The following is a 56653-nucleotide window of genomic DNA, read 5'->3' as shown; positions in this document are numbered from 1 at the left end:
GCAGAGACCCTGAAAGCCCTGCAATTGCTGCCCAAGCTATACGGCGGGCCGGAAGTGCTGCAGGAGGCGCGCCGTGAACTCCCTCTGCTGCCGGGTGTCGTGGCTGCGCTGGACGCGCTGCAGTTGGTGGTCGACGCCATGCCCAATGTGGCGTTCGGCGTGGACCTGGCCGACGTGGGCGGCTATGGCTACCATTCCGGCGTGAAGTTCGCGCTGTATGCCGAAGGCTGGCGCGATGCGCTGGTCAGCGGCGGCCGTTATGACGATGTCAGCCGTGCGTTTGGCCGGGCCCGTCCCGCCACCGGCTTCAGTCTTGATTTACGCAAGCTGGCGGCGGGTTTGCCGCCGGCGGAAAGGGCGCGTGCGGTACGTGCGCCCTGGGGGCAAGCCCCCGCCCTGACCGAGGCGGTGCGCCGCCTGCGCCGGTCGGGGGAAATTGTCGTTCAGGTATTGCCCGGTCACGAGCAGGATCAGGACGAATTCGTTTGCGATCGCGAGCTGGCGCTGCAGGATGGCGCCTGGACGGTCAGAACGCTGTGACTAACCCCCTCTCGGCAACGAGAGGGCCGCGGGGAGATTTCCGGATTTCCCGAGAAACTCGATATTGATTCGTAACATGAGCAAGAACGTAGTCGTAATCGGCACCCAGTGGGGTGACGAGGGCAAGGGCAAGATCGTCGACTGGCTGGCGGAATCCGTCCAGGGCGTGGTCCGCTTCCAAGGCGGTCACAATGCCGGCCATACGCTGTGGATCAACGGCAAGAAGACGATTCTCCGCCTGATCCCGTCGGGCATCATGCATTCCGGCGTCACCTGCTTCATCGGCAACGGCGTCGTGCTGTCCCCGGAAGCCCTGCTCAAGGAAATCGAAGAGCTTGAGGCCGCCGGTCTGGACGTGCGTTCGCGCCTGCAGATTTCCGAAATCTGCCCGCTGATCCTGCCGTACCACGTCGCCATCGACAAGGCGCGCGAGGCGCGCAAGGGCGACGGCAAGATCGGCACGACCGGTCGCGGCATCGGCCCGGCCTATGAAGACAAGGTCGCCCGCCGCGCGCTGCGCGTGCAGGACCTGTTCAATCCCGCGCTGTTCGACGAAAAACTCGCCGAAGTGCTGGATTACCACAACTTCGTGCTGACCAAGTACCTGGGCGCCGAGGCGGTTTCCGCCAATGAAGTGCGCGACCAGGCCATGGCGCTGGCTCCGGCCATCGCCCCGATGGTCAAGGACGTGTCGAGCAACCTGTACGCCATGCAGCAGGAAGGCAAGCGCCTGTTGTTCGAAGGCGCGCAAGGCGCTTTGCTGGACGTCGACCACGGCACCTATCCTTTCGTCACCAGCAGCAATTGCGTTGCTGGCGCCGCCTCGGCAGGCGCGGGCGTCGGTCCGCAGCAACTGGACTACGTCCTGGGTATCACCAAGGCCTATACGACTCGCGTCGGTTCGGGTCCGTTCCCCACGGAGCTGGTCGACGAGATCGGTACCCGCCTGGCCACGATCGGCAAGGAATTCGGTTCCGTCACGGGCCGTCCGCGCCGCTGCGGCTGGTTCGACGGCGCCGCGCTCAAGCGCTCGGTCCGCCTGAACGGCATCACCGGCCTGTGCATCACCAAGCTGGATGTGCTTGATGGTCTGGAAACCATCCAGCTGGGCGTCGGCTACCGCGTCAACGGCGAATTCCGCGATGTGCTGCCTTATGGCGCGCATGCCGTGGCGCAGGCGCAGCCGGTGCTGGAAGAGCTGCCGGGTTGGAGCGAATCCACCGTCGGCATCACCGAGTACGACAAGCTGCCCCAGGCGGCGCGTCGCTACCTGGAGCGCGTGGCCGAAGTTTGCGGCGTGCCCATCGACCTGGTGTCGACCGGCCCGGACCGCAATGAAACCATTGTGCTGCGTCATCCCCTGAAGGGCTGACATCGGGTTATTATTCGCAAGGCCGCCGCCGGTCTCATACCGGCGGCGGCCTTTTCGTATTTATTAAGCAGGAGATGCTTGCCTATGAGCACGCCGACCAATGATGACAGCCATCTGTGGGTGACGTGGGACGACTACAACCGCCTGATCGAGCGCCTTACCTTGCAGGTGCATCAATCGGGTTGGAAGTTCGACAAGATTCTTTGCCTGGCGCGCGGCGGCATGCGCGTCGGTGACGTTATGTCCCGTATTTTTGACGTGCCGCTGGGCATCCTGGCCACGAGCAGCTATCGCGAAGCGGCCGGCACCAAGCAGGGCGACATGGATATCGCCCAGTTCATCACCATCACGCGCGGCACGCTGTCCGGGCGAGTGTTGCTGGTGGACGACATGGTCGATACCGGCAAGACCTTCAGCAAGGTCTACGATCACCTGAAAAGCCAGTTTGCCGACATCACCGAACTGCGTAGCGCGGTGCTGTGGTGGAAGGGGCATTCCCAGGCGACGCCGGACTACTACGTCGACAAGCTGCCGACGAACCCCTGGATTCACCAGCCTTTCGAAGACTACGACAGCCTGCGTCCGCACCAGCTCGAGGCCTGGATCCGCAAGGGCTCCAAGAGCTGAGCATGGCGTTTCGGCAGGAGAGGGCATTCTGGCCGCCCAGGGCGCCAGACTGTCCCTCCAGTAGTCAAAACAGCCATGACCATGCTAGAATCGCTGGTTATCGCTAAACCGAACTTGGCTTGTTACTCTTTGGGTAGTCTTTGGGTAACGGAAACAGCCAGCGGAAATCCGGGATGGGTCTGTGGTTCAGGGCTGCCAAGCAGCGCTGAAGCCGGAGTCCGGCGCCTGGATTGCGCTTTCAAGGTTCCCCGTTCGCGGTACCTGCCTCTGTTGGTATGATTTTGGTATCGACGAGGCCGTTTACGCGTACCTGGACCCGCGCAGCGTTGCTGGTAAGCAAGCCAGGTTTGTCATCAACTTTTGTTACCCTACAAGCAGGCCAATCACTTTATGCCTATCGTTCGACTGAAGGAAAACGAACCGTTTGAAGCCGCTCTGCGCCGCTTCAAGCGCACCATCGAAAAGACCGGTTTGCTCACCGAGCTGCGTTCGCGCGAGTTCTATGAGAAGCCCACGGCTGAGCGCAAGCGCAAGCACGCCGCCGCTGTGAAGCGCCACTACAAGCGCATCCGTAGCCAACAACTGCCCCCGCGCCTGTATTGATTTTTGATTCCCGAATCTATTGATTCCAGAATCATTCATCCAGGATTTGCTCGCCCGAGTCGACGTCGTCGACATAGTCGGGCGATACGTGCAGTTGAGAAAGGGCGGGGCCAACTTGCTTGGCCTGTGCCCTTTTCATAACGAAAAAAGTCCCTCGTTCACTGTCAGCCCCACCAAGCAGTTCTATCACTGCTTCGGTTGCGGAGCGCATGGCAGCGCCATCACCTTCCTGATGGAACACACGGGCGCCAGTTTCCCCGATGCCGTGCGCACGCTCGCGGCATCGGCGGGAATGACGGTCCCCGAAGAAAACCGCAGTCCACGCCAGCAGCAGGAAACCGCGCGCCGCAAGGCCGAGGAATCCCGCCACACGCAGGTGCTGGATGCCGCTCAGGCGCATTACCTCAAGCAGTTGCGGGCCTCGCCCGCAGCGATCCGCTATTTGAAGCAGCGCGGCCTGACCGGTGAAATCGCGGCGCATTTCGGCCTGGGATGGTCGGGCACCGACCGCCACGGCTTGTCGCAGGTCTTCCCGAATTACGAGGACCCCGTCCTGGTGGAATCCGGACTGGTTATCGAATCCGAAGACGGACGTCGCTACGACCGTTTCCGGGAACGCGTCATGTTCCCGATCCGCAATGCGCGGGGCAGTCTCATCGGCTTCGGCGGGCGCATCATCGGCAAGGGCGAACCCAAGTACCTGAATTCGCCCGAAACCCCGCTGTTCTCGAAGGGGCACGAGCTCTACGGGCTGTGGGAGGCGCGCCAGGCCATACGCCAGGAAGGGCAGGTCATTGTGGTCGAAGGCTACATGGACGTGGTCGGCCTGGCTCAGCAAGGCATCGCCAACGCGGTAGCGACGCTGGGTACGGCTACCACGCCGGACCACGTCAAGAAGCTGCTGCGCGCCAGCGACAAGGTCATCTTCAGCTTCGACGGCGACGGCGCGGGTCGGCGCGCCGCGTGGCGTGCACTGCAGGCTTGCCTGCCCGTGCTGCGCGACGACATTGCGATCCGCTTCCTGTTTCTGCCGTCAGAGCACGATCCCGACTCGTATGTGCGCGAACTGGGCGCGGAAGCTTTCCGGGCGTGCCTGGGAGAGGCCGTGGCGCTGTCCCGCTTCCTGCTGGACGAGCTGGCCTCGCGGCACAACATGAACGAAGCCGAAGGGCGGGCCAGTTGCCTGCACGAGGCCAAGCCATTGCTGGCTGCCATTCCCGAATGCGCGTTGCGCGTGCAGATCGAGCGGGAAATGGCAAAGCTGGTACAGCTGACGCCCGAGGAAATGGCGCAGGTGCTGGCTCAGCAGCCCGCAAAACCCTTCGCGCCCGCGCCCAAGCCGGGCGCCACGGGGGGGGATGCCGGCGCGGTTGCGGCGCCGAGCCACGAGCCGGGCTATACGGACGCTGGCTACGATTTCGCCGGACACGATTTTCATGATATCCCGGCCGACGAGTCCGACTACGCGGACCAGGTTCATCTACCGTCCCAGGGTTCCGACTTTGGTGGCGGAGGAGCTCAGCGCGGCGGCGGAAAGCAGGAGTGGAAGGGCAAAAGCGACTGGAAGGGCAAGGGTGACTGGAAGGGCGGCAAAGGCGGCTGGAAAGGCAAGCGCGACAACGATGTGGGCGGGTTTGAAGGCCGCCGCACCATGCCGTCGCTGGCCAAGCGCCTGCTGGGCTTGCTGCTGGCGCATCCCGAACTGGTCGACTCCATGGGTGATCAGCAGCTTGAAGTCATCGACCACGGCCCCCATCTAGGTCTTGTAAGAGACCTGATCATGCTGGCGCAGTCCAGCGGCGCCCGCCATGTCGGCGCCCTGCTGGAAGCCGCGGAGCCGGATTCGGATCTGGCGACGGTGCTGAAGGGCCTGCGGGCCGACATCCTGTCCCAGGAAGACCTGCCTGATCCGCAAACGGAATGGGATGATGCCTTGAGACGGATCGAATTTGACTCGGCCAAGCTGGAAATGGCCAAGCTCGCTGCGGCGGGCCTGGCCACGGAAGAGGCGCGCAAACGCTATCAGGAGCTTTCCAGCCGCATGGCCGTGCTGAAAGGTGCTGGCGTGCGGTAAATGCGCTAAAATCAAAGGTTGTCCGCTTGCGAAGCGAGTTTTTTTGCGACGGGCGGGACGGGAGTGTGAGGTTGGGCGCGAGCCTGCCTGATAGGTCTGTCTTCTGATGTACGCGGATTGTGGCGCTTGCAGTTGATTGCGGCCTGATTCTTGCTGAATTTGGCGCTAGTCCTCGTGCCACGAGGCGTGAGCAACAAGAAATGCATTCGGCGGGCGGAATCTATTCCGGCAGCCAGAATCTAATGGATGTATAGGGTTTGACGCGGGACCGGCGATCCGGGCGTGGCGGATGCTCCAGAAAACGGAACGTCAGATGCGCAACGGCAGAAATAAAAGCGGATGCGCGCGTCAACTTTGTTACATGGTTAATTAATATAGCTAAGCGGTGAATCAAGCAGTTCGGCGGCGGTCATCTCCGCATGGCGTTAGTGGTTTGGGTGCTGTGTCTACTCAGCTGCTTGGGGCAAAGGCCCGATAAGCAAGCAAAGCCTATTTATAGGCAGGCAGCCCCCCCGACGCCCGGGAGCCTACGCAGGATGAGGTCATGCACGCAACGCGCGAGTACGGTATTGCACCGCAACGGCGCCAAGCGGGCTCGCAAGAGCCGGCGCTGCGAACAACGCAGCCGCGTGATCTCCGCTGATTCACCAGATTTACCCGTATAACCGCCGCGTTGGACCGCTGTCCAAAGCGGCTTCATGCGGTGCAACATGCCCGAACGGGTTGCGACGACCACGGAAGCGACTATGACCAAATCCACCGGCAAATCCTCCTCTGCAATTGATGCGGCCGAAACCAAGGCCACCACGACCAAGCGCGTCGTAAGCATGGCAGCGGAAAAGGCGCCCGCCAAGACGGCGGTGAAGGTCGCCAAGCCCGCAGCCAAGACGGCCGCCAAGAAGACGACCAAGGCTGCCGCGGCTGACAAGCCCGAGAAGGTGACCAAGGCTCGCGCCAAGAAGGCCGAAGACAAGCTCGCCGACCTGGTGGGCAGCGCGCGCCCCGCGCCCAGCGGCCGGCGCCCGGGACGTCCCGCCAAGAACGCGAACAACGATTCCGACGGCTTTGACGACACCATGGACGGCGACGGCGAAGTTCTGCCCGATCTGAAGCCGCCCAAGCGTGGCGGCAAGCGCGGCAAGGCCGATCCCAAGGATCTGATCGCCCGCGGCCCCGTCACGCCCGAAGAATACGAAGCGCGCCGCAACCGCCTGAAGCAGCTGATCAAGCTGGGCAAGGACCGCGGCTACCTGACCTACGGCGAAATCAACGATCATCTGCCCGACGATCTGGTCGACGCGGAAGCGATCGACGGCATCATCAGCACGTTCAGCGATATGGGCATCGCGGTCTACGACCAGGCGCCCGATGCCGAAACGCTGCTGATGAGCGAAAACGCGCCGGTCGCGTCCAACGACGACGACGTCGAAGACGAAGCCGAAGCCGCGCTGACGACCGTTGACTCGGATTTCGGCCGCACCACGGACCCCGTGCGCATGTACATGCGTGAAATGGGCTCGGTGGAACTGCTGACGCGCGAAGGCGAAATCGAAATCGCCAAGCGCATCGAAGACGGCCTGAAGCACATGGTCATGGCCATCTCGGCCTGCCCGACCACGATCAACGAGATCCTGGCTCACATCCTGCGCGTGCGTGAAGGCCAGGCCCAGATCGACGAAGTGGTCGACGGCCTGGTCGATCCGGAAGACGGCGAGGAATACGCCGGCGCCGGCGTCACGGCCGAGGAAGACGAAGGCGACGACGGCCCCGCTGGCGGCATGTCCAGCAAGCAGCTGGAAGACCTGCGCGTGAAGGCCCTGGCCAAGTTCGACGAAGTCGGCAAGCAGTTCGAGAAGATGCGCCACTCGTACGAGAAGGACGGCTACAAGTCGGACGTCTACGTGCGCGCCCAGGAATCCATCCAGAATGAACTGATGGGCATCCGCTTCACGGCCAAGATGGTCGAGAAGCTGGCGGACACCCTGCGTCAGCAGGTCGAGGAAGTGCGCCAGCTCGAACGCGCTGTCCTGCACACGTGTGTGGACCGTGCCGGCATGCCGCGCACGCACTTCATCAAGGTGTTCCCGGGCAACGAAACCAACATGCAGTGGGTCGTCGACGAAGTGGCTGCCGGCCACCCGTACGCCGAAACGCTGGAGCGTCAGATTCCCGCCGTGCAGGAACTGCAGCAGAAGCTCATCGACCTGCAAACGCGCGTCGTGCTGCCGTTGAAGGACCTGAAGGACGTCAACAAGCGCATGGCTACCGGCGAAGCCAAGGCCCGCAAGGCCAAGCGCGAAATGACCGAGGCCAACCTGCGTCTGGTGATCTCGATCGCCAAGAAGTACACGAACCGCGGCCTGCAGTTCCTGGACCTGATCCAGGAAGGCAACATCGGCCTGATGAAGGCCGTGGACAAGTTCGAGTACCGTCGCGGCTACAAGTTCTCGACCTACGCGACCTGGTGGATCCGTCAGGCCATCACGCGTTCCATCGCCGACCAGGCGCGCACCATCCGTATCCCGGTCCACATGATCGAAACGATCAACAAGATGAACCGGATCAGCCGCCAGATCCTGCAGGAAACCGGCGCCGAGCCGGATCCCGCGACCCTGGCGCAGAAGATGGACATGCCCGAGGACAAGATCCGCAAGATCCTGAAGATCGCCAAGGAACCGATCTCCATGGAAACGCCTATCGGTGACGACGACGACTCGCACCTGGGCGATTTCATCGAAGACACGTCCACGCTGGCACCTTCCGACGCGGCTTTGCACGGTTCCATGCGCGATGTGGTCAAGGAAGTGCTAGACTCTCTCACCCCGCGTGAAGCCAAGGTTCTGCGTATGCGTTTCGGCATCGAAATGAGCACGGACCAGACCCTGGAAGAAGTGGGCAAGCAGTTCGACGTCACGCGCGAGCGCATCCGCCAAATAGAAGCGAAAGCGCTGCGCAAGCTGCGTCACCCCAGCCGGGCCGATAAGCTGAAGAGCTTCCTGGAAGGGCAGTAAAAGTTTTTAGGGCCTCTAGCTCATGCCTGGTTAGAGCAGCGGACTCATAATCCGTTGGTGCCGAGTTCGACTCTCGGGGGGCCTACCAAGAAAGTCCTGTTAATTCAGGCACCTACAGCCGCCAGCAATGGCGGCTGTTTCTTTTCCGGCTCCGATATTGACGTAATCTTGACGTTCTCGGCGTCGCTTGGTTCGTGCTGGGCGCGTTCCACGGCCGGGAGGTGGCCGAGCTGCGTGCTGTCCAGGCCATTGAGCGGGATGCGCAATCCCAGGCCACTGTTGCCGCTGTTGAGGCGGCGAGAACCGAAGAACGACGACGCACTGCCGCCATGGAGCAAGCCCGCGATAATGCCCAGAAAAAAAGCCGCTGTCGCGGTCGCTGATGCTGCTGGCACTCGTGTTGAGCGTGACCGGCTGCGTGCCCGCGCAAACACGTTGGCTCGCGCCGCAGTTGCCGAACAGCCCGCCCTTGCCGACGCAGGCCCGTCAGGAGCCGCTGCCGTCGATCTGCTCGCCTACATGCTTGGCCGCGCTATCGATCGAGCTGAAGCGCTTGCGGGCGTTGCAGATCGTGCCCGCATCGCGGGACTGACATGCGAACGGGCCTACGATGAGGTGCGAGACCCCAACGGCCAGGGTGGGGGTTGAGTATTGCGACCATGTGCGGCCACATGGAACTGCTAATATCCGCAAATTCCGGCAGTTCGGCCATCATTACGGGAAAACTGGATGAAGCGCGCTCCCTGTCTTGCCCTTGTGTTTGCGGCCCTGGTCCTCATCGCTGCGCGTCCGGCGGCGGCGGAGCAGGGATGCGGCGATGGTTACACCATGTCCACCCAGGGGCCGGCCCAGTGCATCCCCATCCCTGGCCTTTACCAAGTGCCGCAGGGCGGTGGCGTGCCGCCGCCGCCGCCGCGTCCGCAGGGGCATTGGGAAACCCGCTGGGGCGCATTCGCGTCCAGCAAGGAAAACCTGGTCGGCATGGCGGGCAACCTTGGCAGCGAGCGCGAAGCGACCAAGGCGGCCATTGCTCACTGTGTCTCGAAGGGCGGCACCGACTGCAAGACGGCGATGACGTTCTACAATCAGTGCGCGATCGTGGCTTCGGGGGCGGTCGGCAATGGCCAGTACTTCACCATGTTCCGCAAGCACTACACCATCGAGCAGGCGACCGACGACGCCATGGACATCTGCAAAGAGAAGAACCTGACGGAATGCACCGTCCATTTCTCCAATTGCAGCCAGGCGGAGTTCATACAATAGGCCGCTGCGGGTCCCCTCCCGCTGTCTCTGCTGTATGGGGCGTGGGCGGCGCGCCATCGGGCGATAGTCGGCGTTTGACCCGCTGTCCGGCCGTGATCTAACGTCTTCTGCAAGCGCCAAGTACCCACGGCCTGCCGTCACCCCGGAACTTTCGTGTCGGCCCTCGCTCTGATCTCCTTTTGTGCAAGACAGCAATGGAGAACTCCGATGAAATCCAACGCCCTGCCTGGTACTGCCCCAGACCCTCTGGCTTTCGAGGCGGAAGCCCTGGCGTGGAGCGGCGCTCGCCCAATGGCGTCTGACATCTCAATGATGTCTCCCGGCGAGTTGATGAGGCATGCCTTGGTAAAGCTGGAAAATTCGTCCGTTCACCAGACTCCGGAGAAAGCAGCCGCAATCCAGTACCTGACCAGCGCATTGAGCATGGTCAGCGTTGTCACATGTAGCTAAGCGGGATCAAGCAACTGTGTCTGCCGCGGGCAAGGGAACAGCGTAGGCAACGCATCAGTCGATGACTTCCGCGCAAGCATCCGTCGGCGCCGCCGCGACGTCGCCGACGACCGGCACGATCTTGATGGCGGCAGATGCGATACGGCACGGGGCGGCGACGACACCGCAGCCGGACGCGAACATGCATAGCATTGAGACCAGGATCCACTTCATCGGACGTGCTCGAAAATAATTGGTCAAGGCGCTGCCCGAGGACGGGCCGACGGTGTCGCACGGCGTCGATGCCGATCATGTTCAGACGCGGATTTCCATCTGAAGAGAATGTGCACGATGCATGGCGGAAGCGGCATTCTGCTTTGCGTCCGCACGGCAATTAGTGGGGAAATGCTGGCCAAGTGTAATGACACTTGCTCGTCCTGGAACAGGAAGTAACGCAGATCCCGCTTGTATGGCGCCAAGGCCGGAAAATCCCAGGTAGGATGGTGGCGTTCTCCTTCCGGGCGCGCCTGGAAGGGCGTCCAACAACAATAAGGAGCGCTACATGCTTGATACTCTCCCCAAGGCAGGTCGGGCCGGCGTGCTCGCCGCGATGCTCGGCGTGGCCAGCCTGGCGTTCACCGGCTGCACCACGACCACCGCCCAATCCTCGGCCACGGCTGCGGAAAAGCGGCAGGAACTCGATACCGCAGCCGACGCGACCCTGACCAAGCTTTATCAGTCCTCGTCCCAGGCCAAGCAATTGGTGGAACGCGCGCGTGGCGTGCTGGTGTTTCCGGGCGTATTGAGCGCGAGCTTCATCGTAGGCGCGCAGCATGGAACGGGCGTGCTGCGCGTAGGCGGGTCGGATACCGGCTACTACAGCATCACGGGCGGCTCCATCGGCTTGCAGGCCGGCGCGCAGTCCAAGGCGATGGTGGTGCTGTTCATGACCGACGGCGCCCTGGCCAAGTTCCGGGCCAGCAGCGGCTGGACAGTGGGGGCGGACGCGACGGTCGCGGTGGCCAATGTGGGCGTCAACGGCAGCATCGATACCTACACCGCGCAGCAGCCCATCGTCGGCTTCGTCTTGAACAACGGCGGCCTCATGGCCGGGGTGTCGGTGGACGGCAGCAAGATTTCACCGCTGCTGCTGTAAGCGGCCCGCACCCTTACAGCCCCATTGCCTTTTCCCAAGGCAATTGCGGCGGCAAGGCCTCTGTCATCGCATCCACGAAGGCCCGGATGCGCGGCGACAGGTGCCGGTTCGGCAGATAGACCAGCTGGACCGGCGCACCGGGCGCCATCCAGTCCGTCAGCACCAGCTTCAGGCGTCCGTCCAGCACGGCGGATTCCGCGATGAAGCTGGCCATGCGGGCGATGCCCGCGCCGGCCACCACGGCGTCCAGAATGGCTTCCGGATGATTCACGTTCAGATTGCCGCCGGGCGTGATCGTGTAGCGCTCATCGCCTTTCTGGAAATCCCATTCGTGATATCGGCCCGTCTGCCATTGGACATAGGCCAGGCAGTTGTGCCGTTCCAGCTCATTGGGCGTGGCCGGCGTGCCGTGTGCGGCCAGATAGGCCTGGCTGGCGCACGTGACGTAGCGCAGCCGGGACAAGGTCTTGGCGATGACGCGCGAATCCGCCGTGACGCCGATCCGTATGGTGGCATCCAATCCTTCTTCGGCCAGATTGGGCATGCGGTCGCTGAAATCGGCATTGATCGATAGCTCCGGATAGCGCGCGGTCAGCGACAGCAGCGCGGGCATGATGACCTTCCTGCCCAACCCGACCGGCGCATGCACGCGCAGCTTGCCGCGCGGGCTCACGCTGGCGCCAGTCACTTCGGCCTCGGCGGCTTCCACTTCCAGCAGGATGTGGCGGCAGCGCTGCAGCAGCAATTCGCCATCGTCGGTCAGCGACAGGTTGCGCGTGGTGCGATTGAGCAGCTTCACACCCAGCTTGGCCTCAAGCAGCGAGACGCTCTTGCTCACCGATGCGGTGGAGATGTCGAGCCGGTGCGCCGCGGCCGTGAAGCTGCCGCTGTCTGCGACGCGTACGAAATTCAGAACATGCTTGAGATGGTCTATCAGGATGTACATGGCGGTCGGACTGATGGGTGCACGCCATCTTAGCCATTCCCGCGCGCAAAGTTAAAGGTGATTTGCCCTCGGGTCCGTTTATCTGCCGCACGCCTGTCCCTACACTGAGCCGCAATGTTGGCAGGTTCAAAAAGACGACAGGAGACAAGGGTGGAGATCCAGAGCAGTGCGCAGGCAGCGGGCGGACCCGAGCAGGTTTATCTGGAGGGCCTGGCGGCAGGCCGGTTTCAGATCCAACGCTGCGCCGATTGCAGTCAGGCGGTGTTCTATCCGCGCTGCGTATGCCCCCATTGCGGCGGCGCGGCATTGGATTGGTTCAGCCCCGCGGGGGAGGGCGTGGTGTACGCCAGCACCACCGTGTATCGCGATGCGGAGCAGGGCGGCGACTACAACGTGTGCCTCGTGGATCTGCCGGAAGGCGTGCGGATGATGAGCCGTGTCGCGGAGATCGCGCCTGGACATGTGCGGATCGGCATGCGCGTCAGCGCCAGGATCGTTGGAGACGGCGAGGCGGCGAAAGTGGTCTTTGTGCCTATGGGAGCAGTGGCATGACGCTGCGCGATTTGAGGGGCAAGACTGCCGTGGTGGGCGTGGGGCAGGCCGGGCTGGGGCAGGCCCGCGGTTATACCGAGCAGGAGGTGCTGGCGCAGGCCGCCATGGCTGCGATCGCCGATGCGGGCCTGAGCCTGAAGGACATAGACGGCATTACGACATGCAGTTCCCTGTCGCCGATGTGGGCGATGTCGGTGGTCGAGTATCTGGGCATACGGCCGACCTTCCTGGACAGCACCATGATAGGCGGCTCCAGCTACGTGGCGCATCTGCTGCCCGCAATGCACGCGCTGGCGTCCGGGCAATGCAATGCGGTCCTGGTCTGCTACGGCAGCACCCAGCGCACCGCCAAGTTCAACCGCGCCGATCTGACTCGCGCGCGGAAATCCCTAGACCCTCAGCCCTACGAAACGCCCTATGACCCGCCTTTGCCGGTGGCGGCGTATGCGTTGGCCGCGAGCCGCCATATGCACCAGTACGGCACCACGCGCAAGCAATTATCGGAAGTGGCGGTGGCCGCGCGGAAATGGGCGCAGTTGAACCCCGACGCCACCATGCGCGAGCCGCTGTCGCTGGCGGATGTAGAGGCTGCGCGTCCGGTCTGCGAGCCCTTTACCGTTCGCGACTGCTGCATGGTCAGCGATGGCGCGGGCGCCTTTGTGCTGACGCGCTCGGACCGGGCTCGCGATTGCGCCAGGAAGCCGGTGTACGTGATGGGCAACGCCACCGCGGTGTGGAACCGGCAGGTTTCCTCCATGCATGACCTGACGGTGACGGCGGCGCTTGAATCGGGCAGGCGCTGCTACGAGATGGCCGGCGTATCTGCAAAGGACATGGACCTGGCCATGTTGTATGACGCCTTCACCATCAACACCATCCTGTTCCTGGAAGACCTGGGCTTCTGCCAGAAGGGCGAGGGTGGCGCGTTCGTGGACGACGGCGCAATCGCGCCGGGCGGGCGGCTGGCGGTCAATACCAACGGCGGCGGCTTGTCCTGCGTGCATCCCGGCATGTACGGCGTATTTCTCATGATCGAGGCCGTCAGGCAGTTGCGCGGCGAATGCGGAGCGCGCCAGTTGAAGGATCCGAACCTGGCCCTGGTGCATGGCAACGGCGGGACCTTGTCCAGCCAGTCCACCGCGATCCTGAGCGCCTTGCCTGCGCTCTGACCGTCCGACAAGTTTGCGGTAGAGGCGGAACGACCGCATCCGTCGCCATGGGGAAAGCAATGTTGAACAAGATCGTGCCTACTTTGGAGTCCGCCGTGGCCGGGGTGGAGGATGGCGCCACACTGCTGATCGGCGGGTTCGGCGCATCCGGCGTGCCAACGGAACTGTTGCAGACGCTGCTGGAAACCGGCGCGCGCGAACTGACCATCGTCAACAACAACGCCGGCAATGGCGAGCCGGGCTTGAGCCAGTTGATCCGTGCGGGGCGGGTGCGCAAGGTGATCTGCTCCTTCGCCCGTTCCTCCAATCCCAGGAAGCCCAATGCCGCCGCGTTCGGCGAATGGTATGCGGCGGGCAGGATCGAGCTGGAGGTGGTGCCGCAGGGCACCTTGGCCGAACGCCTGCGCGCCGCTGGCGCGGGCATGGGACCTTTCTTCACGCCCACGGCCTATGGGACGCGGCTGGCGCAAGGCAAGGAAACGCGCTCCATCAACGGCCGGGGGTATGTGCTGGAAGAGCCGTTGCCGGGCGATGTGGCCTTCGTGAAGGCCCAGTACGGCGACAGCGCGGGCAATCTGACCTACCGCTACGCCAGCCGCAATTTCGGACCTGTGATGTGCATGGCCGCAAGGCTCACGGTGGCTCAGGTCGACCAGGTGGTGCCGCTGGGGGCGTTGGCGCCGGAACAGGTCGTGACGCCCGGAATATTCGTTCAACGCATCGTCGAGTGCCCCAATGAGCATCAATAGCCTGTCCCGCGCGCGCATGGCGCAGATCGTCGCCGACGACATTCCGCCCGCTTCGTACGTCAATCTGGGCATAGGCATGCCGACGTCGGTGGCGGATTACCTGAAGCCGGAGCGCGGCGTGGTGCTGCATAGCGAAAACGGCATCCTGGGCATGAAAGGCCTGCCGCCAGGCGCCGAGGTCGACGGGGATCTGCTCAACGCCAGCAAGGAGCCCGTCGCGCTGGACATCGGGGCGTCGATCACCGATCACGTCGTGTCCTTTTCGATGATGCGCGGCGGCCATATCGATCTCACCGTGCTGGGCGCCTTCCAGGTGTCGGCCGACGGCGACCTGGCCAACTGGGACACGGGGCGCGAAGACTCGATACCGGCGGTCGGCGGGGCCATGGATCTGGTGGCGGGCGCCAAGCGCATCTTCGTGATGATGCAGCACGTGGATCGCGACGGCCGGCCAAAGATCGTGCCCGCATGCACTTATCCCCTTACCGGCAAGGCCGTGGTGGATCGCATCTATAGCGATCTGGCCATCCTGGACATCAGGCCGGACGGGCTGCATGTGCGGGCGATGGTGAGCGGCCTGTATTTCGCGGCGCTGCAGGCGCGGACCGCGGTGGAACTGACGCTGGACGAGGCGTGGATCGAACTGGCGCCCTGAGTTTCAGGCTGGCGCCGTCATGGGAGGAAGCAATGAGCTGGACGCAGGAATTGGACGAACTGGCGCGCCGCAAGGCGTTTTCCCTGCGCATGGGGGGCGAGGACAAGGTGAAGCGTCAGCATGACGCAGGCAAGCTGGACATCCGCCAACGGATCGAACGGCTGGTCGACGGCGGTTCGTTCGTCGAAGTCGGCGGATTGGCCGGCAGCGGCGAATATGACGAACAGGGCCGCCTGGTCCATGTGATGCCCTCGAACGTGATCATGGGGCGCGCGGCGCTGGACCGTAAAAACGTCGTGGTCGTGGGCGACGACTTCACCGTGCGCGGCGGCGCGAACGACGGCGCCGTGGGCGACAAGATGATATTCGCCGAGCAGATGGCGTTCGATCTGCGCATTCCGCTGGTGCGCTTGATCGACGGCACGGGCGGCGGCGGCTCGGTCAGGAACATCGAGAAGATGGGGCATGCGCTGCTGCCGAAGATGAAGATCTGGGCCTATGTGGCGCGCAACCTGGCGCAGGTCCCGGTGGTGTCGCTGGCCCTCGGATCGGTGGCGGGCCAAGGGGCTGCGCGCGTGGCGGGCAGCCACTATTCCGTCATGGTGAAGGACACTTCGCAGCTGTTCATCGCGGGTCCACCGGTGGTGGCCAAGATCGGCCAGAACCTGGGCAAGAACGAACTGGGTGGAAGCGCCATCCATACGCGCAATGGCGTGGTGGACGACGAGGTGGATTCCGAGGACGAGGCCTTCGCGGCCGCGCGGCGCTTCCTGTCGTACATGCCCGCCTCCGTGCACGATCTTGCGCCCAGGGGCGAGATCCCGACCGTGGCTGCGGACCAGGACTGGCTGCGCACGGCCATCCCGAAGGACACGCGCAAGGTCTACAAGATCCGGCCGATACTGGAAACCTTGTTCGATCCCGGCAGCGTGTTCGAAATCGGCCGGCATTGGGGCAAGGCCATTGTCGGCGGCCTGGCCCGGGTGGATGGCTGGCCGGTGCTGTTCGCCGCCAGCAACCCTTATCACTATGGCGGCGGCTGGGACCGGCATACCGCCGAGAAATTCACCCGCCTGGTCGATCTGGCCGAGACCTTCCATTTGCCGGTGGTGAACCTGGTCGACATCGCGGGTTTCCAGATCGGTCTGGAAGCCGAGAAGGACGGCGTGATGCGCGCCGGGGTGAAGGCGCTGACGGCGGTCGCGCAGTCGACGGTGCCCTGGTTCTCGCTGATCATGCGGCGCGCTTTCGGCGTGGCAGCGGGCGGCCATCAGAATTCCAGCCGCTTCAACTTCCGCTATGCCTGGCCATCGGCGCAATGGGGCTCGCTGCCCATCGAGGGCGGCCTGGAGGTGGCGTACCGGTCCGAGATCGAGGCGGCCGCCGACCCCGAAGCCAAGCGCGCGGAGATCGAGGAAAGAGTGCGGGCCCTGACGTCCCCGTTCCGCAGCGCGGAGGCCTTCGTCATCGAGGACATCATCGATCCGGCCTGCACGCGAGCGCGCCTGGTCGAGTTCGCCAATCTGGCCGCGCCGCTGCGCCGGCCCGGCCAGGTGACCACCGGATACCGGCCCTGAGAGGATGCAGATGAAGAAGATCCTGATTGCCAACCGGGGGGCCGCTGCCGCTCGCATCCTGCGTGCCGTGAAGGCGCTGGGCCTGCAATCCGTGGCGGTGTACTCCGAGGCCGATGCCGACCTGCCGTACGTGCTCCAGGCCGACGAGAGCTACTGCATCGGGCCCGCGCCGGCGCGGGCCAGCTATCTCAACCAGGACCTGCTGCTTGAGGTCATGGCGCGCTGCGGAGCCGATGCGCTGCATCCGGGCTACGGATTCCTTTCCGAGAACGCGCAATTCGCACGCAGAGTGGAAGCGGCGGGGCATTGCTTCATCGGACCTTCGTCCAGGTGGATCGATGTGCTGGGCAACAAGGCGAGCGCGCGCGAGTTGATGCAACGGCATGGCCTGCAGGCAGGCGGCAGCACCGGCATCCTGCCTCGCGACGACATGGTCGCGGTACGCCAGGCCGCCGACGCACTCGGGTATCCGGTGCTGATCAAGCCTGCGGGCGGTGGCGGAGGCATAGGCATGATCCCCGTCCACGATCCGCAATCGCTGTCCGACTGCTGGGAACGCGCCAGCGGCATGGCCGAAAAGGCGTTTGCCAATGCCGCGCTGTACCTGGAGCGATTCGTGCCGTCGCCGCGGCATATCGAATTCCAGTTCCTGGCGGACAGGTTTGGCAATGTCCTGTCCCTGTTCGAACGGGACTGTTCCACCCAGCGCAGATACCAGAAGGTGATCGAGGAAGCGCCGGCGCCGGCCATCGACCGCCAGGCCGTGGCTGGCATGGCCGAACGGCTGTCGGCGATCCTGGGGAAGATCGGCTACGACGTTATCGGAACGGTGGAGATGCTGTACACGCCGGACAGCGGCTTTTCGTTCCTGGAGGTCAACACGCGCCTGCAGGTCGAGCACGCCATCTCGGAAGCGGTCACCGGCGTGGACATCGTGCAGGCGCAAATCCGTCTGGCTGCGGGCGAAAAGCTGTCGTCGGTGATTGACAGGCCGCCCGCCGTAGCGGGACATGCGATCGAGGCGCGCGTGTATGCCGAGGATCCCGTGCGCTTCCTGCCATCTCCCGGCGTTCTGAAAGCGTTCGAGTTGCCGCCGCCTCGCCCAGGCCTGCGGATAGAGACGGGCTACGCGCAGGGCAACCGGGTTTCCAGCCATTACGACCCCATGGTGGCGAAAGCCATCGTGCATGCCGATGATCGCGCCGCCGCCATCCGCGAGTTGACCGGCGCGCTCGGCGCGATGCGGATAGAGGGCATCAAGACCAACATTCCCATGATTCTTCAGGTGCTCGCGTCGGAGCGGTTCCAGGCCGGTGCGATGACCGTTGACGGCTTGCAGGCAGTGATTTCAACAGAGTCGGTAAAGGAGCTGGCATGAAAAAAATCGTCTCCAACGTGGCAGGCCGTGTGGTCGCGTGTTGCGTGGAAGAGGGGGCACGGATTCAGACGGGCGACGAGGCCTTCAAGGTCGAGTCCATGAAGATGGAAATTCCCGTGGAAAGCGAGGCAGCAGGCCGTATCGCGCAGATTCTGGTTGCGGTCGGCGATGAAGTGGAGGAAGGGCAGGATCTTGCTGTGCTGGATTGAGGCGGACCGCCTCTGAACCTGGATAAGAAAAGCGAGGAGACTATGTTCAAGACAATCAAAAAAGACGCGCCCGCAGCTTCTGCGCGCAAGCGTCCCCTGACGTTCCTGGCGTTGCTGGGAGTGGCGGCCCTGCTGGGCGCCGGCGCGGCGGGCGCGCAGACGGCGCAGGGCTTTCCCAACAAGCCGGTGACGATAAACGTGCCGTTCTCGGCGGGCGGCACGACCGATATCCTGGCACGCGTGATAGGCCAGCGCCTGAGCGAACACTGGGGCGTGTCCGTGGTGGTCGAAAACAAGCCCGGCGCGGGCGGCAACATCGGCACCGCGCAGGTGGCGCGCGCCGCGCCGGACGGCTACACGCTCGTGATGGGCACGATAGGCACGCACGCCATCAATCCCAGTCTCTACAAATCCATGCCCTACGACGCGATCAAGGACTTCGCGCCGATCACGCGTACCGCCATGGTGCCGAATGCCCTGGTGGTGCCCAAGAACGCGCCATACGACACCGTGAAGGAGCTGATCGCCTACGGCCGCGCCCATCCCGGCAAGCTCACCTTCGGCTCTTCCGGACACGGAAGCACGCTGCACATGTCAGGCGAGACGTTCAAGATGATGACCGGCGTCGACATGGTGCATGTGCCCTACAAAGGCAGCACGCCGGCCGTGACGGATCTGCTGGGCGGCCAGATCTCGATGATCTTTGACAACCTGCCTTCGGCGTTGCCGCATATCAAGGCGGGCCGGCTGAAGGTGCTGGCAGTGACCTCGGCCCAGCGCAGCGACCAGCTGCCCGACGTGCCCACCGTGGCGGAGGCGGGCGTGCCCGGCTACGAGGTCGTGTCGTGGTTCGGCCTGTGGGCGCCCGCCAAGACGCCGGACGACGTCGTGTCGGAGATCAACAAGCAGGTGGTCGCCATCATCCAGACGCCCGACATGCAGAAGCAGATCCGCGACCAGGGAGCGGTGCCCAATCCCGATACGCCCGCGGAGTTCGCCGCCTTCATCGGCAGCGAGGGAAGGAAGTGGGCCGAGGTGGTGCGCCGCGCCAACGTAACGACCGAGTAGGCAATCGACAGTATCGGGTCTGCCGCAGGCAGCCGGCAGGCCCGCTTTGAGGAGACACAGGCATGGAACGCATGATGGAAGGCAAAGTGGCGGTGGTGACCGGGGCCGGGGGCGGCATCGGCCGAGAGATAGCTTTGCAATTGGCGGCCGAGGGCGCCAAGGTCGTGGTCAACGATATCGGGGTCGCGCTCAATGGCGATGACCTGTCCGCCGCGGTGGCGCCTGCGGACGCAGTCGTCGCCGAGATCCGCGCCGCGGGCGGGACGGCCGTCGCCAACTTCGATTCAGTCGCGACGTACGCGTCCGCCAACGCCATCGTCCAGTGCGCCATGGATCACTTCGGCCGCATCGATGGCGTGGTCAACAACGCGGGCAACCTGCGCGACCGCTCTTTCCACAAGATGAGCGAGGAAGAATGGCGGGCCGTCATCGCGGTGCATCTGGATGGCACATTCTTCGTCAGCAGGGCTGCTGCCACGCACTTTCGCGAACAGGAGAGCGGCGCGATGGTGCACATGACCTCGACTTCAGGGCTGATCGGCAACTTTGGCCAGGCCAATTACGGAGCGGCCAAGCTGGGCATCGTGGCCCTGTCCAAGATGATTGCGCTGGATATGGGGCGGTATGGCGTGCGCTCCAACTGCATCGCCCCTTCGGCCTGGAGCCGCATGACCAGTTCCATCCCCACCGATACGCCGCAACAGCGGGACCGCGTGGAAAAGCTAAAGAAAATGGAGGCGGGCAAGATTGCGCCGATGGCCGTGTACTTGCTCAGCGACGCCGCGCGCGAGGTCAGCGGCCAGATATTCGCAGTGCGTGCCAACGAAATCATGCTGATGAGCCAGCCGCGGCCCTTGCGCTCCGTCCATTTCAGCGAAGGCTGGACGCCGCAGCGCATTGCCGAGGTCGCCATTCCGGCAATGCAGAAGCACTTCTATCCGCTGGAGCGTTCGCCCGACGTGATGAGCTGGGATCCGATCTGAACCGGACGCCGTGGTCATGGATGTGTCTTCGGGACCAAAGGGAGAAACGTCATGCGCTTGAGCCATGAGCAACTGATGAGCTACGAATTGCCGGAAATCAGGCAGCGCTACACCGAGCGGGATGTCATGCTGTACGCGCTGTCGGTGGGCTTGGGACAGGATCCTGTGGATGCCTCCGACCTGGCCTACGTGGGCAGGCGGCATGATCCGCTGGTGCTGCCCTACATGGCGGTGGTGCTGGGCTATCCGGGCTTCTGGCTGGATGCGCCCGATATCGGGGCCGATACGGTGCGCTTGCTGCACGGCGAACAGGGAATGGAACTGTTCCATCCCATACCCGCCGCCGGCGAACTGACAGGCAAGACCCGCGTCGTGGAGGTTGTCGACAAGGGCGAGAAGGGGCTGTTGCTGTATTCCGAAAAAACGTTGACGGATGCCGGCACGGGGCAGCTCATCGCACGGACTTTCGCGACCCACGTGCTCAGGGGCGATGGCGGCATGGCGAACGCGGGCAGGCAGGCGCGCCCGGCGCACGCCATGCCCGGCGGGCCGCCAGACTGGACCGTGCAGGCGCGCACCCGGCCCGAGCAGGCGCTGGTGTATCGCCTTAATGGCGACTACAACCCGTTGCACTGCGATCCGCAGGTCGCCCAGGCAGCCGGCTTTCCCCGCCCCATACTGCATGGCCTGTGTACGTTTGGCCTGGTGTCGCACACTGTCGCCAGGCAGTTGCAGCCTGCGGGCAACGGGGCGGTGCGTTCCGTGTCGCTGCGGTTTTCCGGGCCGATGTATCCCGGCGAGACGCTGAGCGTAGACGTCTGGCGGGATGGCTCCTTCCGGGCGAAAGTCATCGAGCGCGACGCGATCGTCATTGACAATGGGGTGTTGCGGGTCGCTTAGCGCTGGGTAGGGCGGGCGAGTCCGGGCTGTTGTCCCGAGCGGGGCATTTGCGCGCCGCAAAATGGAAGAGCGCCCCAGCTCAAGGTGAGTCTGAGGCGCTCCTGCCCGGCTTCGCACGCGATGGGTGTCAGACAGCCCGGCAACTCAAATCTACTGCTGAGCCATAGGTCGAACAATAGGGAAAACCCTTGAATATTAAAGGGTTACAAGATTCATGCCGTTTTGCGCGGTGGCCAGCCTGGGCGGGCCGCCGCCGCCCGTGCACTGTCAACGGACCCGTGATCACTTTATCCGCCTCGGCATCCGCGAATGGCGAGGCCGGGGGCAGACGCCGACACTGAAGCCTGTCTTCACAGTGCCGGAGAACGGATATGTCAGGGTTGCGGAAGCGTCAGTCGGGACAGGGTATGACGGAATACGTGGTGGTCGTGGCCTTGGTCGCGGTGGCGGCCATCGCGGTGTACCAGTATTTCGGCCAGGTGGTGCGATCGCAGACCGCCGCCATGGCGCGTGAACTTGCCGGCGAAGACGGCGGTGCGCAGAGCCGCGCGGCACAACAGGCGGCGCAAAAAGCGGCGGCGCAGACCAAGGCCCGTTCGCTCAAGTCCTTCACCGGCAATGCCACGGACGCGAAGTGAACGCGCGTTCTTGCGCACCGCTTGCTCAACAGCGCGGCCAGGCGCTGGTGCTGGGTCTGTTGATGGCGGCGGTGGGAGGCATATCCCTGGTCGTGCTGTACAACCTGGGGCAAACCGTGGGAGCGCGGCAGCGGCTGACGCATGCCGCGGACGCGGCCGCCTACAGCGGGGCGCTGGAGCAAGCGCGCGCGCTCAATGCCCTGGCCTACATCAACCGCACACAGATCGCGCATCAGGTCGCCATGGCGCATCTGGTCACGCTGGCTGCCTCGGCGCAGTACGCCCGCACCATGCAATCGCAGCGCGACCGCCGCAATCCGCCCGCCGGGCTGATCGCCATGTTGTTCGGCCCCGATGTGGGGGCAGCCTACCAAACTGTGCGGGCAGTGCCCGACGCCGAGCAGAGGCTCGCGTCGGCGTTTGGCGAGCACGACAGAGTGGTCCACCAGGTTCTGGAAGCAGCCGCGGCGTCCGCTGTTTCAGGCTTGGCGGCTTCGCGCGAACGCATCATGAAGAAAGTGCTGTCCGCCAATCTGTCGGACGATGCTCCGTTGCCCGATGGCGATGCCGCGCATGTCCGGGGCCTGAGCCTGCGGCTGCTGACCGATGGCTGGCCCGGATACGTGGGGCGTCGCCTGGCCACGCGCGAGGCGGGGTTGCGGCCCGCTGTCGAACAAGCGGCGGAACGGTACGGGTTTCTCCACCGCCGCAACGTCACGCGCCGCAATCCGTGGATGGTCCATCCGCTGTGCCCTTTGCATCGCCACGAGTTGCGGCGCCGCGGTTCCACCTGGTTGGGGCCGGATGGACGCTGGGGCGCTCTTGATACCCAGTCCTACCATGCGCTGCGTTTCAACCGCTGGAGGGGCTGCCACTTCCGCGAGTACGCCGTGGGCTGGGGCACGGCGCAAGGCCAGAAGATCAAGGCGCCCGAAGGCCTGGAGTACGTGGAAGAGCCACCGCTCGATTTTTCCGAACAGGATTTCTGGCGCTGGGTGGAGCAGTCGACCAACTGGGATCTGCTCGACGGCTTCACCAATCCCATGGCCAATTCGTACGCCATGGCTGCCGCTCAGCGCTGGCCGGGGCGGGGCCTGCCAGCCTATCGCGACATCGCCTTGCCACGCAGCGGCGATCCCCTGCGTTTCGCGGTGACCGTCCGGCTTGCCGGCGCATCCTTGAAAACCACGGATGGCGACAGCGCAGTCCGGACACCCTTGGGGGCGTTCCGCTATGCCGCACTGGGACCGGAAGACGCCGTCACCGTCACTTCCGCGGCGGAAACCTATTTTGCACGGCCGGAACGCCGGGCCGATGGCCGTGATGAACTTGCCACGCTTTTCCGCCCTTACTGGCAGGCGCGCTTGTCCGCCGTCAGCGCCGCAGAGGCCGCGCAGGCAAGGCGGGCGCCATGAACCGGATCCCCACGCGCCAGCAAGGGCAGGCTCTGGTCGAAGCGTTGCTGATGTTGCCGCTGCTGGCCCTGCTGCTGTGGGCGGCGTCCTGGATTGGCGGATTGCAGTTCACGGCGCAGGAAATGGCACAGGCCAGCCGCAAGACCGCGATGGCCGGCGCCTTGGGGCAACCCATGCGGAATTCGTCCATAGCTGGCGGCATGGCACTCTCGGGCAAGGCCAGCACGTTATCGGGTATCGCACCGGCACAGGTCAACGTCTTGCAGGACGAATGGTTCGGCGTGGATCTGAGACTGCTGTCGGTGACGGCAAGCGCTGCGCGATTCGATCGGGACAGCGCGGCCTGGTTGCGCATCGCCCGCCGCACGCATGTGGCAAGCGGCGCCGGCTATGCGGACGGCGATGCCGACGCGCAGCGCCGGATCGGCCGGGCGCCTACGTCCTGGCACAGGGCGGAACGCGCCTCGGTGGCCGAGGCCCGACGCTTGAAGCCTGTTGTCGATCGCCTGGACGGACCCTGGCGCAGGCCCGGCCTGTCGCTGGACTGGTTGTCTGAATGGGCGGATGTGGTGCCTGGGGAGCGGCTTGCCAGCCGCAAGGGGGCGGGCAAATGATCGGCCTGCGCTTTTCGGCGCCCCTTGCGGGTTTTGCCCCATCACGGGAAGACGGCTGGCGAACCGTGGCTATGACAAAGACGCTGCGTCTGTTGATGGCCGGCGCCGTGGCTGTTGCGGCCGTAGGGTGGCGCAATGTCGCCGCAGCTCAGCATCTCGTGACGGGCGGCGGGGAGGCCGGCGGGAGCAGGCCAGGCGTTACCGCGCTGGAGGCCTTGCGTCTGCCCGCAGGTTCGCGTCGCGGATTGTTAGGGGAAAGCATCTGGTTGCATGGAATCCCGGCGCGTGTGCTGGTGTTCGATGCGCCGCTCAGTACGGCGGAGCTGATCCGTTACCTGTCTGCCCAGCAGCCCGCCCTGGTCAATCTCAACGTGTTGTCAGGTCAGGCGATTCTGTCGGGTAAGGTGGGGCAGGAGCAATGGGTCATCCAGCTGGAAGGCCTGGGCTCCCGTCGGACAGCCGGAAGCATTTCAGCGGTCAGCCTTCTGGCCGTGCCTGAAAGCGCTTCACCTGCCTGGCTGCCCGCCGGCGGTCGCCTCAGGCTGGACATTGCCTTGATGGAGGACGGCGTACGCGTTTCCGAGCGGATCTGGCAATACGCCTTGCCTCCGGGGCAGTTGGCTGCGCAGCTGGAGCAGCACCTGCTCCGGAATGGCTGGCGTCGCATGCCCGTCTCCGAGGATTCGGCGCACTGGTGGGTCCGCTCCGGCTCCCGCATGCGGCTGTCGCTGGTGCCGCTGGACGGTGGCACCGGCCTTCTGGTCAGCGGAAGAGTGCCATGACGAACTGGATCACCCATGTAGCGCCGCGTCTGCGCCGAATGGGCGTGTATGCCATAGCACTGATTGCGGGGCTGGTATCCGCGTGGGCGGTGCGGGAACACGTGCAGCAGCGGGTCCAGGCGTTGGAGGCAGAGGCGCGCACGCCGATGGTCAGCCGGCTGGTCGCGGCGTACGACCTGCCTGCTGGCACGCAACTCGAAGAGGTGCACCTGGCAGTGCGCGAGATTCCGCAGCCTTGGGTGTCCCGGGCCAGCATCGATCCCCTGGATCTTGCCAGTTTGCTTGGCGCCACCTTGCTGGCCGATGTCGCCAATGGTGAGCCCTTGCTGCGGGGGCATCTGACATTCAGTCCTCCGGCCCCGGCCTTGGCGTCCCGCTTGCGCAGCGGGCAACGCGCATTGACCGTGGCGGCGACGGACCTGGGCGGCCTGGCGGAAGTCCTGCGCGTAGGCGATGCCATCGACATCTATGTGAGTTTTTCGCATCGGCAGCGGGAGATGACGGTGCCCCTCCTGCAAGGCATGCGCGTGCTGATGGTGGGAGGCGACGCCGAGGGCGAAACCAAGGGCGGCAATATCACCTTGGCAGCGACGCCGGATGAGGCAATGCGATTCGTGGCGGCGCGGCAGAGCGGGGCGCTGACCGCGATGTTGCGCCATCGCGATGATGCCGCAATGGTCAGCGGCGCCGCGCAGGGCGACCTTGCCACCCTGATCGGATTGGACCTGGAACCCCGGAATGCGCCGGGCGTGGCCATCCTGTACGGAGACAGGCTGGACCCCTCGGCAGGCACAGGAGCAATGGATGTGGAAAGTGCAGGCCCGGCTCGACTTCAGCGGGGGCGGCCATGAGACGCGCCGTCATCAGCATGTTTGCCTGCGTGCTCTGGTTGGCCAATCCCGCAGCGCGGGCGGAGGATGAGGTGATTGAACTTCAGGTGGGTGAAACGCGGATTCTGTCGCACCCCGGGGTCAAGCGCGTGGCGATAGGCAACGGCCAGGTCGTGGGCGCCATCGAGGCCGAAGGGCGCGAGGTCGTGGTCTTTGCCCGCGCCGAGGGTGTTTCGTCACTGCACATCTGGGCAAACGCCGGGCGCGCCAAGGCCTATGAACTGAGGGTCGTGCCAGCCGGCGCGCCGCGTCTGCGGGCAGAGGTCGAGGCCTTGCTTGCCCGCATTCCCGGCGCGCGCAGTACTGAGGTGGGCGGTCGCATCCTGATCGAGGGCGACGATCTTTCCGACGATGACCGATTGCGCATCACGGCCCTGGCGGACCGCTATCCCGCAGTGCTGGACTTTACCGGCCAAGTGGGTTGGGACCGCATGGTGCAGCTGGACGTTCAGGTCGTGGAGATCCCCACCTCAAGGCTGAGGGATCTGGGCGTGCGCTGGGACGGGCTGTCGCAAGGCGGCATCAACGCCGGCCTGGCCTGGGATGCGGGGTCCAGGGGGCGCATGAACCGTCCAGGCGAAGGGATCATAGAAACAGTGGGCCCGGTCTCTTCGGCGGCTGGCTACTTCGGCGTTAATGCGCTGTTGTCGTCCCGGATCGCGATGCTGGCGCAAAGCGGCGAGGCCGTCATGCTGGCCCAACCTCAATTGCTCGCGCGCAGCGGCGCCAGCGCCACCTTCCTGGCCGGCGGAGAGGTTCCTTACTCGTCGACCGACACGCGCGGCAACGCGACCACGATGTTCAAGCCCTATGGCGTCATGCTCAGGATCACCCCTCGCATCGATCGCAACGGGATCATCCGATCCTTGATCGAGGTAGAGGCGAGTTCGGTGGACAACGCGCTGAGCGTGCCGGGCGGACCGGCGCTACGCACGCGCCGCGCATCCACCGAATTCAACGTGCGGTCCGGCGATACGCTGGTCATCGGCGGCTTCCTGTCGCGCGAGCGGGACGAGACCAGCGATGGCCTGCCATGGCTGAAAGACATCCCGGTTCTGGGGGCCTTGTTTTCGTCCCGGCGCTATCAATTGCGGGAAACCGAACTTGCCATATTCGTGACGCCAAAACTGATTACGCAGGCCGAGCCCGCCATGGCGGACCGCGTGCGGCGGGGACGTGGCGTGCTCGAAGCGGCTTTTCCCGTGCCGCCCCGCCTGGGCACCGCCGTGCCTGCCGCGGCAGGGTGGGATGCCCACGCCGGCACCGGTTCGCAGTGGGGCTCGCCGCAAGACGGCGCGCCGATTCCTTCTTCGGAAACTCGGCCATGATCGACGTGGAAATGATGTTTGAAGACGCCTCCGTGCACAGATCCACGGTGGCTGTTCCCGCGTTGATAGGAAGGGGCGCGCATTGCGGGGTGCGCATCGTGAACTGGAGAGTGGGGCGCCAGCACGCCCGCTTGTTGCGCGAAGCGGCGGGGATCGTGCTCGAAGACCTGGGTACGTTGGGCGGAACCCTCGTGAACGGCGCGAGGGTCGTGCGCCACGCCCCGGTGTTGCCCGACGACGAAATACTGATCGGGCCCTGCCGGCTGCGGGTGTCGCTGGCGGACATCCCGGAGCGCAACGGTGGGGCGGACGGCGTGGCGGCAGAAAGCGTCGCCCGCGACATGGCTGCCGTGCAGGAACCGCCGATGCTGCCCGCGCCGGCGACGCCAGTGCCGGTTCTGCCACTGCCACATCCGCTGCAGGAGCGCCGGCGGCTGCACGCGGCGCTGCTGGCGGCGCTGGATCTGCGCCGCCGCGACGTGGCGGGCATGAGCGACAGCATGCTGCGCGCCGAGGCCGAACGGCTGCTGACGCATATCGTCGCCACGGACACCGACTTGCCGCCGGGGGTGGACCGGGCTGCGCTTTGCCGCGAGGTGCTTGACGAAGCCGTCGGCCTGGGGCCGCTGGAGCCCTTGCTCGCCGCTGCCGACATTACGGAGATCATGGTCAATCGCCACGACGAGATCTATGTCGAACGCGCCGGCCGCTTGTCGCGCCATCAGGCGGCCTTTACCAGCGAGCAATCGCTGCGTTGGGTCATAGAGCGCATCGTCACACCCTTGGGGCGACGCATCGATGAAAGTTCTCCGATGGTGGATGCGCGCCTGGCCGACGGGTCCCGGGTGCACGCCATCATTCCGCCGGTGGCCCTTAGGGGCGCCAGCCTGACCATACGCAAATTTCCACAGCGGCGCCCCGGAATGTCCGATCTGATCGCTGCGGGGACGCTGAGCGGCGCCATGGCGCAATTCCTGGCGCTCTGCGTGAGGATGCGCAGGAATCTGGTGGTATCTGGAGGGACCGGGGCGGGCAAGACCACGTTGCTCAACATCCTGTCCAACGAGATTCCCGACGGCGAGCGCGTGGTCACCATCGAAGATGCGGCGGAGCTGCGCCTGAACCATGATCATCTGGTGGCGCTGGAGGCGCGTCCGGCCAACCAGGAGGGGCGAGGGCGCATCGACATCCGCGAACTCGTGCGCAACGCGCTGCGCATGCGGCCAGACCGGATCGTCGTGGGCGAGTGCCGCGGGGCGGAGGCATTCGACATGTTGACCGCCATGAACACCGGGCACGAAGGCTCCCTGACGACGCTGCATGCCAACTCGCCACGCGACGCGCTGGGGCGGCTGGAATCGATGATCCTGATGGCCGGGCTCGATCTGCCTCTGGCCGCCGTGCGCGAGCATATCGCGGCCAGCGTGGATATCTTGGTGCAGCAGGCGAGGCTGGGCGACGGGCGTCGCGTCGTGACGTCGATAGCGGAGATTACGGGCATGGAAAGCGGACGCATACAGCTGCAGGATCTGTTCCGCTACGACCGCATGGGCGGCTTCACGGGCTGCGGCGCCTTGCCCGGCTTTGCGCGCGAATGGACGCAGGCCGAGGAGGCCTTCGATCCCGCCTGGTTCTCCAACACCGAGCAGGCGGCGCCGGGGACCACCGTCTTTGCGCAAGGAGCGACATGATCTGGCTATCTGCGGGAGCCGCCATGGTATGCGTGCTGCTGCTGGCGTGGCGTGCCCAACACTGGTTTGCGCCAGCGCTGCGCCGCTACCGCGAGGTCTACACCCAGGAGGCGGGCCTGCGTCTGAGCGAGGTGTTCTTGTTCATAGACCCCGCCCAATTGTGGGCTGGCGCGGTGGCTTGCGCGGCGATGGCGGCGGCCTTGGCCTTTGCTGCGACGGGCAGCGGCTTTGTCGCCGCCTTGGCCGCGGCGCTTGCCTCGCGCCTGCCCAGGACGCTGGTGAATGGGTTGCGGCGGCGCCGTGCCCGGCGGTTCGAGCAGCAACTGCCGATGGCGCTGTTGATGCTCGCCTCCGCCCTGCGCGCTGGCGTGGCATTGACCACCGGCCTGCGCCACGTCGTCGAGCAGAGCAGCGCGCCCTTGGCCCAGGAGTTCGGCCTGATGTTGCGCGAGCAGCGCATGGGCGTGCCATGGGACGGCGCGCTTGAAAACCTGCGTGGCCGCATGCCGGCCGATTCGACCGCGCTCGTCGTAGCGGCCATGCGCATTGCGGCGCAGACGGGAGGCAACCTGGCAGAGGCGCTGGAAAGCATCGCGCAGACCCTGCGCGCCCGCCTGCAGTTGCAGGCGAAGCTGCTGGCGCTGACTTCGCAGGGACGTATGCAGGCCTGGATCGTGGGCGCTTTGCCTTTGCTGCTGCTTGCCGTGCTGGACCGGCTGGAGCCGGAAATCATGGGCCTGCTGTGGCATACGCCCGTGGGTTGGGGCGTGTTGGCGATCGTGGCGGTACTGGAGACCGCGGGCATGCTGCTGATCCGGCGCATTGTCCGGATCGATATCTGACGGGAGCGGATGCGATGTGGCTGTACTTGAGCCTGTTGACGGCCGCCCTGGCTGCGGGATGGTTGGCATGGGTGGTTTTTAAGCCATTGCTGCTGGACAGCGAGGGTGCGTCGTCCGCCTTGCCGTGGTGGTGGCGAGCGGCCTGGCCCTGGATTTCCGCGGTGGCGCCCGTGGCAGGGCCTTTATGTTCCTGGCGTTGGCGCATACGGCTGACTCGCGCCATCGAGCGGGCGGCGCTTCCCGCCGGCATCAGCTACGCGCATGTCGCGGCGCTGTGTTGGAGCGCGGCCATGGCTGCCGGCGGGTTGACTGCGGCGGTCGCCATCGTCTTGGCGCAGGCGCAGTCCTGGGAATGGATTCCCTGGATGGTAGCGTCAGCGCTGGCGGCAGGCGCCGCGCCGGGGCTTTGGTTGCGCAGTTTGAGCAGCAACCGGCGACGCAGCATCGAACGCGACCTGCCTTTCGTGTTCGACATGATGACCTTGTGTGTGGAAGCGGGGCTGAGCGTGCATGGGGCATTGCAGATGGCCGCCCAGAGCGGACCGGCGGGCATACTGCGAGATGCCCTGGCTGACGCGCTGGCAGAGATGCGTGCGGGGGTTTCCAGGACCGCCGCGATCAAGGCCTTGGCGGAACGCAGCAATAGCCCGCTTGCGCGTAACTGGGCGGCCGCCCTGGCGCAGGCCGAAGGGCTCGGGATAAGCCTGGGTCCAGTATTGCGGGCACAGGCGGCGCAAGCCCGCAGCGATCGTCACGTGCGTGCGGAACAGCTGGCGATGCAGGCTCCGGTGAAGATGCTGCTGCCGCTGATCGGCTGCATCTTTCCCTGCACGTTCATCGTGCTGGCCTTTCCGGTCATGGTGCAATTGCTGCAGAGCGTGCAATGACTGGCGGTCAGCCATCGGCGCGGCGCGGCGGACTCAGGCTACTCAAGGTCGCCAGCTGCTGCGGCCGCGCGCGCGGCTTGCTGGGACGCAAGCCGCCGGGGCCGCGGTCCGGCATCTTGCTGATGCATTGCGCCGCGGTGCATACCTTTGGCATGCGCTATGCCATCGACGTGGCATTCATATCGCGGCAGGGAAGGGTGCTTGCGGTGCGCAGGGCGCTGGCGCCCTGCCGCGTGGCGTCATGCCTGGGCGCCGTTGCCGTCGTCGAGATGCGCGCCGGCGTTCTCGATACCGAATACGGAGGTATAGGCAGGATAGAAGCTGCAGTACAGCACGCCACCCGCGGCGATATTGAAGGGAATCTGCAGCGTGCCGGCAAGCTGGGGTGACAGGCCGATGGCGACCAGGAGGCCGGCGCACAGGTCGATGAAAAGAAACACCAGGATCCAGGTGGCGCCGTAGACCAGGAACGGCAGCTTGTTGCGCCAGCAGGCGATGCCGGAGAAGAACAGCGCCTGGACCAGGCGCAGCCCATGCCAGGCGACCAGGACGGGGGCGTGCCAGAACAGCGCGGCGATCACGACATACACGATCGCGAACAAAGTCAGCGGAACGGCCATGGCAGACAGGATGGGCTCCATGGACTTTTCCACGGAGGCAATGCGCATGCCCTCGACCATCGCGTCCGTGAATGGCAGGAAGATGATCAGGCCGGTCGCAATGCAGAGCGCCGCGTACAGCAGCCCCATCAGGAACAGTTTCCTGAATACGCCAGGCTGCTTGAGCGGCTTGGCCCACATCGAGGGCAGCATGATGCGGTCGGCTTCGACATGCTTGCACGCCGATAGCGTCATCAGCGTGATGATGGGCATCAGCGCCACCACCAGTATGGGTCCGACCGGCGGCGTCGCGGTGGCGAAGATGACCAGAAGGCTGATGGCCATGGCCCAGGTGAACATGGCCAGAGGTTGCTTGCGGAACAGACGGAAGCCGTCTCGGACCCATTGCCAGCCGGATGTCGCGGGGAGGAATGCTGCTTGCATGGCTCTTTAAAGGGGGGTGATCTCTCAAAAAGGGACGCGCTATCCCCATTATGGGGGGAGCAACGGTTACGGCAATATTGGCAGGCCAGGGCGGTGGCGCGCTTGCAACACTCTTTCGAAATGCCGGGGGTCGTGCGGTTTCAGGGTCTGAGCCGGCCGCGGCAGGAAAAAGTCATACAGGCGCGATATCCAGAAGCGCAGCGCGGCGGCCCGCAGCATCAGCGGCCAGACCTCGCGTTCCGCGTCGGTGAACGGGCGCACGGCCGCGTAGGCTGCCAACCAGGACTCGACCAGTTCGGGCACGAATTCACCCGTGTCGCGTTCGATGCACCAGTCGTTGACGCTCACCGCCACGTCGAACAGCCAGGTGTCGCAGCCGGCGAAGTAGAAGTCGATGATGCCGCCCATGAGCGGATCTTCGAAGGTGCCGGCGAACAGGACGTTGTCCCGGAACAGGTCGCAGTGGGCCGGGCCGGTCTGCAATGTCTGCCAGGCCGGCGTCGCGGCGGCGGCCTGCTGGTCGGCCAGCTCCGCCGACAGCAGTTGGGCCTGCGCCGGTTCCAGGAAGGGCATGACCTTGGGTGCCGTTTCCAGCCACCAGGACAGTCCGCGCAGGTTGGGCTGGTGCAGCGGAAAGTCGCGTCCGGCCAGGTGGGCGCGGGCCAGCGTGGCACCGGCCAGGGCGCAATGCGCCGGGCCGGGAGCGGGTTCGTAGCCGCCGGGCAGGCGTGAAACGATGGCGCAGGGCTTGCCGTGCAGGGTCGTCAGGCGAGTGCCGTCGCGCAGGGTCTGGGGCCGGGGCACGGGAATGCCGCGCTCGGCCAGGTGGTACATCAGCTCGATATAGAAAGGCAACTGGGCCTGCGTCAGCACCTCGAACAGCGTCAGCACATATTCGCCGCGGGTCGTGTACAGGAAGTAGTTGGTATTCTCGATACCCGCCGTAATCCCCCGAAGCGAGACAAACTCGCCCAGATCGAAATGCGCCAGTAGGGCGCGAGCGTCGTCTTCGGAGACAGGGGTGAATACGGCCATTGATATGCGGGATCTAGGGGTTGACGGGCGCGCGCGCATGCCGGTTTCGGCTGCGGCGGCGCAATTTTAGACCACATGGCGGGCCAGTCTGTCCGACTTGCGGTGGAGCGGATACGGCCGCCCGCCAGACACAAAGCCGCCAAGCACCGTAAAATACCGCATCCCCTTGTTTTGTAGAGTGATTCTTGGACTCCCCCGACTGGCGGCTGTGCGTCGCCCCCATGATCGATGTGACCGACCGCCATTGCCGTTATTTCCACCGGCTGCTGGCGCCGCGCGCACGCTTGTACACGGAAATGATCACCACCGGCGCGTTGCTGCACGGCAATGTCGAGCGGCACCTGGACTTTGACGAGGCCGAGCATCCCGTGGCCTTGCAATTGGGCGGCAGCGAACCCGACGCCCTGGCGCATTCGGCCAGGCTGGGAAAAAAGTGGGGTTACGACGAGATCAACCTGAATTGCGGTTGCCCGTCAGAACGGGTGCAGAAGGGCGCGTTCGGCGCCTGCCTGATGGCGGAGCCCGCCCTGGTGGCCGATTGCATGAAGGCCATGCAGGATGCCGTGGATATCCCTGTCACCGTCAAACACCGGCTTGGCCTGGATTACGACGAGTCCTACGCGTTTGTCCGCGATTTCGTCGGCAAGATCTACGACACCGGCTGCCGGGTGTTCATCGCCCATGCCCGCAATGCGGTACTCAAGGGCCTGACGCCCAAGGACAACCGCGAGATTCCGCCGCTGCGCTACGACGTGGTGCGGCAATTGAAGCGCGACTTCCCGGATTGCACGTTCGTGCTCAACGGCGGTCTGGCCGACGCCGAGCAGTCCGTGCGCGCCGCGGGCGATTTCGACGGCGTCATGCTGGGCCGGGCTGCCTGGCACACGCCGCGAGTGCTGTCCGAGGTGTCCTTGCAGCTATGGCCGTCGCTGCGGCTGCCCAGCGATGCGCAGGTGGTGGACGCGATGATGGGATATGCGACGCGGCAGGTCGCGCGGGGCGTGCCCCTGCGGGTGATGACGCGGCCCATGCTGGGGCTGGTGAATGGCCAGTCCGGTGCGCGCCGCTGGCGCCGCATGCTGTCCGATCCGGCCCTGCTGGCCGCGAACAACCCTGAACTGATCTACGATGCCTGGCGCAGCCAGCGGCATGCGCCGGATATGCGCGGCGCCGCGATCGAAGCGGCGCCGGCTGGGGTTTGACGAGGGGCCAGCCAAGCTGGCCGCGGGCTCAGGACTTGGCCGGTTCGGCGCTTTCCGTGGGCCAATCGCGGATATAGGCCTTCAGCATGTTGTTTTCGAATTGCTGGGCCGCCACGATGGCCTGGGCCATGTCGTAGAACGAAATGACGCCCATCAGGGTGGGGCCGTCCATGACCGGAATGTAGCGCGCGTGCTTTTCGAGCATCAGGCGCTGCACTTCGTCGGCGCTGGTGTTGGGGGACACGCTGACCGGGGCATCGTCCATGATGGAACGGATGGTGGTGTCGCCGGCGCCGCCATGCGCATGCATGTGGCGGATGATCTCGCGGAACGTGAGCATGCCGGTCAGCGTCCCGAATTCCATGATCACCAGCGAGCCTATGTCCTGCTCGCTCATTGTTTGCACGGCCTGGGACACAGGCATGTCGGGCGACGCCGTATAGAGCGTATCGCCCTTGACGCGCAAAATCTCGCTGACCTTCAACATCGGTTCCTCCTGGGCGGTTTACGCCCTAATGCTATTTGCTAATTCTTTTTCGCTTCCAGCTGCAGCACGGGAGCGATTCCATTTTCGGTATTTTGCGCTTCTCCGCAGACTTCTTCCAGCGTGGGCGCATTTTGCTGGGAAATCACGGCCGAGGCGACTCGCAATATCTCGGGGTCATTGCGGACCCTGGGCTGGCCGCGGTCCAGCAGAAAACGGTCCACCACGGGTTCCATCGAGGTTTGCCGGGCGTCGCAGGTCAGAACCCAGAGGCCTTCGGGGCTGCGCGTCGCCAAGCCCATTTCAGCCAGGGTTTCGAGGACTTCGTTCAGTTCGTCCTGGTGCAGGCGCAATTGCGCGGCCAGCAGATTGGCGGGCAGTCCGGGTGGATTGGCCGTCTGCGCCTGGCGCAGCGTGCGCAGCGCATCCACGGCGTCCACGAAGGGCGCGCCCGGATAGCGGTTGATTTCCCAGCGGCCCAGCCGGATCAGCGGCGCGCTGGACGCCAGGATGGCTCCCAGCAGCACGGCCAGCCATGACAGGTAGATCCAGAGCAGGAAGATGGGCAGGGTGGCGAATGCGCCGTAAATGACGGTGTAGGTGGGGAAGCGGGTCAGGTAGTAGGCGAAAGCCGACTTCATGATTTCCAGCACGATCGCGGTCACGCAGCCCCCGACAAGGGCATCGCGCCAGAGAACCTCGCGGTTCGGGACCATGACGAACAGCGTGGCAAAACCCAGGGCGGTCAACACCAGCGGGATGAACGACACCGCAACGCTGACGGCTTCGGGCACGTCCCGCACCAGGCCCAGCGATTCGCGCGCCACGAACGAAGTCGCCCAAAGGCTGGCGCCGGCCACGACGGGGCCCAGCGTGATGATGGCCCAGTACACCAGCGCGCGCTGCCGCAGCGGGCGTTGGCGCGTCACGTGCCAGATGTCGTTGAACGCCTTGTCGATCGTCATGATCAGCAACAGCGAGGTGATCAGCAGGAATACGCCGCCGATGGCGGTCAGGCGTGAAGCCTGGCGCGCGAACTGATTCAGGTAATCCATGATGTTGTCCGAGACGGACGGCGGCATCAGGCTGTTGGTCAGGAAATCCTCGAGCGCGACGCGGAATTCCTGGAATACCGGAAAAGCAGTAAACAGCGACAGGACCACGGCCAGCATCGGCACGATGGCCAGGACGGTCGTGAAGGTGAGGCTGGACGCGACCTGCAGCAGTTTCTCTTCGCTGGCGCGTTCGGCGCTGAAGCGCACAACACGTCCGGCCCTCGCGATCCATGAAGAGCGCGAGGTCGAGTGCTCGGTGGCCGCCGGCGTCGCGGCGGCAGGCTCGGCGGGGCGATTCATCAGGCGATAATAGCAGCATGAACCCTGAACTCAACCCCCGCTTGCGCCTGCTGGCCTCGGTATCGCTGTTCGCCCTGATCGTGCTTTGCGTCACCTGGGAAACCGTGGTGGCGCCGCTGCGGCCGGGCGGTTCCTGGATGCTGCTCAAGGCCCTGCCGCTGGCGTTTCCGCTGCGCGGCATCCTGCGCGGCAATCTTTATACCTATCAGTGGGCCTCGATGCTGTCGCTGCTCTACCTGATGGAGGGCGCGGTGCGGGCCATGTCGGATCCGGCTCCGCTATCCGTGTTGATGGCCTGGGGCGAGATCCTGCTGTCGGCCATTTTCTTCCTTAGCGCCATTTTCTACGTGCGGCCTGCCAAACGGGCTGCCAGGAGGCAACGCGCATGAGCGCCCATACGTTGTCCGACCTGCGCGTCGTCAATTCCTTTGCGGCATTGCCCGCAGCCTTCTACACCCGGCTTGCGCCTCAGGCCTTGAATAATCCGCGCTTGCTGCACGGCAATGCGGAAGCGGCGGAACTGATCGGCCTGGACCCGTCGGCCCTGTCCACGCCCGAGTTCCTGAGCGTGTTTTCCGGCGCCCAACCGCTGCCAGGCGGCGATACGCTCGCGGCGGTCTACAGTGGCCATCAGTTCGGCGTCTGGGCCGGCCAGTTGGGCGATGGCCGCGCCCATCTGTTGGGCGAGGTCGAGGGGCCGCAGGGCAATTGGGAGCTGCAGCTCAAGGGGTCGGGCATGACGCCGTATTCGCGCATGGGCGACGGCCGCGCGGTGCTGCGCTCGTCGGTGCGCGAGTACCTGGCCAGCGAGGCCATGCACGGGCTGGGCGTGCCCACGACGCGGGCGCTGGCGCTGGTGGTGTCCGACGACCCGGTCATGCGGGAAACGGTGGAGACAGCCGCAATTGTGACGCGTATGTCCCCCAGTTTCGTGCGCTTCGGCTCTTTCGAGCATTGGTCGTCGCGCCGCCAGCCCGACATGCTGAAGACGCTGGCGGATTACGTCATAGACCGTTATTACCCGGAATGCCGGGAAGCGGGAACGGGCGAGCCCTCGAATGACGTGATGCCCTATATCAACCTGCTGCGCGCCGTCACCCGGCGTACGGCGCTGCTGATGGCGGACTGGCAGGCGGTGGGCTTCTGCCATGGCGTGATGAATACCGACAACATGTCCATATTGGGGCTGACGCTGGATTATGGCCCCTACGGTTTCATGGACGGTTTCCGGCTGGGCCATGTCTGTAATCACTCGGACTCGGAAGGGCGCTATTCCTGGAACCGCCAGCCGTCCGTCGCCCTCTGGAACCTTTATCGCCTGGGTGGCAGCCTGCACGCGCTGGTGCAGGATGTAGAAGGCCTGCGAGCAGTCCTGGATGAATTTGAGCCGGTCTTCACGCGTGCCTTCCATGACCGCATGGGCGCCAAGCTGGGCCTGGTCGCATGGCGACCGGCCGACGAAGCGTTGCTGGACGATCTGCTCAAGCTGATGGACGCCAATCAGGCGGACTTCACCTTGACGTGGCGTCGCCTGGCCGACGCCTTGTCGGGCCAGCGTAGCGCGTTCGAGGACCTGTTCATCGACCGGCCGGCGGCAGGAGCCTGGCTGGATCGCTTGGTGGCGCGGCACGCGCAGGACGGCCGGCCGATACAGGATGTAACCGCAGGCATGAATGGCGTGAATCCGCTATACGTGCTGCGCAATCACCTGGCGGAAGAGGCGATTCGGGCGGCCAAGACCGGCGATGCCAGCGAGATCGATACCTTGATGAGGTTGCTGCGCAACCCCTACGAGGCCCAGCCGGGGTATGAGCGGTATGCGGGTTTGCCGCCGGATTGGGCGGGCAGCCTGGAGGTCAGCTGTTCGTCTTGAAACCGGCCGCCAGCCGAACAACCGGGACATTTACGAAAGCCGTTTTCCCGCGATTTACGGGAAAATAACCATTTGGACAAGGAATATCGCAGTTTTTTTCATTGCAATCATTCGTTTCCATTGTAAAAGACGTAAGATTGTCGCCAACGGAATACCCGGGGACTCTGCGTCCGCGGGGCATTTGTCGATAATCTTCAAAATAAAGCACTCTAAATATGGCTGGCGCAGATGGTTTGCTGTGTATCGGTCTGCTTGAGGATGACGCCGACTTCCGGGAGGAGTTGGCGTTAGGCTTGGGTGGCTATGGTTTCCGGGTGGCATTCGCCTGTGATAATGCCGCGGCGTTTTATCGCCGGTTGCAGGAACAACCCTGCGACATCGTCATTCTTGACGCCCACCTGCCCGGTGAAGACGGTTTCTCCGTGGCGACCCGCCTGCGCGCCCTCAGCCCCGTCGGTATCGTCATGCTGACAGGTCGCAGCGCGCTGGAAGACCGGGTGCGCGGCCTGGAAGGCGGCGCCGATGTCTACATGACCAAGCCAGTGGATCTGCTGGAACTCAGTTCCGTCATCCGTAGTTTGGCTCGTCGGATGCGTCTTGCGAAGGCGCCTCGGCCGGTGGATGCGGAAACGCGCGCCACCGCGGACACTTCGTGGTCCCTGCAGGATGGGGGCTGGATCCTGGTTGCGCCGGATGGCGCCTCGCTGCATCTGAGCGCCCAGGAACGGACCTTCCTGGTTGCCCTGATGGATGCCGCCGGCAGCGCGGTCAGCCGTCAGGTCCTGGCGGAATTGTTCCTGCCGGACAGCCCGGGCGGCTTCGAATTGCGCCGCATCGACGTGCTGGTCAGCCGTTTGCGCGCCAAGGCGCAAAGCGCGGGCCTGAAGCTCCCCGTGCTGTCGGTGCGCGGCCAGGGCTACGTGTTCGCGGCCTGAACCCGCCAGAGGCGGTCAAGCCGCCGGAGCGCTGGCCGGCAGGGTGACGACGAAGCGCGTGCCTACGCCTACTTCGCTTTCCATGGTCAGTGTGCCGCCCTGGTTCTGGCAGATGCGCCGGGCCAGGTAGAGCCCAATACCCATGCCCTGGGTTTCGCGGTGCGCTGTGCGCCGGAAATGCGGTTCGAAGATTTTGGCCTGTTCCTCGACGCCTATGCCCGGGCCGCGGTCGGTGACGGCGACCCACGCCATGGGAATGGCGCCCACCCGGGTTTCGCCGGTTTCTATGCGCACGGGCTCATTCGCCGGCGAATACTTGATGGCATTGTGGATCAGGTTGCGTACCACCACGCTGGTCAGCGGACGGTCGCAGTAGACCGGCAGGGAGGGGCTGGCTTGCACCATCAGCGCATGCGCCGTATCGGGCTGCATGGCGGTGACGACATCGAGCACCAGATCCGCCATGTCCGTTTGTTCGCCGCGCGGCATCCAGGCCTGTTCGCCCAGCCTGTCCTGGTTCAGCAACTGATCCATGAGTTCGGTCATCCGTGCGACCGACCGATGAATGCGCGCCAGGCGGTTGTCCACGGCCTCGCCGCTCTCGGCAAGTATCATGTCCAGGGATTGGGCTGCCGCGCTGACGGTGGCCAGCGGTGCGCGCAGTTCGTGCGAGATCAGTGCGTTCATCTGGCGCTGCGTATCCAGCGCGCCGGCCAGTTCTGCCAGCCGCAGTTCGCCTTGGGCAAGGTGTTCCGCGTCGGCGTGCTCGTGGCCTGCGCGTTTCGACCCCAGTTGCGGGTGGCCGTGCTGATGGATCGCCAGCAGGATCAAGGCGCTAGACACCAGCAGCAGTCGCGCCAATTCGGCGATCGTTCCTGCCGCGGCCTGGGGCAGCCAGGCGTCCTGTCCCAGCAGCCAGGCCGAGATGCCATAGGCGCCGGCCAAGGCCAGCGCGGCCGCTCGCGCTGGCGACGGACTGGCGGCGCGGACCATGAACCAGGTGGCCAGCGGCAGACTGGCGATGGCGCAGGCCCCGGCGATGGCGGCGGACACGACGCCGTTGCCCGGGGCGTATGCGACGATCAGCGCCAGTACCGCTACCAGCGTCAAGGCCAGGCTGGCCCAGCGGCAGGCCGTCGCCAGTTTGTCGGCGGATGCTTCTTTGAGGATGGGCGCCGTGAGCGCCAGCAGGGCGGCATAGGAGCCGGCTTGCAGCGCCGCCGCCGGCAACAGCGTGGGCATGGAGCGGAAAACCCCTTCGATCAACATGAAGGCCAGCCCCGCGCCGAAAATGGCATTGCGGGTGGCCGCCCATGCGACTGCGCAGGCCACGCCACAGGCCGTGGCGACGCCGGCTGTCAGGCCCAGATGCAGGTCTTCGTGTGAAACGCCTACGCCGTAGGCCAGCGCCGCGTCGGGGCCGAGCAAGGCGCATAGCAGCATCCCCACGCGAGGCAGCATGGCTTGCCGAACCGCGGAGGCGTTACCGGTGCGCCGCAGGCGGGAAGGCCAGCGGGCGCGAAAAAGCCAACAGATGCGAAGCAGCATGCCTTCCGTCAACTGGAAACCCATGGATGATCAGGTGCGATGTCGTGCGTCTGGGCGGAGTTTACGACAGGCCCGCGCATGGCATGGACGCCCAGGCCCGCCAGGACGTTTTGCGTGGCAATGTCTGGCACGTCCTCGGCGTAGACCGCGATATTCAGCGCGGCCGCGGTGGCCACCACCGTCGCGGCGAGGTGCTGGCTGCCCGGACTGTGGAGCAGGCCGGCGATGAAGCCGCCGCACAGCTTCAGATAGGACAAGGGGAATTCGTGCAGGTGCTCGATGGCGCCGAACTGGTACGACAGTCGGCTTACACCGACGCGGGCGCCCGCAGCCACGACGATGTCGCAAAGCGGGTGCAGGTCGGTTCCCTGAGCGGCCAGGGCCGCCGCGTCAATTTCCACGATCAGGCGCGCGCTCAGGGCGGGGCGGTCGGCCAGCATGCGTTGAAGCCTGGACTGGAACGACGGTTGGGCGATCGAAGCCAGCGAAATTGGTACTGCCAGCGCGCCGGGGCGTGCGTACAGCCAGTCCAGCCCCAGGCGGATGGCTTGTATGTCGCATTCGGCGGACAGGCCGAGGCGGACGGCGGGAGGCATGAAGATCGAAGCCGGAACGGGGGCGGCGCCGCTGGTGTCGTGCAGGGTCAGGCTGGCTTCCTGGTGCAGCAGGCCGCCGGAAAGATCGTGCAGAGGCTGCACGGACAACGAGAACCTGTGTTGTTCGAGCGCCGTGACCAGAGCGTCATGCCAGCTGTATTCGCCGATGTGCGTGCTGTCCGGCGCGCGGCTGGCCGAGGCTATCTGGTCGTCGTCGGCGCTTTCGGCGCACATCAGCGCGTGATCCAGTCGTGCCAGGATGTCGCTCATGCTGTCTCCTGGCGCGTAGGTGGCCATCGCCAGGGCCCAGCGGCAGGATTCATGCTTGTCCATGGGCACGCGCAGCGAGCGCAGTTCGCGCCGCACACGCTCGGCCAGCAGGCTGGCCTGAGGCGCCGAGGCGCGGGGCAGCAGCAGCGCAAAATCCGAACCGCTGATGCGCGCGAGCATGGCCCCCGGAGCGCCGAATTCAGCGACCAGCTTGCGCAGCCGGTCCGAAGACGAGCGCAGCCACTGGTCCGTGAACGCGCGCGAGAGGTGCCGGTTGATCTGCGCCAAATCGCGTTGACGAAACATCAGCAGATGGCCGCCCGCATCAGGGTCCTTGTCCGCCAGCGCCAATCTGAATTGGTCGACAAAATACTTGCGGTTGTGCAGCCGGGTGACGGGATCCCTGTAGATCTCGCTCTGTAGCGATTCGATCCGAGCATTCTGTTCCTGGACCGTGGCGGCGACCAGGCGTTGCGCGTCCACCAGCGCCTGGTCGACACCCGCCTGTTCGCTGGCGCCATTCGATGTCTTGCGGTCGCCAGGCGCGAGCGCGCGCTCGCGTTCACGGACGTCGCGCGAGATGCGCGCTTCTATTCGCCGCGCCAGATTCACGCAGAACAGGGCCCACAGCAGGCCCGCGGCCAGCACCAGTCCCAGGACCCGCACGCCGCCTTGCCATAGCGTATCGCGAGCAGTCCGCGAATCTGCTTGCACGGTCACGACGCCTTGTGAACTGCCGTCTGGCGCAGCGTAAGGCCGCGATACGGCGGGTGCGGCCATGTTCAGCCAGGCATCACGCCAATCGTGCTCTCTGGTTTGTGGGTCGGTTTGCGGCGTTTGCCGTTCGACGACAGGCGCCCCATTGTCGTCCGCGATGCGCACCAGCGCATATTCCCCTCCTGCAAACATGTCATCCACCAGCGCAGTCCGTTCTTCGGGGGCGGCGGCCGCATGCGACAAGGCCCAGGCCAGCGCATTAGCGCCGTCGTCGCTTTGCCGCGCCAACTCCGCGCTCAGATAGCGGTGCGCGGCCAGCATTCCCACCGTCTGTGCGCCGAGCAGAACGAGGCCGATCAGGAGGGCGGTGAAGAAAAGTAGCCGGCGGAATGTGGACATGTATTTGGAGGTTCCCTTCCTGGCCGTTGCGTGGCCTGCACTGAGGACTGCCAGGTGTCCGGATGGAATGGCGTCGGATCGAGATCAGGGCTGGAGGGCCGGGATACGGGTGTGATACGAGTCACTAATACATCAGTGGTACAGCAATTCTACATGTCACAGAACGTGCCGAATATTACTAAATTCACGCCGTAAGACGCCAAGCTGTGCAATTATTTCGAAGCTGTCTGATTTTCAATGACAACTATCGAGACACGGTGTATTAATTTTTCGGGTGTAGCTGTCGTAAGTAGTAGGCGAGCATGGCGCAAGGGCCGGCGCCAGTCTGTCGTGGCTCATCCCAAACCCTCCGTGAGCAACCAAAGTAACCGTAGGAATACAGGGAAAAGAGGTGCGTTGCCTCTGAAGTGTGGCGTTTTTTGCGAAAATAATGCATATTTTAAAAAATGTTACAGCCCTTGGGTTCCCTTTCGAACCGCAACGCCAGGGGCTTATGGATAGGGGGCTTCGTGCGTGAGAGTTACCTGCTCGCACTGTGCCTGACGCTTGCGGGCGCACTTGTAGCGATATGCTGGGTCTTCGTACGCAGGGAACGCCTGCTGCGTCAACGCCTGACGCGCGATGAACTGACCGGGGTCCTGAATCAGCAGGAATTGCACCGGCGCGCCCGTGCCTGGCTCAACGATGCCGAGGGCCGTTCGCGCCGCGGCGCTTTCTTTCTGGTGAGCTTCGAGCAATACGCCGAGATCAGCGCCATGTTGCGCGCCGGCGAAGACCAGGCTCTGCTGGTGCAGGTGGCCAATCGCCTGGGCCTGATCTGCCGGTCCATGGGCGGCATGGTGGCGCGTTCGGGGGCGGATGCGTTCACGGTCTGCGCACCCGACGTGGATGAGGCCGGAGCCGCTCAGGTGTCGGCCAAGCTGCTGGAGGCCCTGAGCGTGCCTTACGAACTCGGCGGGCGTCCCCTGATGGCGATGTTCCGCGTCGGCGCTGCCCTGTATCCCGAGCATGGCCGCAGCGTGGAAGAACTGCAGCGCTGCGTGCAGGTCGCCTTGCTGCCGCTGAAGGAGCGCGGCGGGCCGGGCTGGAACCTGTTCGATTTCCGCATGCTGGCGCGTCAGCGCGACCAGCAGGGGCTGGAGAACGACCTGCGGCTGGCGCTGACCACGCCGGACATGGATCAGTTCGAACTGTATTACCAGCCGGTCTGTGACAGCGGCACCGGCATGGTGCAGGGCTGCGAGGCGCTGCTGCGCTGGCATCACCCCGTGCTCGGCAGCGTCTCGCCCGCGGTGACCATCGAATTGGCCGAGCGCAGCGGCCTGATCGTGCCGCTGGGGGCCTGGATATTGGAGCGGGCATGTACCCAGGCTGCGTTATGGCCGGCGACCTGGCGCGTGCATGTGAACCTGTCAGTCAAGCAGATGAACGAGGATGGCCTGGTCGAACTCGTGTCGAATGCGCTTGCGGCCGCAAACCTTGCCCCGCGCAAGCTGGTGCTGGAAATCACGGAATCCCTCTTCATCCTGCACTACGAACGGCACGTGAAGATCCTGAACACGTTGCGGGCGATGGGCATCGGTGTGGCGCTGGACGACTTCGGCTGCGGCTATTCCAGCCTGAACCACCTGCGCTGCCTGCCGATCGATTGGGTCAAGATCGACCGCAGCTTCATCTCAGCGCTGGAATCCGACGCCGGCAGCCGCGAGGTGGTCTCGGCGCTGTTCGGCCTGTGCCAGGCGATGCATCTGCCGGTGGTGGCCGAGGGCGTCGAAACCGAGGGCCAGCGTGAAATCCTGAAGTCGCTGGGATGCCGGGTCATGCAGGGTTTCCTGTTGGGACGTCCCGCACCGGCCTCCGAAATCCAGGCTTTGGCCTCGGCGGTGTCATAATCGGGGTTGCTTGCAAACCCCACCTGTTGACTCCCTATGCCCGGCAATACCCTAGGTACCCTCTTTACCGTCACCAATTTCGGCGAATCCCACGGGCCAGCCATCGGTTGCGTCGTGGACGGCTGTCCTCCGGGGCTGTCGCTGGATGCCTCCGACATCCAGCTCGAACTGGACCGTCGCCGTCCCGGCACGTCGCGCCATGTTACGCAGCGCCAGGAAGCCGACCAGGTGGAAATCCTGTCGGGCGTATACGAGGGAGTGACCACGGGTACGCCCATCGGCCTGCTGATCCGCAACACAGACGCGCGCAGCAAGGACTACTCCAACATCGCCGACACGTTTCGACCGGGCCATGCCGACTATGCCTATTGGCGCAAGTTCGGCGTGCGCGATCCGCGCGGGGGCGGCCGTTCTTCGGCGCGCCTGACGGCGCCGACCGTCGCGGCAGGTGCCATCGCCAAGAAATGGCTGGCGGAGCAATACGGCGTCAAGGTGCGCGGCTACATGAGCCAGTTGGGGCCCATTGCAATCCCCTTCGATTCCTGGGAAGAGGTTCCCAATAATCCGTTCTATGCGCCCAATGCCGCAGTCGTGCCCGAACTGGAGGCCTACATGGACCAGTTGCGCCGCGACGGCGACTCTGTCGGCGCCCGGATCGAGGTCGTGGCCGAGAACCTGCCCGCGGGCTGGGGCGAACCGATCTATGACCGGCTGGACGCCGACATCGCGCACGTCATGATGGGCCTGAATGCCGTGAAGGGCGTGTCGATCGGCGCGGGCTTTGACAGCATCGCTCAGCGCGGCTCGGAGCACGGCGACGAAATCACTCCGGACGGTTTCCTGACCAATAACGCGGGTGGGGTGCTGGGCGGCATTTCCACTGGCCAGCCAGTCACCGTTTCGCTGGCCATCAAGCCTACCTCCAGTATCCGCGTCGAGCGCCGCTCCGTGAACCGCGCCAATGACCCGGTCATGGTGCAGACGCTGGGTCGCCATGACCCTTGCGTCGGCATCCGCGCCACGCCCATCGCTGAGGCGATGCTGGCGCTGGTCTTGATCGACCACGCCTTGCGCCACCGCGGCCAGTGTGGCGATCCGGTAGTCTGATACGCTGTTGCTCTTCGAATTGCCTGGGAGGTCTGCCATGAACCGGAAACGTCTTCTGCTGCGCAACGCGGGTGCAGCGCTCGCGCTGGCAGCCCTGGCGGGCTGCACGGGCATGAATACCACGCAGTCGGGCGCCATAGGCGTCAACCGGACCCAGTACATGTCCAGCATGGTGCCTTCGCAGGCGCTGGAACAGGAAGCGACCCAGCAGTACGCCGACATACTCAAGCAGGCGCAGGCCAAGGGCCTGCTGGACCGCGACCCGCAACAGGTGGCGCGGGTCCGCACCATTTCCCAGCGGCTGATCGCGCAGGCAGGAGTCTTCCGGCCTGACGCCGCCAGCTGGAAATGGGAAGTGCATGTGCTGTCCAGCAACGAGATCAATGCCTGGTGCATGCCGGGCGGCAAGATCGCTGTCTACACGGGCCTGCTTGGCAAGATCAAGCCCACGGACGATGAGCTGGCGGCGGTGCTGGGCCATGAGATTTCGCACGCCTTGCGGGAGCACGCGCGCGAACGAGTGTCCCAGCAGATGGCGACCAATCTGGGGCTGTCGGTGCTGGCGATCGCCACGGGTTCTTCCGCGGCGTCCGACTTGGGCGGACAGTTCACCAGCGTCATGTTCACGCTGCCCAATAGCCGCACGCATGAAACCGAAGCCGACCGCATGGGCGTGGAGCTTGCGGCCAGGGCGGGATTCGATCCGCGCGCCGCCGTGACGCTGTGGCAGAAAATGGGCGCGGCCGACCAGGGCAGCGCACCGCCCGAGATCCTGTCGACTCACCCGTCCGCCGCATCGCGCATCAGCGATCTGCAGGCCGCAGCCCAGCAGGTGCTGCCGCTGTACGAACAGTCCAAGGGCAAAGCCTCCCGCTGAGGCTCTAGCGGCGGCCGTGACTATTACGGCCGCCTCGATCCGCTGTCTTATGCCGCGGCTGTCTTGACGCCGGGGCCGCGCATGACGGCGATGCCCAGCCTGGCCAGGATGCGTTGGGTTTCGGCATCCGGGACATCTTCTGCATAGACCGCTATCTTCAGGCCGCGCGCGGTTTCCAGCACCGATGCCGTCAACTGCTGGCTGCCGGGGCTTTGGGACATTCCGCCGACGAAGCCGCCGCCCAGTTTCACGTACGACAAGGGCAGGGTGTGCAGTTGCGCAACTGCGCCGAACTGCTGAGCCAGGCGGCGCACGCCGATATGCGTGCCGAACTCCGAGGCGACGCGGGCCAGCGTGGCGATCTGCTCGTGGCATTCCACCAGGCCGTGCGCATCGATTTCCAGGTACAGGCGCCGCGCCAGAGACCGGTGTTCGGTCAGCAGCAGCGCCAATTGGCGGAAGAACTTCTGGCCCCGCAACGAGGGCAGAGCCACCCGAACAGCCAATTCGCCAGGGTTGGCGGCCAGCCAGTCCAGTCCCAGGCTCACAGCCTCCAGGTCGCAATCGGCCACCAGATCCAGACGCACGGCCGGCGGGATGAACAGCGTGGCGGGTATCGGCACCTGGTCGGCCGCGGTTCGCAGCATCAGCATCGCTTCGGTACGGACGGTGCTGCCGTCGGTGGCTTGCAGGGCTTCCGTGGCCAGCTCGAAGCGGTGCTCTTCCAAAGCGGATTGGATCGCGTCCTTCCAGGCGCGTTCGCCCGATTCCGAAGGCGACTGCATGTCGGTCGCGCCAGCGATCACGACATGGTCATTGCCGGCGCTTTCCGCCCGCATCAAGCCGAAGTCCAGGCGGGCAAGCACCGGCCCGGCCTGGCTGCCGTGGCCATAGTCGGTCATGGCCTGCGCCCAGCGGCACAGATGTCCTTCACCCACGGGGATGCGGGACGCGTGCAGGTCGGCGCGCACCTGCTCGGCCACCATCATGGCCTGCGGCGCCGCGCAGCCGGGCAGCAGCAAGGCGAAATCCGAGCCGTTCAGACGGGCCAGCAGGGGCGATGCCACATGCATGCTCTTGAGCGTGCCGCGGATGCGTTCGCAGGCCGTGCGCAGCCATTGGTCGATGAACTCGCGCGGCATATGGCGATTCAGGTCCGCCAGGTCGCGCTGGCGGAACACCAGGACGTGGCCGCCGTCGATGCTGCGGCCGGTCGTGAGGGCAGGGGCCTCCAGCGCGCGGCGGAACTCGTTGACGAAGTACTTGCGGTTGGGCAGGCCCGTGACCGGGTCCTGGTTCAGTTCCAGTTCCAGCGATTCGATCTTGGCGTTCTGTTCTTCGACGCTGGCATGGATGCGTTCGCGGGTCTGGTTCAACGCCTGCACCACCCCGGACAATTCAGGCACGCGGGCCTCGACCTGTTCCGTCGGGGATTCCTGGCCGATGCTGCGCACGTGGTCGCTGATCTCACGCAACAGGCGGTTCTTGATCCAGCCCACCAACATGAAGGCGAACACCGCCCACAGGATGCCGGCGCCCACCACCAGGGCGATCATCTTGAGGCTGCTGCGCCACAGGGCTTCCCAGGCATAGGCGTCATTGGCGATCAGCGTGACCTCGCCGATCTGGCGCCAGCCGTCGCTGACGGCATGGCTGGCCGATTGCGTCGTCAAGGGCGCCAGCGCCTGAAACCAGGCGGGGACCGACGCCGCGGTAGCCGTGGATTTCCGCTCGATCAGAACCTTGCCTTCCGGATCGCTCAAACGCACCAGCGAGAAATGCCCGCCGTCGTACAGCGCCGACACCAGCAGCTCTTGCACGACCGGGTCGTTGTTCGCCGGCTGCGACAGCGACAGCGCCAGTGACACGGCGGCGTCCGTGCTTTGCACTTGCAGTTGGCCGGACAGGTACTCCCGGGCGGAATTCACGCTGAGCGCGAGCGTGCCCAGCAGGATGACGCCGATGGCGAGGGTAACGCTGAGCAATAGCTGTCGAAGTATGGACATAGTCTTATTTCCGGACATCAGGGGCGCACGCCTTCCCGTTCCATGCGTTGAAGTAGATCACGCCAGCGGCTGAGACGGTCAACCGGCGCGGCGGGCTTGCCGTCCACATAGACGCCGTCCGCATTGAAACTGAATACCGGCGTCAGGTCGCGGCGCTGCGTGGCGGGCAAAATGGTCGAGATCAGGTTGTCCAGCACCAGCGGCACGGCGTTGGGGGTTTCGTAATAGCCCAGCACCATGTGGGCGATCTGGGTGCTGCTGGCCGCGCCGCCGATGCGCGCGCGGACGTAGATGAAGCGCAGTTTGTTGGCAGGCACGCCCAGCGCCAGCAGCGTGAAGTACTTGCCAATGACGTAGTCTTCGCAATCGCCCGCGCCCCTGCCCAGCGATTCTAATGGCGTGGCCCAATAATCGGCCTGTTTCCAGATGGTGATGTCCTCGCCGGACATCAGGGAGCGGTTCCAGAAATCATTGGCCTGTGTCAGTGCGCCTTTTTCCTGGGCAGGGGCGGGGCTGCGCATCAATTGCAGCCATTCCGAAACCGCCTTGGAGCCTTTTGCGCCATAGCGGCTGGCCGACAGGCTTTGCAGCCGGTCGGCATTCACTTCCAGGGCGGAACTTCCGCCCCAGCCGCAAGCCAGGCATAGCAAAGCCAATCGGCACAGATTCAGCGTGCGGCGGAAACGGCGGGACGATGGCATGAAACGGATTTTCACATTTTTCCGGGCATCTTAGATGCGCCCTGGGAAAAAATGCGTCATGCAGGTCGGGGGAGGGCCGCTGCGGGCCGCCCCTGGGGCTATTGCCTAACCCTGGTCAACGATCAGCTTACCCTTCTGCAGCAGGTCGTTGATGATGGCCTGATTGTTCATGAACTGGCCGTAGGCATCGTGGGTGAGGTCGACGTTTTCTAGCACGATCTTCTGATCCGCGCCCTGGGTGCCAAGCTTGCCCTGGGTGTTCACGTCGATGACCGTATGGTTGCCGTCCTTGCTGAACGCCAGGTAGTCGGTCAGGGGGCCGTCGTGCTCGCCGACCAGCAGTTCCTGCAGATCCAGGATATCGCCGCCGTCGGCCGGCCTCTGAATCGAGAAATCCATGACCCTATCCACTGCTGGGGCGTCTGTGGTGCCTTGGTCGTTGAGCGTCCATTTGAACGTGTCGCTGTTGTTGTCGTATCGGATGCCATTGCCGTCGCCATGCAGCAAGTCATTGCCCATGCCGCCGATCAGGACATCACTGCCAGCGTCGCCTTCCAGGCAGTCATTACCTGTGCCGCCCGACAGGATGTCGTTGCCATAGCCGCCTTGAAGCTCGTCGTTGCCGCCTTGGCCGTAGAGGATGTCGTTGCCCCAGCCGCCATAGAGTACGTCTTCACCGCCGCGTGTATCGCCCTGCACGTCGAGGGTGTCGTGGTGTTCCGAGATGAATTTATGCAGATCTGCATCCGTCGGCTGCGTGCCATTCTTCAGGAACAAAAACTGTTTGAGCGCCCACAGACCAGATCCGTCGAGCTGACCTTCTGGCCTGGCCGGGTTGCCATCGATGCCCCAGGGCAATCGATCGGTGTTGATCGTGTCGCCGAACAATATGTCTGAGCCGTCATTGCCGATGAGGATGTCGTTGTCCAACGGAGCCAGTACAAGGTTCGGTCTACTTCCGGCTTCGGCTTCCCGACCTGCCGGATCCCGCAAGGTCAGCCAGCCAGCAGGATCTGGGGGAGGGGGAGGTACCACCAGCACGCCGCCTTGGTCGCCCAGCATTACGTCGTTGCCGTTGCTGCCCTTCTTCAGGTCGGGCTCCCTGCTACCGTTGTCGTTGTCGCCGACGATGAAATCGCCCACATTCAGTTTGAATGTACTTTGATGCGACGTGTCCTGCCCGCCGTTGGCGGTACTGCCGGTGTCCTTGATTCGGAAGTTGAAGGACGAAGCGTCGTCGTTGCGGTAGTTGGCATCGCCCGCATGGAAGACCAGTCTGCCGCTGGCCAGATCCTCTGCACTGATTTCCTGGCCTGGTTTGATCGCTTTGCCGTTCAGGAGCAGCCTGCCATCCAAGGGTAGCGAGTCGATGATCAACGACTTCATCGAATGGGCTTCCCCTGGATCGGAGAATGGAAAGTCGTCCAGACCGAACGTGTAGCGACTGCGAGCCACGACGTCGCCGAGGGCGTCTTGCGAGATCGGGGCATCGCTGACGGACAGAATTCCAATGTTCAAGGTGGATGAGGTCGTGACCGTGCCGTCCGTTACGGTGTATGTGATCTGCGGGACGTTTCCGTTCCAGTCTGAGTCCGGTATGAACACATAGTTGCCGTTGGTTTTCACTTGGATTGAGCCCAGGCCTATCACGTACGCAGTGATGTCGGCGGAGTACGTTGTGCCATTGAGGGTGAACGTTGTGACATTCAGCGCGTTGTTGTCGACATCGACTGCCCCGATGAGTACGTTGCCGGATGCCGCGTGGTCCTCCAATACTTGGTTGTCGTGTGCCTGGAGGATCGGCGCGTCGTTGGCGCCCGTGATTTCAACGGTCAAGGCCGCCGAGCGGGTACCGCCTTCGCCATCGGAGACGGTGTAAGTGATCGAACTGTAGATTTTCTCGCCGGCGCCGAGGTGTTGAAAGGCAGTGTCTGGGTCGAAGCCATAGGAGCCATCTGCGTTCAACGTGAAAGTGCCGCCATGGGAGCCCGCGATGGCGACGCCCACGTTAGCTGCGTTGCCGTTGACTTGCGTTACGGTAAGCCCGTCGCCGTCTGGATCCCTGTCGTTTGCCAGTACGCCATTTTGGGCACTGATTTGCAGGGTCGAGTCCTCGCTGGTAGCGCCCGCGTCGTCAACCGCGACGGGCGCGGGATTGGCGATGGCCCAGTCGAACTTCTGCGAAGTTGTTGCGCCAGAGGGATCCGTGGCGGTAACGGTGATGTTGTAGACGCCGAGACTGCCGCCCTGCGAGGCCGAGCGATCGATATCGCCGGCAATGATGCCGGTGTGCGGATCGATGCTGAGACCGGGCGGCAAGCCGGTTGCGGTGTAGGTAAGCTTGTCGCTGGCGTCCGGATCCGAGAAGTGGCCGGAGATGTCATAGCTCACGTGGGTCTGGGCGTCGAGGCTGGAGGTATCGGAAATGGCAGTGGAGACTGGCCCGTCGTTGGTGCCGGTGATCGTCACGACGGCGGTTGCTGTGGACGTGGCGCCGCTGGGATCCGTGACGGTGTACGAAATGGTGCTGGTAGTGGTTTCGCCTGCGGCCAGGCGGTCAAACTCGTTTCCCGGCGTGTAGACGTAGCTCCCGTCAGGCAGAACGGTGAACGTGCCGCCATTGCTGCCCGCGACCGTAACGCCGCTCGAGGTCATGGGCCTGCCGCCGACCGACGCTATTGCTAATGGATCGCCGTCTGGGTCCGCGTCGTTCGCGAGCAGGTTGCCGCGCACCTGATGGTTCTGATCACCCAGTCCTGCATCGTCTCGTGCGGCGGGCGCATGGTTGACGCTGACCGGCGTTGGTGTCTCGTCGTCGTTGCTGATGGCGCCAGTGCTGGACATGCGAGGCAGTGCCGCATCGCTGCGACCGGGATTGGAATAGCTCAGATCAAGCGGACTGGTTGTTTCAAGAAGGCGCGCCAAACGGACGAAGCTGCTGCCACCGGCGCTACCCCCGCCTGCTACCACGGCGGCGGTGGGATCGAGTTCATCGAACAGATCGCGGCCATTGCGCAGGGCTGCCAGCAAACGTTCGGAGTCGGTGCCTTTGGGGGGCGTGAACGCCGCTTCGGACACATCGTCGAGCGTGCCGGTCATTTCGCTGGTCAGCGCGACCTCGCGGCCTTCGCCGATGATGATCGGCATGCCGTTTTCGACTTGAAGGGAAACCGTGGCGCCTGACGCCGTGACGACGTCACTGCCGGCAGGAACCTTGCTGCCGAGGTGCAGTTCGGTCAGGGATCCGTCGCCATGGCGCAACCACGCGCGACCGGAAATTTCGTTGACGATTGCGGGAGACGTATTGGCCATGTTGGTTCCCTCTTCAGGGCGTTATCCAAGATGGCCAGATACTAGATGTCGTTGCCGGGACTAGATACTGGCAACACTTATAGGGTCAAGCAGCAATGCAGATGCTAGGCGGGAAATGCACCGCCGGGAAGGCCGTTGCCGGCCTTCCCGGGGCTTGCTGCTTAGCTGTGGTCGACGTTCAGCTTACCCTTCTGCAGCAGGTCGTTGATGATGGCCTGATTGCTCATGGCCTGACCGTTCGCGTCATGGGTGAGATCAACGTTCTCCAGCACGATCTTCTGATCCGCGCCCTGGGAGCCAAGCTTGCCCTGGGTGTTGATCTCGACGAGCGTATTGTTGGAGTTGGCCGGATCCTGCTTGAAGTTCAAGTACTGCGACAGGTTGCCGTCCTTCTCGCCCACGAGCAGGTCCTTCAGGTCCAGCACATCCCCGCCGTCGACGACCGAGGCCTTCGAGAAGTCCTTGATCGTGTCGATCGCAGGCTGCGCCGTGGTGCCCTGGTCGCCAAGCTGCCACTTGAACGTGTCGCTGCCGCCGTCACCCCACATGGTGTCGTTGCCCTTGCCGCCGACCAGGATGTCGTTGCCGGCGCCGCCGTGGAGCTCGTCGTTGCCGGTTCCGCCATAGAGCTTGTCGTTGCCGTCATCACCCCACAGGACATCGTTGCCGCCCTGGCCGTAGATGATGTCGTCGCCCTTGCCGCCATGCAATTCGTCATTGCCGCCACGCGTGTCGCCAGCCGCATCGAACTGACCCGGATTCTGCTTGATGAACTCGTATATCCGTTCGTTCGTCGGGGCGACGCCGTCCACCGCCTTGAGGTAGTCCTTCAGCGAGTCGAGACCGCCACCATTGTGGGATCCCGCGGGATTGCCGGCCCACGCGAGGTGGTCGGTGTTGATCGCGTCACCGAAGATGATGTCGTTGCCGTCGCCACCGTAGACCGTGTCGTGGCCGACTTCGGCCGGATTGCTCGTGCTGCTGCCTCCCTTGAGAGCGGCCTCCAGGTCGTTGGCGGTGTTGACGATGTCAATTGCGCCAGTCTTGCCGTACACGGTTTGGTATCCCGAGGGATTGCCGAACCAGTCCCACCCGGTGGGCAGCCTGATCTGGCCATCGCCGGAGCTGTCCGTGTTATCGAAAAAGCGCAGGATGTTGCTGTCGATGCCGGTTCCGATGCCGATCCCGTGGACCTTGCTGGCGCCGTTGAGGGCTTTGAAGGCGTCGACGGCTTCCTTCATGGTGTTGTAGTCGGTATCGTTACCCGGTCCCTTGACGCTCCCTCCGTTGTTGTAGTACTGCGTCGGGTTGCCGTCGGTCAGGAAGAACGTCAGGTTTTCGAACTTCACCCCATTCGGGTTCGCTTTACCTTGGTCAGCAAACCATTTCACGGTAGCGTCGAACGCCGCCTCGTAGTTGGTGCCCGCGGTATCGCCGCTCGCAATCGTGAGTTTGTTGATAGCCTCGATCAACTTGCTCAGGTTGGCCTGCGTGAGGTTGTTGAACGTGATCGGATCTTGAGCATGGGTTGCGAAGCCGATCAGCGATACGTTGACGACGCCGTCGTGGTGCTCCAGGTCGGCGGCGAGCTTGACCAGCGCGTCCTTAACCAGTTGCATGCGGTTGACACCGGAACCGGACTGCGCGGACATGCTGCCTGAACGGTCCACCACCAGCGCAATGTTGTAGTTCGTGCCGGGGGTGACGTTCGTGACGTAGCCGCCCTGGTCCGCCAGGATGACGTCATCACCCGACCCGCCGTTCAGCGGCGGTTTGCCGCCGCTGCCGCTGTCGTCATTGCCATGGGTCACCAGGTGATCGGCGGAGATGACGAACTTGTGCTCGGTCGAGGTGTCGTTGCCGCCATTCGCCGTGCCGCCATTGTCCTTCACTTGGAAATTGAAGGAGCTGTCCTGCTTGTCGGCGCCCGGCGTGAACTTCAGCAGGCCTTGTTCGATGGCCGACTTCGGAATCTCCATGCCGGCCGTGACCGGCTTGCCGTTATAGGTCATCGTGCCGCTGGTGGGCGGTTGGGTGATGATGACGCTTTGCAGGCTGTTGCCTTCCGCTCCATCGTCGAAGCGGAAATCGTTCAGCGAGAAGACGTACTGGTTATCGCCAACTTCCAGGTTCGCGGAACCGTCCACGGTCGTGGGCGCGTCGTTGACACCATTGATGGTGATGGTGATGGTGCTGGTGGCCGAGCCGTCGGCGGAGGCGACCGTGTAGGTCTCGACGATGCTTTCGCCCGCCTTGAGGAACTGGATCGCGGCGTTGTTGACGTTGTAGGTATAGGTGCCATCGGGTTTCATTACGATGACGCCCAGCGCTCCGCCGGCATGCGTGCTGTTGGTGAGCTTGAGGGTGGCGGTGTCGAAGGTCGACTGGCCGGCATCGGGATCCGTGATCGTGACCGCGCCCTTGACGGTGAGATTTCCGCCCGTGACGTTCACATCTTCCGTGACCGACCGGAAGTCGTTGGTCATCACCGGCACGTCATTGGTGCCATTGATCGTGATGGTGATGGTCGTGGTGCTGAAGTCGCCGTCGGAATCGCGGATGGTGTACGAGAACACGTCCGAGAGCTTGTCGCCTTGCCCCAGTGCATTGACGCGCGGATCGCTGTTGTTCAGGGTATAGGTATAGGTGCCATCGGCGTGGATGGTGATCTTGCCGTACACGCCATTGACCTCGGCGTTGACGTTGCCTTCGATCGCCTTGTTCGCGTTGGCCGAACCCTTGGCCACGCCGACCACGGTGGTCACGTCGGCGCCCACGGCGTCCGCACCGGTGCCGGTGATGACGTTGCCGGTGGCTTCCAAGACCTTGTCTTCCGTCACACTGGCCGTGTCCGGCTTTGCCTCGGGCGCCGTGTCGGTGATCTGGATGATCAGGCTGCCGCTGCTGCCGTGGCCGCCAGCATTCTTGGCGGTCACGATGAAGTCGTCATGCACGCTGTCCTTGCCGTTCGAGTGATTCTGGGATTTCCCCTTCTCGGTATAGGTGTAAGTGAGCTTGCCGGTAGCTGGATCGTAGCCGGTGATCTTGAGCGTGCCCTTGCCCGTGGTCAGGCTGACGGGGTTGGCATTCGTCGCCTTGGTGACGTCCACGCCATTTACGTCGACGCTCACGATGCCCAACGCCGCGGAAATCTGCATCGTTCCCGTAACGGTGTCGCCGGTGGCTTCCGCCACCTTGTTCGTCGCGTTCGTAACGGCGGATTCCGCGGTGGAGGTCACGTTGAAATGCGTGTTCACCTTGTCGCCGTCGCCATCCGTTCCGGTAACGCCAACCGTGAAGTCCATCGGGCCGGCGGGAACGCTTTCCGTATAGGAGCCGGTCGTGAGGAAGGACATCTTGACGTTGCCGCCCGCGGTGACCTCGATACTATCGAATTGAGAGAACGAGGGGGTGCCCAGGCTCAACATCTCCTTCGTGATGTGGATGGCGCCAGTCGTACTGTTCACGGGTATGGGGATGACCTTGGAAACGCCATCGCTCCATATCGTGACATTGAGCGTGCCGCTTCCCTTGACTTCCGCGACATTCAGCGTGAAATCCGAGAGGGCTTTCTTGAAGTCCATGCGGAAGCTTTCGCCCGAGTCGAAAGAGGTGTTGCCAATTCCGAACGAATTTCCGTTGCCGAACGTGTTGGCGTTGAACGTCTTCCCGCCGCCGGCGCTCAGCGTGGCATAGCCGAGATCATAGGTGGTTTGGGGGTTGTTGCGGATCGAGGAGGCCAGGTCGATCGACTCGGTCGTTCCGGGCCGGGCTTCGTGCTGGGTGACGGTATAGCCACCCTCCGGATTCAGGGTCACCGTGAAGATCTTGGTCCCGTTGGGCGAGAAGATGTCGACCGAAGACTTGTTGAGCGCGCTGGTCGTCCAGTTCTGCGGCAGCTGACCGACAGACGACACGACCAGCGTGGCGCCCACGGCGTCGGCGCCTGTATGGAATTCCAAGGTACCGGTGGCGCTGGTGGCGGCATTCTCCATCACAGTATTGGTGACGGCGCCGAATTCCGGACTGTCATCCTCGATATTGATCGTGATGGTGCCGTTGCTGGTGGCGTGGCCATCGTTGACCTGCACGCCGATGCCCAGCTGGAGCACGTCCTCGACCGAGTTCGTCGGGTGATCCACCTGGCCCGACAGGGTAACGGTGTAGCCGCCCGCGTCGGTCATCGTGACGGTGATGACGGCGTTTCCGTGGAAGTCCTTGCCGACCAGGGTGTGGCCATTGTCCGACAAGGTCCAGACGACAGGTTTCCCTTGCGAGGTCAGGGCGTTGTCCGCCGGCTTGACCAGGGTGACGGTGTGGGTGTCCTTCACATCCAAATCGGAGATGGTCAGGTTGCCGGAGTAGGTGACGGCGTTCGTCGTATCCGTGGTGCCATTGCTGTCAGGTATGCCGTGCGGCAGGCCTTCTTCAGACAGGTTGATGCTGGCGCTGCTGATCGAGGGCAGATCGTTCGTGCCGGTGATCGTAATCGTCAGCACGGCCTCGCTCTTGTCGCCGTCGGCATCGGTGATGGTGTAGCGGATGGTCTCGGTCAGCAATTCGCCCGACTGCAGCCCCTGGACAGCTTGCAGGCTGTTGTTGAGCTGATAGGACCAGGTGCCGTCGCCATTGTCTACCAGCGTGCCGTACTTGGCATCGCCGGTAGTGATGACCGTCGTGACTGCATCGGCGCCGAGCGTGTCGTTGCCCAACAAGTTGCCGGAGATGGGGGCGGTCGTGCCTTCCGTGATGCCCGCCGTGTCGTTCTTGGCCTCAGGAGCGGTGTCGGTGATGAGCACGACCAGGTCGTCGGACTTGACCTGGTTGGCCGCATCGGTGACGGTGACGGTGAACTTGTCGGTGACGGAGTCGTCGCCGGCGGTGTGGTTCTTGGCCGTCCCGTCCTGCTGGTAGCTATAGGTGATCTTGCCGGTGGCCGGGTCGTAGCCAGTC

Annotated in this window: 50 protein-coding genes, 1 tRNA gene and 1 pseudogene (1 of these 52 cut by a window edge); 39 read left to right on the top strand and 13 right to left on the bottom strand. The window is 64.3% G+C overall.

The window, feature by feature from the left end; genetic code table 11:
• The 11 genes from AC1RHV_RS29985 to AC1RHV_RS29935 all read left to right on the top strand — a co-directional run.
• A protein-coding gene (locus AC1RHV_RS29985; protein WP_054458643.1) for an ATP phosphoribosyltransferase regulatory subunit crosses the window boundary here: on the top strand, positions 1 to 540 show its 3' end. 618 nt of this gene lie to the left of the window's left edge; only the last 540 of its 1158 coding nucleotides appear in the window; its start codon lies beyond the left edge, outside the window; it ends in the stop codon at positions 538 to 540.
• Positions 541 to 616: 76 nt separating this feature from the next.
• Positions 617 to 1912, top strand: coding sequence for an adenylosuccinate synthase (locus AC1RHV_RS29980; RefSeq protein ID WP_492302579.1), 1296 nt, complete (start codon positions 617 to 619; stop codon positions 1910 to 1912).
• A gap of 84 nt (positions 1913 to 1996) precedes the next feature.
• The gene (locus AC1RHV_RS29975; RefSeq protein WP_042792860.1) at positions 1997 to 2539 is read left to right on the top strand and encodes a phosphoribosyltransferase; all 543 of its coding nucleotides are present in this window, start codon (positions 1997 to 1999) and stop codon (positions 2537 to 2539) included.
• Positions 2540 to 2929: 390 nt separating this feature from the next.
• Positions 2930 to 3142 (top strand): 30S ribosomal protein S21, encoded by a 213-nt coding sequence (rpsU, locus tag AC1RHV_RS29970; protein WP_006218592.1) that lies wholly within the window; start codon positions 2930 to 2932, stop codon positions 3140 to 3142.
• A gap of 19 nt (positions 3143 to 3161) precedes the next feature.
• Positions 3162 to 5216, top strand: coding sequence for a DNA primase (gene dnaG, locus AC1RHV_RS29965; RefSeq protein ID WP_054458641.1), 2055 nt, complete (start codon positions 3162 to 3164; stop codon positions 5214 to 5216).
• Between the two features lie 746 nt (positions 5217 to 5962).
• A complete protein-coding gene (gene rpoD / locus AC1RHV_RS29960; RefSeq protein WP_192331007.1) occupies positions 5963 to 8227 on the top strand; it encodes an RNA polymerase sigma factor RpoD in 2265 nt (754 codons plus the stop codon).
• 9 nt (positions 8228 to 8236) lie between these two features.
• A tRNA-Ile gene (locus tag AC1RHV_RS29955) sits at positions 8237 to 8315 on the top strand.
• 106 nt (positions 8316 to 8421) lie between these two features.
• Positions 8422 to 8610, top strand: a complete 189-nt coding sequence (locus AC1RHV_RS29950) for a DUF2514 family protein (protein ID WP_309600015.1) — start codon at positions 8422 to 8424, stop codon at positions 8608 to 8610.
• Positions 8610 to 8819 carry a hypothetical protein gene (locus AC1RHV_RS29945; protein WP_492302575.1) on the top strand — a complete coding sequence of 70 codons (210 nt, stop codon included), beginning with the start codon at positions 8610 to 8612 and terminating at the stop codon, positions 8817 to 8819. The genes AC1RHV_RS29950 and AC1RHV_RS29945 overlap by 1 nt, the downstream gene beginning before the upstream one ends.
• 137 nt (positions 8820 to 8956) lie before the next feature.
• Positions 8957 to 9490, top strand: coding sequence for a DUF4189 domain-containing protein (locus AC1RHV_RS29940; RefSeq protein WP_492302573.1), 534 nt, complete (start codon positions 8957 to 8959; stop codon positions 9488 to 9490).
• A 207-nt stretch (positions 9491 to 9697) separates the two neighbouring features.
• Complete coding sequence (locus tag AC1RHV_RS29935; RefSeq protein ID WP_054458632.1) at positions 9698 to 9940, top strand: hypothetical protein; 243 nt, start codon at positions 9698 to 9700, stop codon at positions 9938 to 9940.
• Positions 9941 to 9994: 54 nt separating this feature from the next.
• Here AC1RHV_RS29935 and AC1RHV_RS29930 read toward each other — a convergent pair whose 3' ends face one another.
• A complete protein-coding gene (locus AC1RHV_RS29930; protein WP_054458630.1) occupies positions 9995 to 10153 on the bottom strand; it encodes a DUF6726 family protein in 159 nt (52 codons plus the stop codon).
• 328 nt (positions 10154 to 10481) lie between these two features.
• Between AC1RHV_RS29930 and AC1RHV_RS29925 the strand changes: the two genes are divergently transcribed.
• A complete protein-coding gene (locus tag AC1RHV_RS29925) occupies positions 10482 to 11075 on the top strand; it encodes a BPSL1445 family SYLF domain-containing lipoprotein (RefSeq protein ID WP_054458628.1) in 594 nt (197 codons plus the stop codon).
• 13 nt (positions 11076 to 11088) lie between these two features.
• Here the strand turns inward: AC1RHV_RS29925 and AC1RHV_RS29920 are convergent, their stop codons facing one another.
• Entirely contained in the window at positions 11089 to 12021 is a 933-nt protein-coding gene (locus AC1RHV_RS29920; protein ID WP_492302570.1) for a LysR family transcriptional regulator, read from the bottom strand.
• A gap of 150 nt (positions 12022 to 12171) precedes the next feature.
• On the opposite strand from AC1RHV_RS29920, the gene AC1RHV_RS29915 reads away from it, so the two are divergent.
• From AC1RHV_RS29915 to AC1RHV_RS29825, 19 genes are all read left to right on the top strand, one after another.
• Positions 12172 to 12573 carry a Zn-ribbon domain-containing OB-fold protein gene (locus tag AC1RHV_RS29915; RefSeq protein ID WP_254593372.1) on the top strand — a complete coding sequence of 134 codons (402 nt, stop codon included), beginning with the start codon at positions 12172 to 12174 and terminating at the stop codon, positions 12571 to 12573.
• Positions 12570 to 13742, top strand: a complete 1173-nt coding sequence (locus tag AC1RHV_RS29910) for a thiolase family protein (RefSeq protein WP_492302567.1) — start codon at positions 12570 to 12572, stop codon at positions 13740 to 13742. The genes AC1RHV_RS29915 and AC1RHV_RS29910 overlap by 4 nt, the downstream gene beginning before the upstream one ends.
• Positions 13743 to 13801: 59 nt before the next feature.
• Positions 13802 to 14491: a 3-oxoacid CoA-transferase subunit A gene (locus AC1RHV_RS29905; RefSeq protein WP_054458619.1), complete on the top strand. Its 690-nt coding sequence runs from the start codon at positions 13802 to 13804 to the stop codon at positions 14489 to 14491.
• Positions 14478 to 15146 carry a 3-oxoacid CoA-transferase subunit B gene (locus AC1RHV_RS29900; protein WP_492302565.1) on the top strand — a complete coding sequence of 223 codons (669 nt, stop codon included), beginning with the start codon at positions 14478 to 14480 and terminating at the stop codon, positions 15144 to 15146. The genes AC1RHV_RS29905 and AC1RHV_RS29900 overlap by 14 nt, the downstream gene beginning before the upstream one ends.
• A 32-nt stretch (positions 15147 to 15178) precedes the next feature.
• Complete coding sequence (locus AC1RHV_RS29895; protein WP_313387306.1) at positions 15179 to 16723, top strand: acyl-CoA carboxylase subunit beta; 1545 nt, start codon at positions 15179 to 15181, stop codon at positions 16721 to 16723.
• A gap of 10 nt (positions 16724 to 16733) precedes the next feature.
• Positions 16734 to 18101, top strand: a complete 1368-nt coding sequence (locus AC1RHV_RS29890; protein ID WP_492302564.1) for an acetyl-CoA carboxylase biotin carboxylase subunit — start codon at positions 16734 to 16736, stop codon at positions 18099 to 18101.
• Positions 18098 to 18310 (top strand): acyl-CoA carboxylase biotin carboxyl carrier protein subunit, encoded by a 213-nt coding sequence (locus AC1RHV_RS29885; RefSeq protein ID WP_054458613.1) that lies wholly within the window; start codon positions 18098 to 18100, stop codon positions 18308 to 18310. The genes AC1RHV_RS29890 and AC1RHV_RS29885 overlap by 4 nt, the downstream gene beginning before the upstream one ends.
• 42 nt (positions 18311 to 18352) lie before the next feature.
• The gene (locus AC1RHV_RS29880) at positions 18353 to 19378 is read left to right on the top strand and encodes a Bug family tripartite tricarboxylate transporter substrate binding protein (RefSeq protein WP_054458611.1); all 1026 of its coding nucleotides are present in this window, start codon (positions 18353 to 18355) and stop codon (positions 19376 to 19378) included.
• 62 nt (positions 19379 to 19440) lie between these two features.
• A complete protein-coding gene (locus AC1RHV_RS29875) occupies positions 19441 to 20361 on the top strand; it encodes an SDR family NAD(P)-dependent oxidoreductase (protein ID WP_054458610.1) in 921 nt (306 codons plus the stop codon).
• Positions 20362 to 20412: 51 nt separating this feature from the next.
• A complete protein-coding gene (locus tag AC1RHV_RS29870) occupies positions 20413 to 21261 on the top strand; it encodes a MaoC/PaaZ C-terminal domain-containing protein (RefSeq protein ID WP_054458608.1) in 849 nt (282 codons plus the stop codon).
• Positions 21262 to 21632: 371 nt separating this feature from the next.
• Positions 21633 to 21899, top strand: coding sequence for a hypothetical protein (locus tag AC1RHV_RS29865; protein WP_054458606.1), 267 nt, complete (start codon positions 21633 to 21635; stop codon positions 21897 to 21899).
• Complete coding sequence (locus tag AC1RHV_RS29860; RefSeq protein WP_492302560.1) at positions 21896 to 23314, top strand: pilus assembly protein TadG-related protein; 1419 nt, start codon at positions 21896 to 21898, stop codon at positions 23312 to 23314. The genes AC1RHV_RS29865 and AC1RHV_RS29860 overlap by 4 nt, the downstream gene beginning before the upstream one ends.
• Positions 23311 to 23928 carry a pilus assembly protein gene (locus tag AC1RHV_RS29855; RefSeq protein WP_119450736.1) on the top strand — a complete coding sequence of 206 codons (618 nt, stop codon included), beginning with the start codon at positions 23311 to 23313 and terminating at the stop codon, positions 23926 to 23928. The genes AC1RHV_RS29860 and AC1RHV_RS29855 overlap by 4 nt, the downstream gene beginning before the upstream one ends.
• Positions 23925 to 24710 (top strand): hypothetical protein, encoded by a 786-nt coding sequence (locus tag AC1RHV_RS29850; protein ID WP_492302558.1) that lies wholly within the window; start codon positions 23925 to 23927, stop codon positions 24708 to 24710. The genes AC1RHV_RS29855 and AC1RHV_RS29850 overlap by 4 nt, the downstream gene beginning before the upstream one ends.
• Positions 24707 to 25561: a Flp pilus assembly protein CpaB gene (gene cpaB / locus AC1RHV_RS29845; protein WP_119450734.1), complete on the top strand. Its 855-nt coding sequence runs from the start codon at positions 24707 to 24709 to the stop codon at positions 25559 to 25561. The genes AC1RHV_RS29850 and cpaB overlap by 4 nt, the downstream gene beginning before the upstream one ends.
• Positions 25558 to 26928: a type II and III secretion system protein family protein gene (locus AC1RHV_RS29840; RefSeq protein ID WP_492302556.1), complete on the top strand. Its 1371-nt coding sequence runs from the start codon at positions 25558 to 25560 to the stop codon at positions 26926 to 26928. Before cpaB ends, AC1RHV_RS29840 begins: the two co-directional genes overlap by 4 nt.
• Entirely contained in the window at positions 26925 to 28619 is a 1695-nt protein-coding gene (locus tag AC1RHV_RS29835; RefSeq protein ID WP_492302554.1) for a TadA family conjugal transfer-associated ATPase, read from the top strand. The genes AC1RHV_RS29840 and AC1RHV_RS29835 overlap by 4 nt, the downstream gene beginning before the upstream one ends.
• Positions 28616 to 29461: a type II secretion system F family protein gene (locus tag AC1RHV_RS29830; protein WP_119450731.1), complete on the top strand. Its 846-nt coding sequence runs from the start codon at positions 28616 to 28618 to the stop codon at positions 29459 to 29461. The genes AC1RHV_RS29835 and AC1RHV_RS29830 overlap by 4 nt, the downstream gene beginning before the upstream one ends.
• Positions 29462 to 29475: 14 nt before the next feature.
• Entirely contained in the window at positions 29476 to 30348 is an 873-nt protein-coding gene (locus AC1RHV_RS29825; RefSeq protein WP_054458590.1) for a type II secretion system F family protein, read from the top strand.
• A gap of 7 nt (positions 30349 to 30355) precedes the next feature.
• Here AC1RHV_RS29825 and AC1RHV_RS29820 read toward each other — a convergent pair whose 3' ends face one another.
• Positions 30356 to 30502: a hypothetical protein gene (locus tag AC1RHV_RS29820; protein ID WP_225589319.1), complete on the bottom strand. Its 147-nt coding sequence runs from the start codon at positions 30500 to 30502 to the stop codon at positions 30356 to 30358.
• Here AC1RHV_RS29820 and AC1RHV_RS29815 point away from each other — a divergent pair.
• Positions 30471 to 30578 (top strand): annotated as a pseudogene (locus AC1RHV_RS29815) (DUF192 domain-containing protein); the annotation flags it as partial. The gene AC1RHV_RS29820 and the pseudogene AC1RHV_RS29815 overlap by 32 nt on opposite strands.
• 9 nt (positions 30579 to 30587) lie before the next feature.
• Here the strand turns inward: AC1RHV_RS29815 and AC1RHV_RS29810 are convergent.
• Both AC1RHV_RS29810 and AC1RHV_RS29805 read right to left on the bottom strand, forming a co-directional pair.
• Complete coding sequence (locus tag AC1RHV_RS29810; protein ID WP_054458588.1) at positions 30588 to 31391, bottom strand: BPSS1780 family membrane protein; 804 nt, start codon at positions 31389 to 31391, stop codon at positions 30588 to 30590.
• A gap of 66 nt (positions 31392 to 31457) precedes the next feature.
• Entirely contained in the window at positions 31458 to 32426 is a 969-nt protein-coding gene (locus AC1RHV_RS29805; protein ID WP_119450729.1) for a homoserine kinase, read from the bottom strand.
• A gap of 185 nt (positions 32427 to 32611) precedes the next feature.
• Here AC1RHV_RS29805 and dusA point away from each other — a divergent pair, with 185 nt between their 5' ends.
• Positions 32612 to 33628: a tRNA dihydrouridine(20/20a) synthase DusA gene (gene dusA, locus AC1RHV_RS29800; protein ID WP_082401337.1), complete on the top strand. Its 1017-nt coding sequence runs from the start codon at positions 32612 to 32614 to the stop codon at positions 33626 to 33628.
• Between the two features lie 28 nt (positions 33629 to 33656).
• On the opposite strand, the gene AC1RHV_RS29795 is transcribed toward dusA, so the two are convergent.
• Positions 33657 to 34115: a CBS domain-containing protein gene (locus tag AC1RHV_RS29795; protein WP_054458582.1), complete on the bottom strand. Its 459-nt coding sequence runs from the start codon at positions 34113 to 34115 to the stop codon at positions 33657 to 33659.
• A 38-nt stretch (positions 34116 to 34153) separates the two neighbouring features.
• The gene (locus AC1RHV_RS29790) at positions 34154 to 35467 is read right to left on the bottom strand and encodes a YihY family inner membrane protein (protein ID WP_054458580.1); all 1314 of its coding nucleotides are present in this window, start codon (positions 35465 to 35467) and stop codon (positions 34154 to 34156) included.
• A gap of 17 nt (positions 35468 to 35484) precedes the next feature.
• Between AC1RHV_RS29790 and AC1RHV_RS29785 the strand changes: the two genes are divergently transcribed.
• The 3 genes from AC1RHV_RS29785 (at position 35485) to AC1RHV_RS29775 (ending at position 38275) form a co-directional block, all read left to right on the top strand.
• A complete protein-coding gene (locus AC1RHV_RS29785; protein ID WP_054458579.1) occupies positions 35485 to 35856 on the top strand; it encodes a DUF2069 domain-containing protein in 372 nt (123 codons plus the stop codon).
• Complete coding sequence (locus AC1RHV_RS29780) at positions 35853 to 37340, top strand: protein adenylyltransferase SelO (RefSeq protein WP_492302550.1); 1488 nt, start codon at positions 35853 to 35855, stop codon at positions 37338 to 37340. The genes AC1RHV_RS29785 and AC1RHV_RS29780 overlap by 4 nt, the downstream gene beginning before the upstream one ends.
• Before the next feature lie 215 nt (positions 37341 to 37555).
• Positions 37556 to 38275, top strand: a complete 720-nt coding sequence (locus AC1RHV_RS29775) for a response regulator transcription factor (protein ID WP_054458575.1) — start codon at positions 37556 to 37558, stop codon at positions 38273 to 38275.
• Between the two features lie 15 nt (positions 38276 to 38290).
• Here the strand turns inward: AC1RHV_RS29775 and AC1RHV_RS29770 are convergent, their stop codons facing one another.
• The gene (locus AC1RHV_RS29770; RefSeq protein WP_254593371.1) at positions 38291 to 39736 is read right to left on the bottom strand and encodes a sensor histidine kinase; all 1446 of its coding nucleotides are present in this window, start codon (positions 39734 to 39736) and stop codon (positions 38291 to 38293) included.
• Between the two features lie 95 nt (positions 39737 to 39831).
• Complete coding sequence (locus tag AC1RHV_RS29765) at positions 39832 to 41805, bottom strand: EAL domain-containing protein (RefSeq protein ID WP_492302547.1); 1974 nt, start codon at positions 41803 to 41805, stop codon at positions 39832 to 39834.
• Positions 41806 to 42314: 509 nt separating this feature from the next.
• On the opposite strand from AC1RHV_RS29765, the gene AC1RHV_RS29760 reads away from it, so the two are divergent.
• From AC1RHV_RS29760 to AC1RHV_RS29750, 3 genes are read left to right on the top strand one after another with little or no spacing between them, the layout of a single operon-like run.
• A complete protein-coding gene (locus AC1RHV_RS29760) occupies positions 42315 to 43697 on the top strand; it encodes a putative bifunctional diguanylate cyclase/phosphodiesterase (protein WP_054458572.1) in 1383 nt (460 codons plus the stop codon).
• A gap of 36 nt (positions 43698 to 43733) precedes the next feature.
• Positions 43734 to 44804: a chorismate synthase gene (gene aroC / locus AC1RHV_RS29755; protein WP_054458570.1), complete on the top strand. Its 1071-nt coding sequence runs from the start codon at positions 43734 to 43736 to the stop codon at positions 44802 to 44804.
• A 37-nt stretch (positions 44805 to 44841) separates the two neighbouring features.
• Entirely contained in the window at positions 44842 to 45681 is an 840-nt protein-coding gene (locus tag AC1RHV_RS29750; RefSeq protein ID WP_054458568.1) for a M48 family metallopeptidase, read from the top strand.
• Positions 45682 to 45728: 47 nt separating this feature from the next.
• Here AC1RHV_RS29750 and AC1RHV_RS29745 read toward each other — a convergent pair whose 3' ends face one another.
• The 4 genes from AC1RHV_RS29745 to AC1RHV_RS29730 form a co-directional block, all read right to left on the bottom strand.
• Entirely contained in the window at positions 45729 to 47687 is a 1959-nt protein-coding gene (locus AC1RHV_RS29745; protein ID WP_119450725.1) for a bifunctional diguanylate cyclase/phosphodiesterase, read from the bottom strand.
• A gap of 17 nt (positions 47688 to 47704) precedes the next feature.
• Positions 47705 to 48388: a transglutaminase-like cysteine peptidase gene (locus tag AC1RHV_RS29740; protein WP_175162500.1), complete on the bottom strand. Its 684-nt coding sequence runs from the start codon at positions 48386 to 48388 to the stop codon at positions 47705 to 47707.
• 105 nt (positions 48389 to 48493) lie between these two features.
• On the bottom strand, positions 48494 to 51700 hold the full coding sequence (locus tag AC1RHV_RS29735; RefSeq protein WP_492302544.1) for a retention module-containing protein: 3207 nt from the start codon (positions 51698 to 51700) through the stop codon (positions 48494 to 48496).
• Between the two features lie 161 nt (positions 51701 to 51861).
• Positions 51862 to 56653 (bottom strand): VCBS domain-containing protein (locus AC1RHV_RS29730; RefSeq protein WP_492302542.1); only part of this gene is annotated, 4792 nt, incomplete at its 5' end.

The organism is Achromobacter sp. GW823-FHT04E03 (assembly GCF_058796095.1).
This window is presented reverse-complemented; position numbering and strand designations above follow the sequence as displayed.

Excerpts from the sequence above, each read along its gene's own strand:
- AC1RHV_RS29980 (WP_492302579.1), top strand. The coding sequence starts at position 617 with ATGAGCAAGAACGTAGTCGTAATCGGCACCCAGTGGGGTGACGAGGGC.
- AC1RHV_RS29975 (WP_042792860.1), top strand. The coding sequence starts at position 1,997 with ATGAGCACGCCGACCAATGATGACAGCCATCTGTGGGTGACGTGGGAC.
- rpsU (WP_006218592.1), top strand. The coding sequence starts at position 2,930 with ATGCCTATCGTTCGACTGAAGGAAAACGAACCGTTTGAAGCCGCTCTG.
- rpoD (WP_192331007.1), top strand. The coding sequence starts at position 5,963 with ATGACCAAATCCACCGGCAAATCCTCCTCTGCAATTGATGCGGCCGAA.
- AC1RHV_RS29945 (WP_492302575.1), top strand. The coding sequence starts at position 8,610 with ATGCTGCTGGCACTCGTGTTGAGCGTGACCGGCTGCGTGCCCGCGCAA.
- AC1RHV_RS29940 (WP_492302573.1), top strand. The coding sequence starts at position 8,957 with ATGAAGCGCGCTCCCTGTCTTGCCCTTGTGTTTGCGGCCCTGGTCCTC.
- AC1RHV_RS29935 (WP_054458632.1), top strand. The coding sequence starts at position 9,698 with ATGAAATCCAACGCCCTGCCTGGTACTGCCCCAGACCCTCTGGCTTTC.
- AC1RHV_RS29930 (WP_054458630.1), bottom strand. The coding sequence starts at position 10,153 with ATGAAGTGGATCCTGGTCTCAATGCTATGCATGTTCGCGTCCGGCTGC.
- AC1RHV_RS29925 (WP_054458628.1), top strand. The coding sequence starts at position 10,482 with ATGCTTGATACTCTCCCCAAGGCAGGTCGGGCCGGCGTGCTCGCCGCG.
- AC1RHV_RS29920 (WP_492302570.1), bottom strand. The coding sequence starts at position 12,021 with ATGTACATCCTGATAGACCATCTCAAGCATGTTCTGAATTTCGTACGC.
- AC1RHV_RS29910 (WP_492302567.1), top strand. The coding sequence starts at position 12,570 with ATGACGCTGCGCGATTTGAGGGGCAAGACTGCCGTGGTGGGCGTGGGG.
- AC1RHV_RS29905 (WP_054458619.1), top strand. The coding sequence starts at position 13,802 with ATGTTGAACAAGATCGTGCCTACTTTGGAGTCCGCCGTGGCCGGGGTG.
- AC1RHV_RS29900 (WP_492302565.1), top strand. The coding sequence starts at position 14,478 with ATGAGCATCAATAGCCTGTCCCGCGCGCGCATGGCGCAGATCGTCGCC.
- AC1RHV_RS29895 (WP_313387306.1), top strand. The coding sequence starts at position 15,179 with ATGAGCTGGACGCAGGAATTGGACGAACTGGCGCGCCGCAAGGCGTTT.
- AC1RHV_RS29890 (WP_492302564.1), top strand. The coding sequence starts at position 16,734 with ATGAAGAAGATCCTGATTGCCAACCGGGGGGCCGCTGCCGCTCGCATC.
- AC1RHV_RS29885 (WP_054458613.1), top strand. The coding sequence starts at position 18,098 with ATGAAAAAAATCGTCTCCAACGTGGCAGGCCGTGTGGTCGCGTGTTGC.
- AC1RHV_RS29880 (WP_054458611.1), top strand. The coding sequence starts at position 18,353 with ATGTTCAAGACAATCAAAAAAGACGCGCCCGCAGCTTCTGCGCGCAAG.
- AC1RHV_RS29875 (WP_054458610.1), top strand. The coding sequence starts at position 19,441 with ATGGAACGCATGATGGAAGGCAAAGTGGCGGTGGTGACCGGGGCCGGG.
- AC1RHV_RS29870 (WP_054458608.1), top strand. The coding sequence starts at position 20,413 with ATGCGCTTGAGCCATGAGCAACTGATGAGCTACGAATTGCCGGAAATC.
- AC1RHV_RS29865 (WP_054458606.1), top strand. The coding sequence starts at position 21,633 with ATGTCAGGGTTGCGGAAGCGTCAGTCGGGACAGGGTATGACGGAATAC.
- AC1RHV_RS29855 (WP_119450736.1), top strand. The coding sequence starts at position 23,311 with ATGAACCGGATCCCCACGCGCCAGCAAGGGCAGGCTCTGGTCGAAGCG.
- AC1RHV_RS29850 (WP_492302558.1), top strand. The coding sequence starts at position 23,925 with ATGATCGGCCTGCGCTTTTCGGCGCCCCTTGCGGGTTTTGCCCCATCA.
- cpaB (WP_119450734.1), top strand. The coding sequence starts at position 24,707 with ATGACGAACTGGATCACCCATGTAGCGCCGCGTCTGCGCCGAATGGGC.
- AC1RHV_RS29840 (WP_492302556.1), top strand. The coding sequence starts at position 25,558 with ATGAGACGCGCCGTCATCAGCATGTTTGCCTGCGTGCTCTGGTTGGCC.
- AC1RHV_RS29835 (WP_492302554.1), top strand. The coding sequence starts at position 26,925 with ATGATCGACGTGGAAATGATGTTTGAAGACGCCTCCGTGCACAGATCC.
- AC1RHV_RS29830 (WP_119450731.1), top strand. The coding sequence starts at position 28,616 with ATGATCTGGCTATCTGCGGGAGCCGCCATGGTATGCGTGCTGCTGCTG.
- AC1RHV_RS29825 (WP_054458590.1), top strand. The coding sequence starts at position 29,476 with ATGTGGCTGTACTTGAGCCTGTTGACGGCCGCCCTGGCTGCGGGATGG.
- AC1RHV_RS29820 (WP_225589319.1), bottom strand. The coding sequence starts at position 30,502 with ATGCCAAAGGTATGCACCGCGGCGCAATGCATCAGCAAGATGCCGGAC.
- AC1RHV_RS29810 (WP_054458588.1), bottom strand. The coding sequence starts at position 31,391 with ATGCAAGCAGCATTCCTCCCCGCGACATCCGGCTGGCAATGGGTCCGA.
- AC1RHV_RS29805 (WP_119450729.1), bottom strand. The coding sequence starts at position 32,426 with ATGGCCGTATTCACCCCTGTCTCCGAAGACGACGCTCGCGCCCTACTG.
- AC1RHV_RS29795 (WP_054458582.1), bottom strand. The coding sequence starts at position 34,115 with ATGTTGAAGGTCAGCGAGATTTTGCGCGTCAAGGGCGATACGCTCTAT.
- AC1RHV_RS29790 (WP_054458580.1), bottom strand. The coding sequence starts at position 35,467 with ATGAATCGCCCCGCCGAGCCTGCCGCCGCGACGCCGGCGGCCACCGAG.
- AC1RHV_RS29785 (WP_054458579.1), top strand. The coding sequence starts at position 35,485 with ATGAACCCTGAACTCAACCCCCGCTTGCGCCTGCTGGCCTCGGTATCG.
- AC1RHV_RS29780 (WP_492302550.1), top strand. The coding sequence starts at position 35,853 with ATGAGCGCCCATACGTTGTCCGACCTGCGCGTCGTCAATTCCTTTGCG.
- AC1RHV_RS29775 (WP_054458575.1), top strand. The coding sequence starts at position 37,556 with ATGGCTGGCGCAGATGGTTTGCTGTGTATCGGTCTGCTTGAGGATGAC.
- AC1RHV_RS29770 (WP_254593371.1), bottom strand. The coding sequence starts at position 39,736 with ATGCTGCCTCGCGTGGGGATGCTGCTATGCGCCTTGCTCGGCCCCGAC.
- AC1RHV_RS29765 (WP_492302547.1), bottom strand. The coding sequence starts at position 41,805 with ATGTCCACATTCCGCCGGCTACTTTTCTTCACCGCCCTCCTGATCGGC.
- aroC (WP_054458570.1), top strand. The coding sequence starts at position 43,734 with ATGCCCGGCAATACCCTAGGTACCCTCTTTACCGTCACCAATTTCGGC.
- AC1RHV_RS29750 (WP_054458568.1), top strand. The coding sequence starts at position 44,842 with ATGAACCGGAAACGTCTTCTGCTGCGCAACGCGGGTGCAGCGCTCGCG.
- AC1RHV_RS29745 (WP_119450725.1), bottom strand. The coding sequence starts at position 47,687 with ATGTCCATACTTCGACAGCTATTGCTCAGCGTTACCCTCGCCATCGGC.
- AC1RHV_RS29740 (WP_175162500.1), bottom strand. The coding sequence starts at position 48,388 with ATGCCATCGTCCCGCCGTTTCCGCCGCACGCTGAATCTGTGCCGATTG.
- AC1RHV_RS29735 (WP_492302544.1), bottom strand. The coding sequence starts at position 51,700 with ATGGCCAATACGTCTCCCGCAATCGTCAACGAAATTTCCGGTCGCGCG.